The 57,671-nt window shown below is 42.8% G+C and carries 58 protein-coding genes (2 of these 58 only partly in view); 49 read left to right on the forward strand and 9 right to left on the reverse strand.

The features are described from left to right. The 14 genes from queC to PAENI_RS27450 form a co-directional block, all read left to right on the forward strand. Positions 1-535, forward strand: partial view of a 7-cyano-7-deazaguanine synthase QueC gene (gene queC, locus PAENI_RS27385; protein WP_042188622.1) — the 3' portion only. The gene continues 128 nt to the left of window position 1, outside the view; only the last 535 of its 663 coding nucleotides appear in the window; the start codon falls outside the window, past its left edge; its stop codon occupies positions 533-535. Further along, a complete protein-coding gene (locus tag PAENI_RS27390; protein ID WP_076298716.1) occupies positions 535-1,017 on the forward strand; it encodes a 6-pyruvoyl trahydropterin synthase family protein in 483 nt (160 codons plus the stop codon). The genes queC and PAENI_RS27390 overlap by 1 nt, the downstream gene beginning before the upstream one ends. Beyond that, entirely contained in the window at positions 1,010-1,732 is a 723-nt protein-coding gene (queE, locus tag PAENI_RS27395) for a 7-carboxy-7-deazaguanine synthase QueE (protein WP_188114709.1), read from the forward strand. Before PAENI_RS27390 ends, queE begins: the two co-directional genes overlap by 8 nt. A gap of 127 nt (positions 1,733-1,859) precedes the next feature. Further along, positions 1,860-2,384 (forward strand): cysteine hydrolase family protein, encoded by a 525-nt coding sequence (locus PAENI_RS27400; protein WP_042188616.1) that lies wholly within the window; start codon positions 1,860-1,862, stop codon positions 2,382-2,384. Further along, positions 2,385-3,203 (forward strand): VanW family protein, encoded by an 819-nt coding sequence (locus tag PAENI_RS27405; RefSeq protein ID WP_262495755.1) that lies wholly within the window; start codon positions 2,385-2,387, stop codon positions 3,201-3,203. Positions 3,204-3,284: 81 nt separating this feature from the next. Continuing rightward, on the forward strand, positions 3,285-4,421 hold the full coding sequence (locus tag PAENI_RS27410; protein WP_076283791.1) for a zinc-dependent alcohol dehydrogenase: 1,137 nt from the start codon (positions 3,285-3,287) through the stop codon (positions 4,419-4,421). A 141-nt stretch (positions 4,422-4,562) separates the two neighbouring features. Continuing rightward, complete coding sequence (locus PAENI_RS27415; RefSeq protein ID WP_188114710.1) at positions 4,563-5,477, forward strand: DMT family transporter; 915 nt, start codon at positions 4,563-4,565, stop codon at positions 5,475-5,477. Positions 5,478-5,509: 32 nt separating this feature from the next. Beyond that, a complete protein-coding gene (locus tag PAENI_RS27420; protein WP_149647439.1) occupies positions 5,510-6,355 on the forward strand; it encodes a class I SAM-dependent methyltransferase in 846 nt (281 codons plus the stop codon). A gap of 241 nt (positions 6,356-6,596) precedes the next feature. Then, entirely contained in the window at positions 6,597-8,096 is a 1,500-nt protein-coding gene (locus PAENI_RS27425; RefSeq protein WP_149647440.1) for a sugar ABC transporter ATP-binding protein, read from the forward strand. A 32-nt stretch (positions 8,097-8,128) separates the two neighbouring features. After that, on the forward strand, positions 8,129-9,121 hold the full coding sequence (locus PAENI_RS27430; RefSeq protein WP_076283610.1) for an ABC transporter permease: 993 nt from the start codon (positions 8,129-8,131) through the stop codon (positions 9,119-9,121). 60 nt (positions 9,122-9,181) lie between these two features. Continuing rightward, on the forward strand, positions 9,182-10,162 hold the full coding sequence (locus tag PAENI_RS27435) for an ABC transporter substrate-binding protein (RefSeq protein ID WP_060623448.1): 981 nt from the start codon (positions 9,182-9,184) through the stop codon (positions 10,160-10,162). Between the two features lie 113 nt (positions 10,163-10,275). Then, complete coding sequence (locus PAENI_RS27440; protein ID WP_149647441.1) at positions 10,276-11,886, forward strand: response regulator; 1,611 nt, start codon at positions 10,276-10,278, stop codon at positions 11,884-11,886. Next, entirely contained in the window at positions 11,883-13,667 is a 1,785-nt protein-coding gene (locus tag PAENI_RS27445) for a cache domain-containing sensor histidine kinase (RefSeq protein WP_149647442.1), read from the forward strand. Before PAENI_RS27440 ends, PAENI_RS27445 begins: the two co-directional genes overlap by 4 nt. After that, entirely contained in the window at positions 13,664-14,653 is a 990-nt protein-coding gene (locus tag PAENI_RS27450) for a substrate-binding domain-containing protein (protein ID WP_149647443.1), read from the forward strand. The genes PAENI_RS27445 and PAENI_RS27450 overlap by 4 nt, the downstream gene beginning before the upstream one ends. Before the next feature lie 65 nt (positions 14,654-14,718). On the opposite strand, the gene PAENI_RS27455 is transcribed toward PAENI_RS27450, so the two are convergent. After that, positions 14,719-15,603, reverse strand: a complete 885-nt coding sequence (locus PAENI_RS27455) for a LysR family transcriptional regulator (protein ID WP_149647444.1) — start codon at positions 15,601-15,603, stop codon at positions 14,719-14,721. 332 nt (positions 15,604-15,935) lie between these two features. Here PAENI_RS27455 and PAENI_RS27460 point away from each other — a divergent pair, with 332 nt between their 5' ends. The 10 genes from PAENI_RS27460 (at position 15,936) to PAENI_RS27505 (ending at position 23,277) form a co-directional block, all read left to right on the forward strand. Further along, positions 15,936-16,868, forward strand: a complete 933-nt coding sequence (locus PAENI_RS27460; protein WP_042132223.1) for a phosphate ABC transporter substrate-binding protein — start codon at positions 15,936-15,938, stop codon at positions 16,866-16,868. Positions 16,869-16,959: 91 nt separating this feature from the next. Continuing rightward, positions 16,960-17,862 carry a phosphate ABC transporter permease subunit PstC gene (pstC, locus tag PAENI_RS27465; RefSeq protein ID WP_149647445.1) on the forward strand — a complete coding sequence of 301 codons (903 nt, stop codon included), beginning with the start codon at positions 16,960-16,962 and terminating at the stop codon, positions 17,860-17,862. Continuing rightward, positions 17,859-18,755 (forward strand): phosphate ABC transporter permease PstA, encoded by an 897-nt coding sequence (pstA, locus tag PAENI_RS27470; protein WP_042128135.1) that lies wholly within the window; start codon positions 17,859-17,861, stop codon positions 18,753-18,755. The genes pstC and pstA overlap by 4 nt, the downstream gene beginning before the upstream one ends. A gap of 39 nt (positions 18,756-18,794) precedes the next feature. After that, complete coding sequence (pstB, locus tag PAENI_RS27475) at positions 18,795-19,571, forward strand: phosphate ABC transporter ATP-binding protein PstB (protein ID WP_042188599.1); 777 nt, start codon at positions 18,795-18,797, stop codon at positions 19,569-19,571. A gap of 120 nt (positions 19,572-19,691) precedes the next feature. Continuing rightward, positions 19,692-20,294 carry a nitroreductase family protein gene (locus PAENI_RS27480; protein WP_149647446.1) on the forward strand — a complete coding sequence of 201 codons (603 nt, stop codon included), beginning with the start codon at positions 19,692-19,694 and terminating at the stop codon, positions 20,292-20,294. 240 nt (positions 20,295-20,534) lie between these two features. Beyond that, complete coding sequence (locus PAENI_RS27485; RefSeq protein WP_042132222.1) at positions 20,535-20,714, forward strand: helix-turn-helix transcriptional regulator; 180 nt, start codon at positions 20,535-20,537, stop codon at positions 20,712-20,714. Between the two features lie 2 nt (positions 20,715-20,716). Continuing rightward, the gene (locus PAENI_RS27490; protein WP_149647447.1) at positions 20,717-21,184 is read left to right on the forward strand and encodes a DUF6773 family protein; all 468 of its coding nucleotides are present in this window, start codon (positions 20,717-20,719) and stop codon (positions 21,182-21,184) included. 83 nt (positions 21,185-21,267) lie between these two features. Continuing rightward, positions 21,268-21,984 (forward strand): MBL fold metallo-hydrolase, encoded by a 717-nt coding sequence (locus PAENI_RS27495; RefSeq protein WP_149647553.1) that lies wholly within the window; start codon positions 21,268-21,270, stop codon positions 21,982-21,984. A gap of 1 nt (position 21,985) precedes the next feature. Next, complete coding sequence (locus PAENI_RS27500) at positions 21,986-22,558, forward strand: TetR/AcrR family transcriptional regulator (RefSeq protein WP_149647448.1); 573 nt, start codon at positions 21,986-21,988, stop codon at positions 22,556-22,558. A 26-nt stretch (positions 22,559-22,584) separates the two neighbouring features. Beyond that, positions 22,585-23,277 carry an AlkZ-related protein gene (locus PAENI_RS27505; RefSeq protein ID WP_149647449.1) on the forward strand — a complete coding sequence of 231 codons (693 nt, stop codon included), beginning with the start codon at positions 22,585-22,587 and terminating at the stop codon, positions 23,275-23,277. Between the two features lie 71 nt (positions 23,278-23,348). Here PAENI_RS27505 and PAENI_RS27510 read toward each other — a convergent pair whose 3' ends face one another. The 3 genes from PAENI_RS27510 to PAENI_RS27520 form a co-directional block, all read right to left on the reverse strand. After that, positions 23,349-23,531, reverse strand: coding sequence for a hypothetical protein (locus tag PAENI_RS27510; RefSeq protein ID WP_042128123.1), 183 nt, complete (start codon positions 23,529-23,531; stop codon positions 23,349-23,351). Positions 23,532-23,752: 221 nt separating this feature from the next. Continuing rightward, a complete protein-coding gene (locus tag PAENI_RS27515) occupies positions 23,753-24,982 on the reverse strand; it encodes an aminopeptidase (RefSeq protein WP_149647450.1) in 1,230 nt (409 codons plus the stop codon). 50 nt (positions 24,983-25,032) lie between these two features. Continuing rightward, complete coding sequence (locus PAENI_RS27520) at positions 25,033-26,265, reverse strand: aminopeptidase (RefSeq protein WP_149647451.1); 1,233 nt, start codon at positions 26,263-26,265, stop codon at positions 25,033-25,035. 177 nt (positions 26,266-26,442) lie between these two features. Here PAENI_RS27520 and PAENI_RS27525 point away from each other — a divergent pair, with 177 nt between their 5' ends. Continuing rightward, positions 26,443-26,718: a hypothetical protein gene (locus PAENI_RS27525; protein WP_042188584.1), complete on the forward strand. Its 276-nt coding sequence runs from the start codon at positions 26,443-26,445 to the stop codon at positions 26,716-26,718. 61 nt (positions 26,719-26,779) lie between these two features. Here the strand turns inward: PAENI_RS27525 and PAENI_RS27530 are convergent, their stop codons facing one another. Next, positions 26,780-28,126 carry a TrkH family potassium uptake protein gene (locus PAENI_RS27530; RefSeq protein WP_149647452.1) on the reverse strand — a complete coding sequence of 449 codons (1,347 nt, stop codon included), beginning with the start codon at positions 28,124-28,126 and terminating at the stop codon, positions 26,780-26,782. A gap of 158 nt (positions 28,127-28,284) precedes the next feature. On the opposite strand from PAENI_RS27530, the gene PAENI_RS27535 reads away from it, so the two are divergent. Genes PAENI_RS27535 through PAENI_RS27545 form a run of 3 tightly spaced genes read left to right on the forward strand, consistent with a single transcriptional unit; the run spans position 28,285 to position 29,461 of the window. Continuing rightward, the gene (locus tag PAENI_RS27535) at positions 28,285-28,641 is read left to right on the forward strand and encodes a VOC family protein (RefSeq protein WP_375103045.1); all 357 of its coding nucleotides are present in this window, start codon (positions 28,285-28,287) and stop codon (positions 28,639-28,641) included. 13 nt (positions 28,642-28,654) lie between these two features. Next, positions 28,655-29,083, forward strand: a complete 429-nt coding sequence (locus tag PAENI_RS27540) for a GNAT family N-acetyltransferase (protein WP_149647453.1) — start codon at positions 28,655-28,657, stop codon at positions 29,081-29,083. Positions 29,084-29,089: 6 nt separating this feature from the next. Next, the gene (locus tag PAENI_RS27545; protein WP_188114711.1) at positions 29,090-29,461 is read left to right on the forward strand and encodes a GNAT family N-acetyltransferase; all 372 of its coding nucleotides are present in this window, start codon (positions 29,090-29,092) and stop codon (positions 29,459-29,461) included. A 36-nt stretch (positions 29,462-29,497) separates the two neighbouring features. On the opposite strand, the gene PAENI_RS27550 is transcribed toward PAENI_RS27545, so the two are convergent. Further along, positions 29,498-30,823: a hemolysin family protein gene (locus PAENI_RS27550; protein WP_042188579.1), complete on the reverse strand. Its 1,326-nt coding sequence runs from the start codon at positions 30,821-30,823 to the stop codon at positions 29,498-29,500. Positions 30,824-30,936: 113 nt separating this feature from the next. Here PAENI_RS27550 and PAENI_RS27555 point away from each other — a divergent pair, with 113 nt between their 5' ends. The 13 genes from PAENI_RS27555 to PAENI_RS27615 all read left to right on the forward strand — a co-directional run bounded on the left by PAENI_RS27555 (position 30,937) and on the right by PAENI_RS27615 (position 48,997). Further along, positions 30,937-31,704 (forward strand): DUF1836 domain-containing protein, encoded by a 768-nt coding sequence (locus tag PAENI_RS27555; RefSeq protein ID WP_042188578.1) that lies wholly within the window; start codon positions 30,937-30,939, stop codon positions 31,702-31,704. Between the two features lie 91 nt (positions 31,705-31,795). Next, on the forward strand, positions 31,796-32,998 hold the full coding sequence (locus PAENI_RS27560; protein ID WP_042193977.1) for an MFS transporter: 1,203 nt from the start codon (positions 31,796-31,798) through the stop codon (positions 32,996-32,998). A 195-nt stretch (positions 32,999-33,193) separates the two neighbouring features. Continuing rightward, entirely contained in the window at positions 33,194-34,798 is a 1,605-nt protein-coding gene (locus tag PAENI_RS27565) for a TerB N-terminal domain-containing protein (protein WP_149647455.1), read from the forward strand. Positions 34,799-34,813: 15 nt separating this feature from the next. Then, complete coding sequence (locus PAENI_RS27570; RefSeq protein ID WP_149647456.1) at positions 34,814-36,133, forward strand: ATP-binding protein; 1,320 nt, start codon at positions 34,814-34,816, stop codon at positions 36,131-36,133. Then, positions 36,130-38,328: a DEAD/DEAH box helicase gene (locus PAENI_RS27575; RefSeq protein WP_149647457.1), complete on the forward strand. Its 2,199-nt coding sequence runs from the start codon at positions 36,130-36,132 to the stop codon at positions 38,326-38,328. The genes PAENI_RS27570 and PAENI_RS27575 overlap by 4 nt, the downstream gene beginning before the upstream one ends. A gap of 178 nt (positions 38,329-38,506) precedes the next feature. Continuing rightward, positions 38,507-40,174, forward strand: a complete 1,668-nt coding sequence (locus PAENI_RS27580; protein WP_149647458.1) for a spore germination protein — start codon at positions 38,507-38,509, stop codon at positions 40,172-40,174. A 37-nt stretch (positions 40,175-40,211) separates the two neighbouring features. Continuing rightward, the gene (locus PAENI_RS27585; RefSeq protein ID WP_149647459.1) at positions 40,212-41,315 is read left to right on the forward strand and encodes a GerAB/ArcD/ProY family transporter; all 1,104 of its coding nucleotides are present in this window, start codon (positions 40,212-40,214) and stop codon (positions 41,313-41,315) included. Next, positions 41,308-42,498: a Ger(x)C family spore germination protein gene (locus PAENI_RS27590; protein ID WP_149647460.1), complete on the forward strand. Its 1,191-nt coding sequence runs from the start codon at positions 41,308-41,310 to the stop codon at positions 42,496-42,498. The genes PAENI_RS27585 and PAENI_RS27590 overlap by 8 nt, the downstream gene beginning before the upstream one ends. 190 nt (positions 42,499-42,688) lie before the next feature. Continuing rightward, a complete protein-coding gene (locus PAENI_RS27595; protein ID WP_042188568.1) occupies positions 42,689-44,062 on the forward strand; it encodes a sugar ABC transporter substrate-binding protein in 1,374 nt (457 codons plus the stop codon). Between the two features lie 76 nt (positions 44,063-44,138). Further along, on the forward strand, positions 44,139-45,032 hold the full coding sequence (locus PAENI_RS27600) for a carbohydrate ABC transporter permease (RefSeq protein WP_042188566.1): 894 nt from the start codon (positions 44,139-44,141) through the stop codon (positions 45,030-45,032). Positions 45,033-45,049: 17 nt separating this feature from the next. Next, positions 45,050-45,973 (forward strand): carbohydrate ABC transporter permease, encoded by a 924-nt coding sequence (locus PAENI_RS27605; RefSeq protein ID WP_262495756.1) that lies wholly within the window; start codon positions 45,050-45,052, stop codon positions 45,971-45,973. Between the two features lie 77 nt (positions 45,974-46,050). Continuing rightward, entirely contained in the window at positions 46,051-47,832 is a 1,782-nt protein-coding gene (locus tag PAENI_RS27610; RefSeq protein WP_149647461.1) for a cache domain-containing sensor histidine kinase, read from the forward strand. Continuing rightward, positions 47,813-48,997: a response regulator gene (locus PAENI_RS27615; RefSeq protein WP_149647462.1), complete on the forward strand. Its 1,185-nt coding sequence runs from the start codon at positions 47,813-47,815 to the stop codon at positions 48,995-48,997. Before PAENI_RS27610 ends, PAENI_RS27615 begins: the two co-directional genes overlap by 20 nt. A 75-nt stretch (positions 48,998-49,072) precedes the next feature. Here PAENI_RS27615 and PAENI_RS27620 read toward each other — a convergent pair whose 3' ends face one another. Continuing rightward, positions 49,073-49,387, reverse strand: coding sequence for a DUF4190 domain-containing protein (locus PAENI_RS27620; RefSeq protein WP_149647463.1), 315 nt, complete (start codon positions 49,385-49,387; stop codon positions 49,073-49,075). Positions 49,388-49,411: 24 nt separating this feature from the next. Further along, positions 49,412-50,191: a GNAT family N-acetyltransferase gene (locus tag PAENI_RS27625; protein WP_149647464.1), complete on the reverse strand. Its 780-nt coding sequence runs from the start codon at positions 50,189-50,191 to the stop codon at positions 49,412-49,414. Positions 50,192-50,367: 176 nt separating this feature from the next. Between PAENI_RS27625 and PAENI_RS27630 the strand changes: the two genes are divergently transcribed. Continuing rightward, a complete protein-coding gene (locus PAENI_RS27630; protein ID WP_149647465.1) occupies positions 50,368-51,591 on the forward strand; it encodes an MFS transporter in 1,224 nt (407 codons plus the stop codon). Further along, positions 51,588-52,112, forward strand: coding sequence for a GrpB family protein (locus PAENI_RS27635; protein ID WP_076283636.1), 525 nt, complete (start codon positions 51,588-51,590; stop codon positions 52,110-52,112). The genes PAENI_RS27630 and PAENI_RS27635 overlap by 4 nt, the downstream gene beginning before the upstream one ends. An 11-nt stretch (positions 52,113-52,123) precedes the next feature. Here PAENI_RS27635 and PAENI_RS27640 read toward each other — a convergent pair whose 3' ends face one another. Next, positions 52,124-52,987, reverse strand: a complete 864-nt coding sequence (locus tag PAENI_RS27640) for an AraC family transcriptional regulator (RefSeq protein ID WP_149647466.1) — start codon at positions 52,985-52,987, stop codon at positions 52,124-52,126. Between the two features lie 254 nt (positions 52,988-53,241). Between PAENI_RS27640 and melA the strand changes: the two genes are divergently transcribed. From melA to PAENI_RS27670, 6 genes are all read left to right on the forward strand, one after another. Beyond that, complete coding sequence (gene melA, locus PAENI_RS27645; protein ID WP_149647467.1) at positions 53,242-54,540, forward strand: alpha-glucosidase/alpha-galactosidase; 1,299 nt, start codon at positions 53,242-53,244, stop codon at positions 54,538-54,540. A gap of 129 nt (positions 54,541-54,669) precedes the next feature. After that, positions 54,670-55,347 carry a M14 family metallopeptidase gene (locus PAENI_RS27650; protein ID WP_149647555.1) on the forward strand — a complete coding sequence of 226 codons (678 nt, stop codon included), beginning with the start codon at positions 54,670-54,672 and terminating at the stop codon, positions 55,345-55,347. Positions 55,348-55,507: 160 nt separating this feature from the next. Next, the gene (locus PAENI_RS27655) at positions 55,508-55,888 is read left to right on the forward strand and encodes a GntR family transcriptional regulator (RefSeq protein ID WP_094869071.1); all 381 of its coding nucleotides are present in this window, start codon (positions 55,508-55,510) and stop codon (positions 55,886-55,888) included. Next, positions 55,885-56,754, forward strand: a complete 870-nt coding sequence (locus PAENI_RS27660) for an ABC transporter ATP-binding protein (protein WP_149647468.1) — start codon at positions 55,885-55,887, stop codon at positions 56,752-56,754. Before PAENI_RS27655 ends, PAENI_RS27660 begins: the two co-directional genes overlap by 4 nt. Continuing rightward, a complete protein-coding gene (locus PAENI_RS33115; protein ID WP_149647469.1) occupies positions 56,747-57,382 on the forward strand; it encodes an ABC-2 transporter permease in 636 nt (211 codons plus the stop codon). Before PAENI_RS27660 ends, PAENI_RS33115 begins: the two co-directional genes overlap by 8 nt. A 17-nt stretch (positions 57,383-57,399) precedes the next feature. After that, positions 57,400-57,671: the 5' end (the start) of an ABC-2 transporter permease gene (locus tag PAENI_RS27670; protein WP_149647470.1), read on the forward strand. It continues 367 nt past the right edge of the window; only the first 272 of its 639 coding nucleotides appear in the window; its start codon is at positions 57,400-57,402; its stop codon lies beyond the right edge, outside the window.

The raw sequence follows: 57,671 nt of genomic DNA on the forward strand, positions 1-57,671 counted from the left end.
AATCGAAGTTGCTACAGAAATAGCAGCTAAGTTTAATGTAAAACAGCATATCCTTGATCTTGGGCTGCTTAATCAGCTGGCTCCAAATGCACTAACCCGCCAGGATATTGACATCGTTGCTGGCGAAGGTGATGAGCTTCCTAGTACATTTGTTGATGGACGGAATCTGTTATTTTTATCCTTTTCTGCAATATTAGCTAAACAATTGGGATATTCCCATATCGTCACTGGGGTTTGCCAAACGGACTTTAGCGGGTATCCGGACTGCCGTGATGTATTTGTGAAATCATTGAATGTTACGCTGAATTTATCTATGGACTATGAGTTTGCGATACATACTCCATTGATGTGGCTGGATAAAAAAGAAACGTGGAAAATGGCCGATGAACTGGGTTATTTTGATTATGTTCGCGAACACACATTGACCTGTTACAACGGTATTATTGGCAGTGGCTGCGGTACTTGTCCAGCCTGTCTGTTGCGTCAGCGTGGTCTTGAGCAATATGAGGCGGAGAGAATGGAGGCCGGTTCTTAATGCTTAACGAGGTTTCAGTCTGCAAAATATTTACGTTTGATGCGGCGCATCAACTAATTGGTCACAAAGGGAAATGCAGCAATCTGCACGGACATACTTATAAGCTCGAAGTAGTGCTTAAGGGCAAACCAGAGGCTACGGAAGGCCATTCAGACGAAGGGTTTGTTATTGACTTCAGTGATATCAAGACGACAGTGCAACAAAGCCTTGTAGACCGTCTAGATCATGCTTTTCTCGCTATGGGAAATGAACCTGTGTTAGAGACGTTAACGAATACGGGCTCCAAAGTAGCCTTGTTGTCTTTCCGCACCACAGTGGAGAATATGTCTTCATATATTGCCTACAAGCTTAAGCAAGCAGGGTTGCCTTTGTACTCGGTAAAGCTATGGGAGACTCCAACCTCCTGGGCAGAGGTGCTGGCTGAAGATGTTCCGGATGAAGGGCCATCCTACCGTTTATATGGAGGCTGTGACTGTGAGTAAGATTCCTGTAATTGAAATGTTCGGTCCAACTATTCAAGGCGAAGGTGCGGTAATTGGAGTGAAGACGATGTTTGTCCGCACCTATGGCTGCGATTATCGCTGTGGCTGGTGTGACTCTGCTTTTACTTGGGATGGTACTGCTAAGGATAAGGTTCGAATGATGACCTCGGATGAAATTATGAATGAACTTTTAGCTATAGCTGGAGATAATTTCGACTGTGTTACGATTTCAGGCGGTAATCCTGCTTTGATTGGTGATGGGATGGGCACTTTTATTAACCTGCTTCATGAACGAGGGATACAAGCTGCAATAGAAACTCAGGGCAGTAAATGGCAGGAATGGTTCAATGACGTGGATGTGCTGACAATTAGCCCTAAACCCCCAAGCTCAGGAATGACAACGAATTGGAAAATGCTAGATAACATCATGAGTAAAATGGAGAAACTGGGTCGTTCTACGCATAGCTTGAAGGTCGTAGTGTTTGACGATAAGGATTTTGATTATGCAAAAGACATTCACCAGCGATATCCCAATGTGCAGCTCTTTCTGCAGCCTGGGAATGATGATGTCACTGAAGAAGGCGACATTTCTGCTCGACTTTTGGGAAGGCTGGAATGGTTGTTTAATAAAGTAATCATAGACTCTGAGATGAATAGAGTACGTGTCCTTCCACAGCTGCATGCATTGATCTGGCATAATAAGCGTGGCAAGTAAAAAGTATTTAAATGTAATGGGTGTCTGCTCAGCAGATGCCCTTTTTTTATTGATTTAAGCCTTTAAATAGTAGATAGAATGTCCCATAATCTGGTATGATTTTCATAAAAGTTGTAGGAGGTACTAAATGGGAAATTCAACTGCACTATTAATTATCGATGTTCAAGAAGCTATGTTCTCCTATCCTGATCAAAAGCTGTATGATGAAGAGGGTGTAATGGAGAGAATTATTTCCCTTCAGAACAAAGCTAGGGTAGCAGGTACTCCAATAGTTTATATTCAACACACCGAAGATGAGGAATATACAAAAGGTACGCCCACATGGCAGATCAGTCACCGCATCACACCGCAGGAAGGTGAAGTTATTGTGGAGAAGCCTACTTGGGATGCTTTTCACCGAACCGAACTGCAAGAGGAGCTACAGAAGCTGGGGATCACGAATCTGGTGATTTGTGGGATGCAAAGTGAGTTCTGCCTAGATACGACAATAAGACGCGCATACAGTATGGGTTATAAGAGTGTTCTCGTACAAGATGCTCATAGCACCTTTGATAATGGGGTACTGAATAGTAGTGAGATCGTTAAGCATCATAATGCAGTAATCGGAGGGAGATTCGCCCAGTTACGAGCTGAAAGCGAGGTTCAGTTCTAGATGAGTACACCTCAGGCTGCCATGAAACCTATTCAGCGTTCTCGACTTAGACTATTTGCCGGAAAGCGATATTTTATTTGGAAAAGATATTTGAAATGGTGCACTAGCCGCAGCAAGGTGGCGAAGCAGCGCACTAGTGAAATTTTATCTAATGAAGTAATGACTCATGCTACACCGTTATTAAGAAGTCTACGGAATGTAGATATGGTGCTTCAATACAATAAAATAACCAATTTACGTCTGGCGATAACGAAGCTGGATGGGCTCATGGTGCGCCCGGGTGAGACTTTTTCCTATTGGAGAAGCATCGGTAAGCCCAGTAAGCGAAAAGGGTATCTAGAGGGGATGGTGCTGCATTATGGTGGCTTCCATTCTGGAGTCGGCGGGGGACTGTGCCAGTTGTCCAATCTGATCTACTGGTTGACACTGCATACACCTCTTACGGTTACAGAACGGCATCGGCACAGCTATGATGTATTTCCAGATGAACAGCGTACACAGCCATTTGGAAGCGGGGCCACCTGTTCTTATAATTATTTGGATCTTCAAGTGAAGAATAACACGAATCAAACGTATCAATTAAAGCTCTGGCTGGATGACAGCCATTTGCATGGGGAATGGAGATGCGATGAGCAGTCCCTTTATAAATATGAAGTGTACGAAAGTGATCATCGGATAAGCCTAGAACCATGGGGCGGATATATCCGTAGCAATAAGATCAGTCGAAAAATATTCACACGTACCGGCGACCTAGTTGGAGATGAAGCTGTAACGGATAACTATGCGCTTATGATGTATTCTCCGCTTCTTCATGGATAAGAGGATAAGGTAATGGGTTATAACATAGAAGACACGTTATCGTTCTATCCTATGCTATACTCAAAGGAGCGGCTTAACAGCATGAAAGCATTAACCTACCAAGGGAAGAAGAAAGTGAAAGTTAAAGAGGTTGCTGATCCGAAGATTGAAAAAAAGGATGACATTATTGTTCGAATTACTTCTACAGCGATTTGTGGCTCAGATCTGCACATTTTTAACGGTGAAATTCCAGGTATGCATGATGACTATGTTATTGGTCATGAGCCCATGGGGATTGTTGAGGAGACCGGTCCAGACGTAACTAAAGTCAAGAAAGGCGACCGGATCATTATTCCCTTTAATGTAGCCTGTGGTCAGTGCTACTTCTGCCAGCATGAGATGGAGAGTCAATGCGACAATGCTAATGACGCGAAGGATACAGGCGGATATCTGGGTTATTCCGATACTTATGGGGGCTTTGCAGGAGGGCAAGCCGAATTACTGCGGGTTCCTTATGGTAATTTCGGCCCTTTTGTCGTTCCTGAGGATGCAGAAATGGAAGATGAGAAAATTCTTTTCTTATCTGATATTGTGCCTACTGCTTGGTGGGGAGTCGAAAGCGGCGGAGTGAAGCCAGGGGATACAGTCATTGTTCTCGGCTGCGGGCCTGTTGGACTGCTTACTCAGAAATTTGCCTGGATCAAAGGAGCCTCAAGAGTCATTGCGGTTGATCATATTGGCTACCGTCTGCAGCATGCGAAGCTGACCAATAATGTCGAAATTTACAACTTTGAAGAGATTAAGGATATTGAAGCTCATTTGAAGGAGATAACACATGGGGGCGCAGATGTAGTTATTGACTGTGTAGGTTTGGACGCCAAAATATCTGCTTTGGAGAAAGTGGAAACCACTCTGAAGCTACAGGGAGGCTCACTCAGTGCATTTAGAATGGCCTCGGATATCGTACGTAAATTCGGAACTATTCAGCTTGTAGGAGTTTATGGGCTTAATTACAATATGTTCCCTTTGGGTCATCTATTTGAACGCAACATTACTTTAAAAATGGGACAGGCTCCAGTGATTCACTATATGCCTTTGCTTTATAAGATGATTAAAGAGAATAAATTTGATCCCACAGATATCATTACACATCGCTTGCCTATCAGCAAAGCGGAGCATGGCTATGACATTTTTAGTGAGAAAAAAGAGGATTGCATCAAGGTGGTTCTGAAACCTTAGCCTTTAAGAAGCATGAGCTCTCGTCAGAAATGACATTGCTTATGCTTTTTTTAGTGAAATCTAATGAAAATAGATGCATTTTTTCACGGTCTGCGTTAAATTAACATAAGTGACTTAAGATAGTGAAAGGACGCGTACCATGTGAAGCTTAAAAAACCGCCACTTCCTATTCCGATTTTAATGTTGATTGGGATTGTGGCCATCTCTTTTTCCGCCATTTTTATTAAGTGGTCAGCAGCGCCAGCATCTATACAAGGAATGTATCGGCTGTTGTTCACCTCGCTGCTGATGTTGCCTTTTGCAAGACCATACAGCGGAGCAGCGTTCGCTCTTCGTAAAAAGGACTGGATCATGCTAGTGCTCTCAGGCACTATGCTAGCTCTACATTTTTTGCTTTGGATGGGTTCTTTGAAGTATACTTCGGTAGCTAGTTCAACAATGATCATGGCGCTGGAGCCAGTGTTTATTATGCTGGGCGTTTATTTTTTGTATAAGGAAAAAACGGCTGTGTCTGCTATTCTGGGGCTGAGTATTGCTATTGGCGGAGTAGTGTTTATCGGCTGGGGAGATATTGGTATCTCAGCAGATAATCTTAAAGGTGATTTGTTATCGGTTGGAGGAACAGTCGCGGTAGCTGTGCATATGCTTATCGGTCAAAAGCTTGTCGTGCGCATGCCTTCATATTTGTATAGCTTGATAGTGTTCTTGTCAGCGGCTGGCGTGTTTGCCATATACAATCTGATTATGGGGATTTCCTTCTTCAACTATCCCGCGAATGAGTGGGGAATTTTCCTATTGCTAGCAGTGGTTCCTACGGTGTTCGGTCATATTTTATTTAATTGGCTGCTTCAGTATGTATCCGCAACTACGGTATCTATGAACATCTTAGGAGAACCCGTAGGAGCTAGTATCCTCGCTTATCTGCTTTTGGGTGAACAATTAACTGCGCTACAATGGGCAGGTGGACTTTTGGTTATGTTTGGACTTGGCGTATATTTGTACACTGGAAGAAAGAAAACGATTCAAGTGGCAGAAGCCATTCAGAATGCTTCATAACAGATATTATAATCATAAAGGGGTCGCAAGGTATGGAAGAACTAGATCAAAATTTAGAAACGCAAGCTGGAAAAAGCACCGGACCAACAAGTGAGGAACTGTGGAATGAAGATACGTACACTGCTTGGGTTGCTCGATTTGGTACACCGTCAGAGGCCGCAGCCAAGCTGATCAAGGAACCAAGTAAAAAGCTGTACCCGCTATCTTCTTATTTTGGAGATGTACAGGGTAAAAAGATGATGAATCTCATGGGATCAAACGGAATGAAGGCAGTCGCGCTGTCATTACTTGGAGCGGACGTTACTGTTGCTGACTTCTCAGAAGCTAATGCGCGTTATGCAGCTGATCTCGCACAAGAAGCAGGTGTTCAGCTTAACTATATCGTATCGGATGTTCTTAAGCTGCCAGATCACGTGCTCGATGGTTCATATGATATCGTATTTGCTGAATTAGGAATTGTACACTACTTTACCGACCTAGCACCGTTTATGGAAACCGTCCGCCATTTACTTTCTCCTGGTGGGATTTTTGTTCTACGTGATTTCCATCCTGTGACAACTAAGCTTATATCCTCTAAGGGTTCTACAGCGAAGGTTCGTAAGCACAAAGTTAGCGGGGACTATTTCGATACGACATTGGAAGAAAAAAAAGTCTCGTACTCTAAGTATTTGCCTTCCACAGGCAAACCAATAGACGAACAGGAACATAGCGTTGTATATTGGCGCCGCTGGACGCTTGGAGAAATTGTAACAGCTGCTGCCAGTTCCGGACTTGTGATCCGCCAATTGATCGAAGAACCCAATCTATCCTCGGATGTTTATGATAAAGGAATACCAAAGACATTCACCTTGGTGGCTGGAAAGGGTCAGAACCTGTAGGCAATTCGAATGTAAGGATTCCAACTGTTATACACATATGAGCTTATCTAAAGGCTACTTCGTCCGTAAAAGGACGGTGTAGTCTTTTTTGCTTGCTTCAAAACATAAAATTTTAAACTTTTTTACGGAGATTATTCCATTACATTGGAAACTTATAGGTAATACAATAATTTTACATTCAAAATTTGAAAGCGATTACTTTACAAAAAGGCATTCATAAAGGATTTGAGGTGGATATGAAATGGACGAAGTATTACTACGAATGGCGGGGATTGATAAATTTTTTCCTGGTGTTCATGCATTGAATCAATGTCAATTTGAGCTGAAGCGTGGGGAAGTGCATGCCTTAGTCGGTGAAAATGGCGCAGGAAAGTCTACCTTAATGAAGATTGCCACAGGAGTCTATTCCAAGGATGCGGGTCATATGTGGTACAAGGGATCTGAGGTGGAGATTGCCAATACTCGCGCTGCACAGGAACTCGGGATTAGTATCATTCATCAGGAACTGAATCTAATGCCGCATCTTACAGTGGCCCAAAATATATTTATTGGTCGTGAGCCGCGCAAGGTACTGAAATGGTTCGTTGATGATCTGGAGCTAAATCGTAAGGTGCAGGAACTGTTTGATCAGATGAATCTAAAATTAGATCCGAAGACTTTGGTCTCAGATCTGACAGTTGCTAATCAGCAAATGGTTGAAATCGCAAAAGCTTTGTCCTTCAATGCGGAGGTACTGATCATGGATGAACCAACTGCAGCGTTGACAGATACGGAAATTAACGAGTTATTCCGTATGATCGAGCAATTACGAGAAAAAGGTGTAGGTATTATATACATCTCTCACCGCATGGATGAGTTGAAACGGATCACAGACCGCATTACAGTCATGCGGGATGGTTGTTACGTGGATACTGTTCGGACGGATTCAATAACCATTGATCAGATTATTAGCATGATGGTTGGTCGTGAACTGTATCAAACGTCGAAGCCAACACATTCGTTACAGACAGAGCAAGTCGTACTAGAGGTTCGAAACTTATCCAGTGGGCAAATGTTGAAGGATATCAGCTTTCATCTGAATAAAGGTGAGATTCTGGGCTTCGCTGGATTAATGGGCGCTGGACGTACTGAGGTTGTTCGTGCCGTATTTGGGGCTGATCCTATCGATAAGGGTGAGATTAAGCTGCATGGAAATACGGTTCGTATAAAACAGCCTCACCAAGCGGTGCAGCATGGAATTGGCTATTTGTCCGAAGATCGCAAACGCTACGGGCTGCTTGTAGATATGGACATTAGCATGAATAATGCAATTGCTTCCTTCTATAAATTCCGTAATGTTTTCGGATGGATGAGGGATCGGGAGATGCGAAAGTCCGCGGAGCAGCATGCGGAAGCACTAGCAACCAAGACTCCAAGTGTAAGTCAAAAAGTCAAATTCTTATCCGGTGGGAATCAGCAAAAAGTAGTTATCGGGAAATGGTTAACGAGAGATTGCGATGTGTTGATCTTCGACGAGCCAACACGTGGTATTGATGTAGGAGCGAAAAGTGAGATCTATAAGTTGCTTGATCAGCTAGCAGGTGAGGGAAAAGCGATCATTATAGTCTCTTCAGATCTCCCAGAGATTCTAAGAATGAGCCATCGCATTATTGTCATGTGTGAAGGACGTATAACTGGTGAACTACTCGCAGAAGAAGCATCGCAAGAAGCGATAATGAAATATGCGACGATGCGTTCATAATCGTTCAAGAGTTTATCGGAGGTGTCAAGGTCATGAAGATCGCAGATAAAGGGATTAGCCAGCCTATCAGCTCGAAGCAAACCGGGGCGCAATCAGGGTTTAAACAAAAATTACTAGCATTCGCAAGTTTGATCATTCTGGTTATCGTATTTTCCGTAGCATCAAGTAACTTTTTTCAGTTTTCTAACCTAGTTGGAATCCTCGTCTCGACAGCTGTAATTGGGGTATTAGCGCTGGGTGCAACCTTTGTAATTATTACGGGCGGGATCGACCTTGCTTTGGGTACTGTGATGACCTTCTCCTCGGTGATGGTTGGCGTCATCATTACATTCTGGGGCCTACCTGTTCCACTCGGAATTGTAGGCGGGATTCTAGCTGGTGCACTATGCGGTTTTATAAGTGGTTTAATGGTGGCGAAAATGAATATTCCTCCTTTCATTGCTACTCTGGCGATTATGATGGTCACTAAAGGATTATCACTTGTCATAACGGGTGCCAAGCCGATTTATTTCAATGATGATCCGATTTTTGCCAAGATTGCAATGGGCAAGATGATCCCAGGCATTCCTAACACCATCGTAATCTTCCTATTGCTCGGTGTTATCGCAAGCATCATCTTATCGAAGACCATTATTGGACGCTATAACTTTGCACTTGGCAGCAATGAAGAAGCAACTCGCTTATCAGGTGTGAATACAGTCAAATGGAAGATTGTGATCTATACCATCACAGGGATTTTCAGCGGAATCGCTGGTATCCTGATGGCATCACGGCTAAATTCAGCCCAGCCATCACTTGGCACTGGTTATGAACTTGAAGCTATAGCGGCTGTTGTCATTGGAGGCACATCTTTAAGCGGGGGCGTAGGTTCCATTCTAGGTACAATTATTGGTGCACTGATTATGAGTGTACTGACGAATGGCTTACAGATTATGTCCGTTGCTCAGGAATGGCGGACAGTCATTGTCGGTGTTGTCATCATCATAGCAGTGTATGCTGATATTCTTCGCAGACGGAAGCAATGAACGAGGTATTATCTCCATACGGAGTGATATATAAAGCAAATGACGAGGGGGAAGATTTAAATGAAACAACGTCGAAGAGGGATTATCATGCTTGCCAGTTTATTACTGGCTACTACCTTACTTGGTGCTTGTAACAACAGTGATAGCAAAAAGAGTGCATCCGGTTCAGACAAACCATATATCCCAGTCATTTCAAAAGGCTTCCAGCATCAATTCTGGCAAGCGGTGAAGCAAGGAGCCGAGAAGGCAGCTAAGGAGTTTAATGTCGAGATTACGTTTGAAGGACCTGAAAATGAGAGTCAGGTAGATAAACAAATTGAGATGCTGCAGACGGCGCTAGATAAGAAACCAGCAGCAATCGCGTTAGCAGCTCTCGACAGCAAAGCAGCGATTCCATATCTGGAAAAGGCAAAGGAAAACAATATTCCAATCATTGGCTTTGACTCTGGTGTAGATAGCGATATTCCTGTAGCAACCGCAGCGACTGACAATAAAGCGGCAGCAGCTTTGGCAGCTGATAAAATGGCTGAGTTGATCGGCAAAAAGGGTAAAGTAGGTTTAGTTGTACATGACCAAACAAGCAGCACAGGTCAACAGCGTCGAGATGGCTTCTTAGAACAAATGAAAGCGAAATATCCAGATATTGAAGTGTTAGAGCCGCAATATGGCGGCGGAGATCAGTTGAAGTCCACGGATCTTGCAAAAGCGATGATGCAAGCCAATCCGGACCTTAAAGGAATCTATGGCTCAAACGAAGGATCTGCAGTAGGAGTAGCTAATGCAGTAAATGAATTACAGATGGGTGGTAAGATTGTGGTTATCGGCTTTGACTCAGGTAAACAGTTAATGGATGCTATTCGTAGTGGTGTTGTAGCTGGCGCTGTTACACAGGACCCCATTGGTATTGGGTATCAAGCGGTGAAGGCAGCTGTGCAGGCGATTAAAGGGGAAACCGTAGAAAAGAATATTGATACCGGGTTTCACTGGTACGATAAGAACAATATAGATTCCGATGAGATCAAACCTCTGCTGTACGAATAGAAGAGATTAATAATAGAGGTTGCCTCAAGAAGGCAACCTCTATTATGCTTATCCCAAAAGGTAAACATTTACATTACATGCACTCGTTGAGTCAATAGCTGAGGAGGTGTTGGATGTATAAGATTATTCTAGTTGATGATGAAGACGAGGTTCGTGAGGGGATTAAACAGAAGATAGCATGGAATAATCATGGTTTTGAACTTGTTGGAGATTTCGATAACGGCAGAGATGCCCTTGATGCAGTCGAGCAGTATCGACCGGATGTGATTATGACAGATATTTGCATGCCCTTTATGGATGGACTAGGATTGGCTAAAGCTGTAATGGAACGATACCGGGACGTGAAGGTCATTATCGTAACTGGTTATGAAGACTTCGAATACGCTAAACAGGCTATAACCTTGAAGGTGACGGAATATTTGTTAAAACCAATTAATGCTCGTGAGTTTGCCGAATATCTAAGCAAGATGAAGCAGGATTTGGATGAAGAGCATTTACAAAAGGCCAATATCGCTAAGCTTCGTATGCAATTAAATCAGAGCTTTCCTTTGCTTCGCGAACGTTTTCTGGAGAAGCTTGTTACTACTCGTATGAAAAACGACGAGATCGAGAATAAAATGAATTATTTTCATATACAGCTGCAGGGTGAGGCTAACCTTGCAATCGTAATCGATATAGAAATGGACAATCGTAGCCTGGATATTGCTTCTGATGCTGAGCTACTGCGCTTTGCTGCTTTTAACATTGTGCAGGAGCAACTTGAGAAGGAGCAGGGCGGTGTCGTATTTCAGACGAGAGATGGGAAATTCGCTGCGATATTATCAGGGGATTCCGAAGAGATCGAAGTCACAACACAACTTCTTGCAGATCAAGTACAAACCAGCCTGAACAAGTACTTGAAGCTGACGGCTACCATCGGAATCGGTAGAAAATACGCTGATTTACAGCAAATTCCACAATCATTCCAGGAAGCGATTTCATCCATAGAATACCGATATCTTTTAGGCATAGATAAGGTTATCTCCATACAGGACCTTGAGTTCGGCAAAGGATTGGATCAAGCACATTTCTCTTCATGGGAAAAGCAATTCATATCCGCGTTGAAGACAGGTAAAGCATCAGCGATCTCGGAGGTCCTCTCAAAATGGTTTCAGGAGCTAAAGAGCAATAGCTCTTCTATAGAAGACTGCCGCAGTAGCATCTACCAAATGCTCGTTTCTCTAATGAACTATGTAGTCGATATAGGATTCCCAAATACAGAGCTTGTTTCGCATAATATGTTTGCTGAGGTTGCAGCCCTTAAGACTTTAGATGAAGCTAGGAATTATTTGGAGAGAACTTGCCATGAGTTGATACTCAAGCTATCGGAACAAAGAACAACCGTCAGAACCTCTCAGATGAAAGCAGCAGAAGCTTATATTCGGGAGAATTATTGTAATGACAGCTTTTCACTTAATGAGCTGTGCAGCCATATTTTTATGAGCATCAGTTATTTCAGTGCGACTTTTAAACAGCATACTGGAGAGACTTTTATTGAGTATTTGACTCGTCTCCGTTTGGAAAAAGCTAAAGAGCTCCTTACCGTCACACAGTTGAAGACTTATGACATCGCTGCTAGAGTTGGCTATGCTGATCCTCAGTACTTTAGTGTGATTTTCAAACGTAATGTTGGGATCACACCGAAGGAGTATCGACAGCGACAGAAGGAGAATCTCCTTCTATGAACCCTCATCGCTTCTTCCGGAGTCGAAGTATTCATAATAATATCGCTATTTCTTTTTCCCTTCTTATTCTCTGCACAACTATAGTTCTGAGCTATACTTCATACCGACTCTCCTCAGCTGCCGTCATGGGGAATTCCGTAGCCTATACTTCACAATTAATAGAACAAGTAAAACTGAACATCGAGAATTATATTAGCAACATGGAGAGTATTGCTGCTTTGGTATTAACTAGTAGTGATCTTGAGAGATATGTAAAAGGTTCGAGTTCGGGACAAGAAGGGAAAGTCAAAGATAAGCAGTTAGCCAGCCAATATCTTCGATCTGTCGTCCAATCCCGCACCGACATTTCTTCTATAGTGTATGCAAGCTCGGAGGGTATAACGGTTTCAGATCGACTGGACGCGGTTTTGAAACCGCTTCCTGAGTTGATTGCTCAAGAGTGGTATCAGCAAGCTTTGAACCAGACTGGAGTGGCTGTCTCCTCTTCACATGTGCAGCACTTATTTCAGGATGAATACCGATGGGTAGTGTCGATCAGTAGAAAGCTATCAGATACCTTTTCAGAAATGGAAGCAGATCGACAAGGTGTGCTACTTGTAGATCTTAATTACAGCGTTATTAACAATTTGTGCAAACAAATCGAACTAGGGAAACGCGGTTATGTATTCATCGTAGATCCGTCAGGGAGCCTAGTCTATCATCCTCAACAGCAGCTGATCTACTCGCAGCTTAAGTTTGAGCAATTGGAAACCGTTCTTGGGATTAAAAGCGGGTCGGTTACAGTGAACACTGGGAACGAACAGAAGCTGTACACGGTGGATACAACCAGCTTTGGTTGGAAGATTGTGGGGGTGACCTATCCGGATGACCTGGTTGCTAACAAACAGCAGATGCAAGGTACAGCTGCCTTGTGGGGAGCTGTAAGTCTCATCTTTGCCATGGCTATATCTGTGCTTCTTTCGTACGCACTAACTAAGCCACTTAAGAATCTAGAAATAAACATGAAAAAAGCTGAACGCGGAGAGTTCGACATTCGTGTGGAAATTGAGAGCACGAACGAAATTGGCAAGCTTGCCCGAACATTTAATCTGATGATCATGAAGATTAAAGAATTAATGAGCCAGATTGTGATGGAGCAAGAGATGAAACGTGTGAGTGAGTTGAAGGCATTACAAGCACAGATTAAGCCCCACTTTTTGTACAATACGCTAGACTCGATCATCTGGATGGCAGAGACCGGTAAGATGGAGGAGGTGGTCGAAATGACCTCATCATTATCGAAGCTGATGCGTTCTACGATTGGTGAGGGCGAGGAATTGATTCCGATCGCAAGAGAATTAGAACATATTCGACACTATCTAACGATTCAGAATATGCGCTATCGCCATAAATTCACATATTCGATAGAAGTGGATGAAGACATTCTTAAATGTAGTATATTGAAATTGGTCCTTCAACCCTTAGTTGAAAATGCGATTTATCATGGGATAAAGCATAATCCTGAGCAAGGGCACATCCTGATTAGAGGTAAAAAAGAGCAAAACGATATTACCTTTCAGGTTATAGATAATGGTGTTGGTATGAATCCAGAGCAGATGAACAAGTTATTGCTTCAAAAGGCAGATTACAGGAATGGCAGTGGGGTTGGCGTCGCAAATGTGAACCATCGCATTCAGCTATATTTCGGTGACCATTACGGGTTGTCTTTTACGAGTGAAATGGAAGAAGGGACGACGGTCACTTTAAGAATTCCTGCGCTCTATGAGGGGGAGAATCCATGAGCTCACTATGGTCGAAAATAGGCTTGTCTGCTCTACTGGTAATCTTCATTGTAGTGCTTGGGTGGGTAGGTTATCGTATGTTTATGAACGATCTTGATCCAAAGGTCAGAACCATTATCTACGTTCCTAAGACTATCGATACCAGTATTGAATTCTGGGAGGTAATGAAACAAGGAGTGGCGACTGCTGCCAAGGAATTCGGTGCAGATGTCCATACGGTAGGAACAGATACCGAGCTAGATGTAGATAAGCAGATTCAATTACTGGAACAGGCGATTGAGGAGAAGCCCGATGCCATTATTTTAGCTGCTACCGACTATTATCGTCTCGTTCCGGTTGCTGAGCAGATTAAGGCGGCTGGTATCACTCTTATTACGGTGGACTCGGGACTGAACGGCGGTGTATCGGAGAGCTTTATTGCTACAGATAATTATGAAGCAGGCCGTAAAGCAGCGCAGAAGTTGATTGAAAATATTCAAAGCGACGATCAAGTCGCCATTATGAATTTTGTACCAGGCTCCGCTACAGCTATCGAGAGGGAGAAAGGGGTTCGGGATGCTTTATCTCAGAATGGAGTTAATCTTGTGCAGGATACCCTTTACAGTAACGGATCTTCGAAGAAGGCATATCAATTAACTGTTGATCTTCTAAAGAATCAGCCACAACTAAAGGGAATCATTGGCTTAAATGAGCCCTCTACATTAGGTGCGGGACTGGCAATTATGGATATGGGCTTAAAATCAAAAGTGAAGCTGGTTGGGTTCGACAATTCCAGTAGTGAGGTTCAGTTGCTGGAGAACGAAACGATGCTGGGAACGGTGATTCAAAAACCTTTTACTATGGGGTACTTGGCTGTGAAAACTGCACTTGAAGTCGTTTCAGGTCACAAAGTAGCTCCTGTTATGGATACAGGCTCCGAATTCATTACGAAGGAAAATATGTACACAAGTGAGAATGAAAAGTTAATGTTTCCCTTTATAGAATAAGCAAATAAGAGCGCTCAAAACCATTTTGGTTTTGGGCGCTCCCTTTTATAAAATAAAAGGACCTATTAGTTGTTGTTTAATATATCGGCAAAAGATTGCTGCAACGGTGTTAATATATGATCTTTTCGCCAAGCCAGTACAAAACCACCGCTCTCAGGCAAAACTCCCGGTAGAGGAGCATAACAAAGACGACCTAACGCAAGTTCTGCTTCAATGCTAACTTTAGAACAAATGCCTACGCCATCTCCCTCGCTAACTAACTTCTTTAGAGTTTCAGGTGAATTCAACTCGGATCGGTTCCACAAGCGAATATGATTTATTTCTGACCATTGATCCGCAAATCCCCGTAAACAAGAACCACCCTCATACTGAATCCAAGGCTCAAGCGCGATCTGTTCTGGTGTTAACTTCTCTATAGTTGCAAAAGGGTGACTAGGGGCAAAAATGAGCACAGGCTCGTCGCGGACAACCAGCTGAAAGTTAAAGGATTCATCATGCCAATCAGAAGTGTGTAAAATAGCCATTTGAATTTCTCGGCTTCGGAGTCGTTCCTTTAACAAAGTATCACTTTGGATCGTCATTGAATTATTAATCCCAGGATATTGTTTCATGAATTGGATTAGCGCTTTAGGTAAAATATAAGTTGCAGGTATATAACTTGCTTCCAGCTTTAAAGTACCTTGTGTTGGTGAAGAAAACTGTTTAACAGTACGTTCAGCTTCGGCTGTAAGTGAGACAATCTTGAGCGCATATTGATAAAGGGCCCGACCCGCATCTGTGAGCAGTACTCTTCCACTTCGATATTGGAATAAAGGCGTTCCAAATTCATTCTCTAGATTCTTCATATGAAAAGATACTGTGGGTTGTTTAAGGCCTAATTCAGCAGCTACATCGGTTACTTTCTTATATTTTTCAAGTAGGATAACGATCTTTAACTTCATAATATTCATGACTTTCCTCCGTACAATGATAAGTTGGATAACAAATTATATCTCCATTATAGATTAAATCTATACATATATATAGTTTCTATTGGTATTTTTATCGTTGGCTTTACAAAGTTAAGAAGTTTCTCTAACGAACGAGCTCTAGAATAAGAAGAGTCAGAGGGGCCAAGAAGCTCCGGACAACAACAATAACATATGCGTACAATGCACTTTTACAGTAAACAAGCATATGGGGGCCAAAGCTCCACAACACCATGTTAAAGCTTGCGAAGCCAGTTCCGTATGAACTGTATGAGGAAGCCGTGCTAACAAAACATTTAGGAGGAGACAAAACAATGCAATTCAAAAAATCTTGGGTTATGACTTTGGCTTTAACAAGCGTACTAGCACTTTCAGCTTGCGGTAATGGTGGGGCAAACAACACGGGAGGAAACGCTGCAGCTACAAATGAAGGTAGCGGCGCTAAAATAAGTGGTTCGATTCTAGCTTCAGGTTCAACAGCATTACAACCATTGGTTGAGCTGGTAGCCGAGAATTTCATGGATAAAAATGCTGGTGTGGACATTCAAGTTCAAGGCGGCGGCAGTGGTACTGGTCTTACTCAAGTAGCTGAGAAACAAGTAGATATCGGTAACTCTGACGTATTCGCAGAAGAAAAACTAAAAGATGCAGATGCAGAAAAAGCAGCAGCTCTTGTAGATCATCAAGTAGCAGTAGTAGCGATCGCAGCAGTAACTCATCCGGATGCTGGTGTAGACAGCTTGACTAAGCAACAACTTATCGATATTTTCACAGGAAAAGTTACAAACTTTAAAGAAGTTGGCGGAGCGGATCAAAAAATCCAAATCATCAACCGTCCAGGCAGCTCCGGTACTCGCGCAACCTTTGAAAGCTTTGCACTTGGAACTAAAACTGAAGATATCCCAGGATCGATTCAAGAAGACTCCTCCGGTACTGTTAAGAAAATGATCGGAGAAACTCCAGGGGCTATCGGTTATCTGGCTCTTTCATACCTTGATGATTCAATCAAAACACTTAGCCTTGATGGTGTAGAAGCATCTGTAGACAATGTTATTTCTGGTAAATATCCAGTATGGGCTTACGAGCACATGTACACAAACGGCGAACCAAATGAAACAGTAAAAGCATTCCTTGACTTTTTCTTGACAGACGAAGTACAAACAGGTGAAGTCGTTGAGCTTGGATACATTCCAGCAGTAAAAATGCAAGTTACTCGTGACGTTGCAGGAAATGTTACAGCCAAGTAATTCACTTCTAAGTAATTTGTAAGGATTAGAATCTCAAGTGATTAGAGGCGGATACATCTGCCTCTCTTTTCACTTTAGAAAGAGGGAGCAATTGAGGGTGAAACTAAAGAACTCACGCATCGAGAAACATCATATTGAAGATTTTGTGGGACGTACATATATGTCCTTCTGTGTACTGCTATTGATAACAATCATTGTATCGATGGTATATTTTGTAGCGTCTAAAGGTATTTCAACTTTCACAAGTGGTGATGTTAGCGTTACTGATTTTCTATTCGGAACAAAGTGGTCACCTGAAGCAGATACGCCATCCTTTGGTGCTTTTCCGTTTATCACGGGATCCTTCTTAGTTACTCTACTTGCAGCATTGATTGCTAGTCCACTTAGCCTTTGCGCTGCGCTGTTCATGACTGAGATTGTCCCAGGATGGGGTAAAAAATTGCTTCAGCCCGTAATCGAGCTGTTGGCAGGTATCCCTTCAGTTGTTTATGGTTTCATCGGATTAAGTGTTATTGTACCGTTTCTACGCAACAACCTGCCTGGTCAAGGCATCGGGGTAGCTGCAGGCGCGCTTGTGCTCTCGGTCATGATTCTTCCGACGATTACAAGCGTGGCTACAGACGCGCTGGCTTCATTGCCGCAAAATTTAAAGGAATCCTCCTATGCGCTTGGTGCCACCCGGTGGCAGACGATCTCTCGAGTGATTATTCCGACAACGTTTCCTGCTATTATGACTGGTATTGTACTGGGGATGGCACGTGCATTCGGTGAAGCCCTTGCTGTACAGATGGTTATCGGGAATGCGCCATTCGTACCAAAATCACTCTTTGAATCAGCTTCTACCCTGACGAGTGTAATCACGCTTGGAATGGGGAACACAACCATGGGCTCTGCGCACAATAATGCTCTGTGGAGTATGGCACTGGTTCTTATGCTGATGACCTTTGTATTTGTCTTCTTTGTGAGACTGCTTGAAAGGAGAAATAAAATTTGAAGCCGAGAACCGTAAATAAAATTGCCACAAGCCTTATTGTGTTTTTCGCATTGCTCATCGTAGCTATTCTGGTTGGTCTATTAGGATATATCCTCTTTCGGGGTCTTAGTCACATTAGTTGGGATTTTCTATTCTCTGCACCGCAAAAAATTCGAGCAGGTGGAGGAATTGGCCCTCAGCTATTCAACTCCTTATTCCTTTTGGTACTCACGCTAATAATTACAGTACCTCTAGGACTGGGTGCCGGTATTTACATGGCTGAATATGCTCGTCCGGGAAAAATCACCGGCTTTATTCGCTTAATTGTTGAGGTATTATCTTCGTTCCCTTCAATCGTAGTCGGCTTGTTTGGTCTATTGCTGATTGTTAACTATTTTAATCTTGGCTTTTCCTTAATCTCTGGAGCACTGGCATTGACGGTCTTTAATCTACCGCTGATGGTTCGGATTACGGAGCAAGCTTTCCGTAGTGTTCCGAAGCAACAAAAAGAGGCTGGTTTTGCACTAGGATTGTCCAAGTGGAAAATCGTAACCTCCGTGTTGTTCCCAGTAGCATTACCAACGATTATTACGGGTACTATTTTGTCTGCTGGCCGTGTCTTTGGGGAAGCAGCCGCGTTGATGTTCACTGCAGGAATGAGTAGCCCAAGACTAGATTTCACTAACTGGAATCCACTTAGTCCGAACTCACCACTGAATCCTTTCCGTCCAGCTGAAACACTGGCTGTTCATATCTGGAAGGTAAATAGTGAAGGCCTTGCTCCTGATGCCGCGCAAATTGCTGCGGGAGCTTCAGCAGTACTTGTTATTATGGTGTTGATCTTCAACTTGGCAGCACGTTATTTCGGTAGATTTATTTATCGTAAGCTTACAGCTTCAAAAAGAATGAACTAATTCCTAAAAACTAAAGTAGAGATGTAGGAGGAGTAATCGATGGGAACGTCGGCAACAGCAGTGCGTGAATCTTTTCAAACCGAGGACCTGAGTATTTTTTATGGAACATATGAGGCAGTAAAGGGGATTAGTCTTCCTTTTGCTGAAAATACGGTTACTGCACTGATCGGCCCATCCGGCTGTGGTAAATCAACCTTTCTTCGTTCACTGAACCGTATGAATGACGAAATCTCCGGATCAACAACCAAAGGAAGCATCTGGATTGATGGCGTTGATATTAATGCTCCTGGCACAGACGTTATCAAACTGCGTCAGAAGATCGGTATGGTTTGGCAAAAGCCCAATCCGTTCTATAAATCCATTTATGATAACATCGCCTTTGGACCGAAGTACCATGGGGTAAAAGGAAAAAAAGCACTCGATGAGATTGTAGAGAGCAGCCTTCGTAAAGCAGCATTGTGGGATGAAGTGAAGGACCGGTTAAAAGATTCAGCATTAGCTTTGTCCGGTGGACAACAGCAGCGCCTTTGTATTGCAAGAGCGTTGTCAGTTAACCCACAAATTCTACTCTTGGACGAACCAGCATCTGCACTAGATCCGGTTTCCACTGGTAAAGTAGAGGAGCTCATCAAGGAGTTAAAAGAAGAGCTACGCATAGTAATCGTGACACACAACATGCAGCAAGCTGCACGGATTTCTGATTATACGGCTTACTTCTATCTGGGATCCCTTATAGAATACGATAAGACGGATAAGGTCTTTACTAATCCTGAGAATCAAATGACACAAGAATATATCATGGGTCGTTTCGGCTGAAGCCATTCAACATCGTTCCTTAGGGAACGGTGTTTTTTGTTTCTATTATTTGCAAAAGGCAGATAGATACTGTATCATTAATGATAATGATTATCATTATTACTATAGGGAGTGGATCTCATGACACAAACTCAACCGACTCAAAAGAATAGCGTAGCTGAAGTAATAAGAGAAAGACGCTCTATTAAGCTTTTTAAAAAAGATCCACTGCCACAAGGTCTCTTAGAGGAATTGTTAAATGTAGCTGTATGGGCGCCGAATCATGGGGTGCGTGAGCCGTGGAGATTTATTGCTTTTCAAGGTGATGGTACAAAGTTCTTGGCTGAAGCGGCATTTGCTTTCGTGAAACGTGCTTTTTCTGATCCTGAAGTGGCTGCTAAGCGAAAAGAATATATCTCAAATATTCCTTTAACGTTAATTGTGGTGATGCCTGAGGATCCTCGGCAGAGAGAGTGGGATGAGGATTTTGCAGGAGTGTCAGCACTTGTGCAGAACTTCCAGCTAGCAGCTTGGGAGCAAGGCGTGGGAACGATTTGGAAGACCGATCCTTATATCAATAATCCTGAATTCCGTAACAAAATTGGTGTGAAGCCAGGAGAGAAGATCATAGCTATGATCCATGCCGGATACCCGGAGACTGTGCCAGACAGCCGTCCACGCACGGATGCTTCTGAACTATTGAAGATCATTGATAGCTATCCAGAGAACGATGTAGTGGAATAAGTAGAAGGTTTTACGGTATTTGAATAATGAATATTAAAAGAATATATATCCGAAGCATCCGAAGGGGTGCTTTTTTGTTGTAAGTTCAAGCTCCTAATGTCGTATGGTCGGATAGCAAAATCGCGTTAAATGTTTATAGCAATATATAATGTACATAATGAATGATATTGATTACAATTTGGTTATGTGGATGAATTTAAATAAGGAGGGAAAAGCGTGGGGGAGAACAAGAACATCAAGATGAAACTGGCACGTATACAAAAAGATCTTTCCCAAGAACAGTTAGCGGAAGTTGTAGGGGTTACAAGACAGACGATTGGTCTGATTGAAGCCGGGAACTATAACCCAACGCTTAAGTTGTGCATAGCTATCTGCAAGGCATTGGATCGATCTTTAAACGATATTTTTTGGGAGGAATAAGGGTGAGCAGGACAAGGATTAAGGATGAGCGGATTATCAGTGAAATTCAGAAGTTTAGTACGCATGGTTTTATGATTGTGGTCGTGGGCTTTATGGTTAGTCTTTTGGTAAAAGTGTTTATTCTGCAATGGGACATTAAGTATTGGTTAGATACGTTTGTGATTGTGATGGCAGGGTGTTTGTATATAACTGTTCGTTCCGTCAAAAATGGAATATATCTGTTACCGAGTAAAGAAGGCGATGTAAGACGGTATAAGAAAATCAATTTAATTGGGGGAGCTGTCAGTACGTTAATATGGGCCGCTTTAATGTTCCTATCTGATTTTAGAAAAGCCGGGGAGTTGGATATTGCTAAAAGTATCATGAGCACCCTTGTGGGTTCCGTTATATTTTTCGTTGGGATAACATGGATTCAGTGGTTCATTATTAAAAGATCTAATAAAAATGCGGACAAAAGTCTAGATGGTTAAGAAAACTAATAATTCACTCTTGTAAAACTAATATGATTAGTTTATATTTAAGCTAATACCATTAGTTTTATGGAGGGGTAATGATGAGAGTAACGCGTGAAGGTCATTTATTACAGCTAACTTGGATGCCAAGAGTGTTTCCTGTGAATTGTTACATCATTGAGGAAGAAAATGAGTTGACTTTGATAGATGCGGCAATGCCGTTCAGTGTAAAAGGAATTATAGATACCGCAGTGAAGCTTGATAAAAAGATCACTCGTATTATATTGACGCATGCTCATGATGATCATATAGGTGCACTGGATGAGCTAAAGAGACAGCTTCCAGAGGCTCAGGTGTACATTTCAGAAAGGGATGCAGCATTGCTTAGTGGAGATCGTTCACTTCGTGAGGGAGAACCTCAGACTCCTATAAAGGGAGGCGTGCCCAAGAAGGTAACAACGAGACCAGATGTATTGCTCTATGATGGAGATACCATTGGTTCATTAACAGCAATTCTAACTCCTGGTCATACCCCTGGATCTATGTCTTTCATTGATTCACGAAGCGGCGCTGTTATCGTTGGAGATGCTTTTCAAACCTTCCGGGGAACCGCAGTTTCAGGAACCGTAATTCCTTGGTTTCCGTTTCCGGCTCTGGCAACCTGGAGTAAAGATCAAGCATTAAAAAGTGCAATTAAGCTTCTAGAGGCTTCCCCGACTATACTGGCTACTGGACATGGAGACTTACTTAGAAACCCAGTACAAACCATGGAGAAAGCTATTCACAAAGCACAAATGATTCAAGATAGGAGTAATTAAAATGTCACCTAGAGCAGGATTAGATCGTCGTACGCTAGTTATTGCAGCAGCAGAAATCGCCGATCATGAAGGGATAGAGGCCGTAACCTTAGCCGCATTGGCTAACAAATTAGGTGTTCGTTCTCCGTCTTTATACAATCACATTAACGGGCTACAGGAATTGCGCACACAACTTGCAATTTATGGACTAGGGGAGCTTTCCGATGCAATGAACAACGCAGCTAAAGGCTTTAGTGGAGACGCCGCTGTACAGGCGATGGGGCGAGCGTATGTGGACTTTGCTAGAAGCAGATCTGGATTATACGAGACAACGTTGCGAGCCCCTGAACAGGCAAATACGGAGCTGGAAACGGCAAGTGATCATATTTTGAAGCTTATCATTCATGTGATGAAGGATTATCAATTGGGTGAGGAAGGAGAAATTCATGCAGTACGCGGGTTACGAAGCATTCTGCATGGCTTTGCCTCTTTGGAACAAAAGGGCGGTTTTGGAATGGCGCTTGATACGAATGTAAGCCTATCTCGGCTCATCAGTACTTATATTGCTGGGATCGGAAATATGAAGTCTAAATAATGGAGTATATAGGAGATGATGTTGTGATGTATAAGGGATATGAAAAGGAAAGTGTTATCACCTTTGAGGAAACAGCAGAAATCGTTGCCACGATTGGGATTTTGCCGCTTGCCACTCTGATTCCTGAGCACCCATCTTTAAATGGATTAACGAAAGCGGAGAATTGGCATACGGGTTCAGAGCTAGATCCATGGTCATGGCGTGTAAGGTTTCCTGGTGAAGGCCTGGCTGGATACGGTAAATTTGTTAAGAAGAAAGCTATCTTGGTCTCTAGGGAGTGGTTTCCAGCATTTGTGGCAGCTGTAGGTAGTACTAAATCTATAGAAGATCGTTATAATGACGGATTGGCGAGCAGAGAAGCAGTGACTTTACTGCAAATTATCCGTCAACATCAAGGGATTGATACGCGTATACTTCGTGTTGAAGCTGATATGAAGGCTAAAGAAAAGAAGACGGCTTTTGATAATGCGGTTACGGAGCTTCAGGCATCACTAGACATCGTTATTTCAGGCGTAAAAGAACGCCAAAATACAGAAGGTGAGAAAAATGGCTGGAGCAGTACCTCGTTTGAGACTGTAAGCCACTGGATGGAAGATAACGGTCTTTCCTTATTTGAAGGCGATAGGGAAGAGGCAATAGCTTGGCTACATTCCAAAATGAATGGCATATGGTCGCCTACAGCAATAGCCTGGACGAACAAAGCATTCTCATGGAAATAAAAACGGTTAATCACTACTCCCATGAGAGTGATTAACCGTAAGCGTTTTCTAATAAAATCATATCCATCACATTATTGTTCCAACATAGGTGCCAAGTAAGCAATCAGGAAATACAAGAATCCGAAAAACAGCATAACATAGGCGGTATATTTGATTGCATTAGATGCAACAATTCTTGAATCCACCGGTGCTTGAATTTCGAGCTGTTCTTCTTCAACGCTATCAATTTCATTGGATATTGGGTCTCTCAACATGATAATCCCCTCCTTGGAAATTAGATCCTTAACTGTATTGTGACATATTTGTGAACGGAAATCAACAATAGTGTGAACAAATATTGAACTTTTATTCAAATTTGGACTATTTATTTTCTAGATATCTAGTATGCAATAAAAAACAACCTGCTTTTGTCCTCGGAAGAGGAACCAAGCAGGTTGTTTGGCATTTTATTTATTCAATAATTTAAGCGAACAATTTAAGCCCAATCTCCATCACGGAAGATAGGTACGGTTGTTCCATCATCCTTAATACCATCAATGCTCATTTCAGGTGAACCCATCATAAAATCAACATGTGTATGGCTTTGGTTCATTCCTTTTCCCTGCAATTGTTCTTTGGTCATTGTCGTACCCTCTTGAAGGGTAAAGGCATATGCTGCACCTAACGCCAAATGGCAGGAGGCATTCTCATCATATAATGTGGTGTAATATAGAATTCCGCTCTCGGAGATCGGGGAGTGGAAAGGCACCAAAGCGACTTCTCCAAGATAAGCAGAGCCTTCATCTAACGCGATAAGGGAAGCTAGCGTTTCTGAACCTTTTTCAGCGGTGAAATCCGTTACTTTGCCGTTCTCAAAGGTGAGGGTGAAATTGTCAATAAGATTACCCCCATAGCTAAGCGGCTTAGTGCTGCTTACCTTACCATTCACACCAGACTTCAGTGGGGCAGTAAATACTTCTTCTGTAGGGATATTGGCTAGGAAAGGGACTCCTTTGCCATTGACAGCTCCTGCTTGACACCAAATATGCCCTTCTGGTAGCTCAATCGTCAAATCGGTTCCATGTCCTGTATAGTGCAGCTTGCGGAACTTATTATCATTCAAAGCAGTACAACGTGCCTTCAGGCCATCTAAATGTTGACTCCATGCTTGAATAGGGTCAGCTTGATCCGCACGTGTAGCTTTAAAGATAGCATCCCATAGCAAATCAATCTGCTGATCAGGTGATGCTTCAGGGAATACCTTTGCCGCCCACGATGCTGATGGGAATGCTACAATACTCCAGCTTACGTGATTCCCCATTAACAACTCACGATATGGAGCTAATGTCTGTCCAGAGATCCGCTGATTATCCGCAATTCTTCCTGACTCAACACCGCTCAATAGATCTGGATTCGCTGAAGTTATCGATAGAAATGCTGCACCTTTTTTAGCTAGATCTTCCAATTCATCTGCTTGCCATTGTGGCGGTTCCAAAAAGGAATCGGATGGAGCGAGGTCATAACGAGTACGTGTAACAATCTCATCACTATAATTAACCTTGACGAGCTTCGCACCCGCTTCATAAGCTTTACGTACGACAAGTCGCACTAGTTCTGCGGAAACGATGTCGGAATTTACAACAAGGGTCTGTCCAGGTTGGATATTAACCCCAATCTTCACTGCCAGCAATGCATAATTCTCCAGTTTTTGCTTGAAATCCAACATAGTTTCTACTCCTTTCAATATCTCTAGTCTTTATTTCATATTTACAGTTATTAGAACGCCCAGTTTCCATTAATGAATACAGGTTCTTCTGTTCCATCAGCAGTAATTCCGTAAATATTCATCTCGGCAGAACCGATCATGAAATCCACATGGGTAACGCTATTATTCAATCCATGTGCAATCAGTTCATCCGGAGTCATATCTTTACCGCCTTCTAAACAGAAAGCATAAGCCATACCTATAGCTAGGTGATTGGATGCATTCTCATCAAACAAGGTATTGTAATAAAGAATATTGGACTCTGAGATAGGGGACTTATGTGGAACTAATGCAACTTCACCTAGGTATTTTGCTCCTTCATCCATACTAATGAGGTGCTCTAGTGCTTCTTGTCCTTGCTCTGCACTAACACTAACAATTCGTCCGTTCTCAAAAGTAATAGAGAATCCATCGATAATGTTGCCGCCATGGCTAAGAGGTTTGGTGCTTCTTACGGTGCCATTTACACCAGTCTTTAGAGGAGCGGTAAATACTTCCTCGGTAGGCATATTGGCTACAAAAGAATGACCTTTCGCATTAATGCTGTCACCTTGTGCCCAAATATGACCTTCTGGAAGCTCGATGCTTAGGTCCGTACCAGGTGCTATGTAATGCAGTTTCTTATATTTTTTTGCGTTGAGTACATTTGCTTTTTGATCTAAGGTGTCGAGATGTTCTTGCCATGCAGCTACTGGATCTTCACGATCAAGACGTACGGTGTGGAAAATAGCTTCCCATAGCTTACTTACACGTTCTTCAGCTGGAACATCCGGGAATACTTTATCCGACCAAGCCTGACAAGGTACGGCAACAATACTCCAGCTAACTTTGTCAGACATTTGCATTTCACGATATTTGGTGAGTGCGGCTCCCCGTACTTTTTGATAATTTGAAATGCGTACAGGATCAATACCTTTAAGTGCATCAGGATCTTCCGCGATCACGTTAAGAATAGCCGCACCCTTCTCGGCGAGTTCGGTCATTTCACCTGCGTACCAAGTAGGAGGCTCAGTGAACACTTCTGGTGCAGCATGTTCAAACTGCTGGCGTGTAATGCTTGCATCACTCCAGTTCACCTTCACCAAGCTTGCTCCAATCGCATATGCCTTGGCGGTAATCATACGAACGAAATCAGCTGCAAGAATCGGTGCATTCACCACCAGAATTTGCCCTGGTTGAACGTTAACCCCAATTTGCACAGCTAAATCCGCATATTTACTAAGCTTTGCCTCGAAATCAGTCATCGATATTTCCTCCAATTACTAATAGTTTGGTACTTTACAAGTATTGTACTAAATTATTAACCGCCGGATGAAAAAAGTCAATTACATGGAATTTACAGTGTAAATTGAGGAATTACATTCATTTCAATGCTATACTGAGAGGGGAAATGATTTGATGAATGGAAGGAAGATTAGCGGATGAATTTAGAGATCGTAAGTGCTGAAATGAGCCGTAAAGAGGATAAAAGCTATGTAGGGAGGACGATATTTACTCTCGAAAACCATAAGGCTCCATATGAGATTACTTTTTTCAGTACAAGAGGAACGGAATGGGATTACAGCCTAAGCTTTGCTGGTGAGCCTGGAAGTGAAGAGCAGTTCTTAGAAACTGACGCGCTACTTGAAAATGATGACGATGTATACAATCAGTTGCTTGATGCCGCACTAGATAAACAAGAGATCGTTGAAGAGTAAAACATACAAGTATTGATTGATTACCAGCGGCAATATTCATTGCCGCTGGTTACATCTCGCCTTATCCGATTGTAATCTTACCTTCAGGATATCTGTAAAGTTCCTTACTACCCTTAGGCTTGAGTGCATAAGCTAGAGTAAGCGGACCTGTCCGACCCAGAAACATTAGAAAAATAATGAGCACTTTACCCGCCGTAGTCAATTCTGGAGTAAGTCCCATGGAGAGACCAGAAGTCCCGAATGCAGATACGGATTCAAAGAGTACAGCAAGAAAGTCAGCCTTTTCTGTCACGGATAACAACATCGTAGCAATGACCACTAACATTAGAGACATCAGTGTCATTGTCACGGCTCTATAGACATTTTCTTTGGCGATCCGATGACGAAACATTACAATATCCTCTTTACCCCTTAGTCTTGCAGAAACCGCAGCCACTAGAACAGCGAACGTAGTAATCTTAATTCCCCCACCAGTAGATCCGGGCGCAGCCCCTATGAACATTAGCAGAATCATTAGAAATTGTGTAGATTCCCGCATCAGTGGAATTTCAATCGTAGTGACGCCACCTGAACGTGGTGTTATCGCTTGTAAAAATGTAGCCATCATCTTTCCACCTGCACTCAAGGGCTTCAGCGTAGAATTAAATTCTAGTAAGAAAAATAGAGCAGCCCCAATGACAATCAAAAACATAGAGGTCGAAAGAACAACCTTAGAATGAAGAGTAAGCTTTTTACGTTTTGGAAAGTCAAAAACATCAGACAGGACAATAAAACCGACTCCTCCAAGAAAGATGAGGATCATTGAGGTAAAATTCACGATAGGATCATTTACAAAACGAGTAAGTCCACTAAAGGGCCCATGAATGTCACCGAATAAATCAAAGCCTGCATTATTAAAAATAGATATACTGTGAAAAATCCCAAAATATACAGCTTTCCCGAAAGGCATATCCATCATAAACCTTCCCGCAAACAGAATGGCACCTGTGAGCTGAATAACAAGGGAATAGATCAGGACTCTGCGGATTAACTGGACAATACCCTGCATGGAATTCTGGTTCATAGATTCTTGCATAAGAATTCGCTCTTTAAAGGATATTCGTTTATTAAGGACCAAAGTAATCAAAGTGGCCATCGTAATAAAACCCAATCCCCCAAACTGAAATAATACGAGTAGAACAACTTGTCCAAAAGTAGTCAACTGTGTGCCCGTATCAATGACTGCCAGTCCTGTAACACAGGTTGCCGATGTTGCCATGAATAATGCATCAATAAAAGAAATATGCCCTTCTACGGAGGCGACCGGCAAACTAAGTAAAAAAGTTCCGGCAGTGATAAGTATTACAAATCCTAGTGATAAGACTTTTGGTGGAGTTAATTTCAATCCACCGAAGTTCAGATTAGCCAATTCAATTCTCCTGTCATACGTGAAATTAGAGTAGTGCACACAAAATTATAACATAACTTGCCAGACCTTCCCTAAGTGGAAGGAGGTAATTGACATATTTTATCGAATTATTCTAGAATAACACCCTATTCTGTAACTTTAAAGAGGAGGCTTTCTTTATGGTGATAAGTCCGATTCTGAATCAGATTGGTGCAGTTTTTATTCCGGTAAAGGATATTGAGAAATCCAAAGAATGGTATTGCCAATTGCTTGGTTTGCCTTTAGATGGTGAAGTATTATTCGGGCATCTATACGTGATCCCCATGCAAGGACCAGAAATCGTATTAGACAGCAAAATTTACACTTCTGAGTCCGTTCTTAATATCCCCTCTTTTCATCTAAATACCGAGGATATTGATGCTGCTTATGACTATGTGAAAGCAAATGGCGGAGAGATTCTTACGGATATCGAGCATGACCATTGGTTTAATTTTAAAGATCCTGACGGTAATGTTATTATGGTCTGTCGTTGTTAAAAGGGAGAAACAAATGATAAGAGAAGCTGTTCCTGAAGACGCATTGTATATTGAAGATCTATATCGATTGTTGCTGCCTAATCAAACAGATATACAAGTATCACCGGAGCGACTGAGGCAGATAGCTGAGAATACGGAAAGTTTTCTTTATGTGTACGAAGAAGATGGGACTATTGTTGGGACGCTTCATCTTCATTTATGTATGGATGCTTTATGTGACGATCGACCCTTTGCTGTTATTGAAAGAGTCATCACTGCACAAGAGGTGAGAGGGAAAGGATACGGAGCAAAATTAATGAGGTACGCTGAGCACGTAGCCACCTCTAGGGGCGCCCTTAAGATCATGCTATCGAGTGCGGTCAGAAGAGAGGATGCACATCAATTTTACGAGCATCTTGGATACAATAGCAGCTCCAGTAAGCTGTTCAAAAAGTACTTATAGCTATTTATGATTGGAAGTGATGACATGATGGTTACACTTAAAGTGCTGATACCAGAGGATGCAGAAGAATTACTTCGTTTACAGCATCAGTTGGATCAGGAATCCAAATTTATGTTAATGGAGCCGGATGAACGACAATCCAGTCTGAACCAGGTCAAAGAGATGCTCGAAACCTTCGCTTCAGCAGATACTTCAATCGTTATTGGAGCAGAGGTTGAAATGACCCATAATGAGCTAGCTATGTCGCTATATATCAAAAATGGGTTTGAGATTGAAGGGACGAAAAGAAAATCACTTGTAATTGATGGACAATGGGTAGATGAATATTACATGAGTAAGATTTTGATAAAAGAAAAAAGGATAGAGGATCAGATTTAATCTGATAACTCTATCCTTTTTTTTATGATTAAAAGCTTATGAATTCTCAAGCTCTGACGATTCAGTGTCACCAGTGGTCTCAATGATGACCTCAACCTTGCGTACACGGTATCTGTTCATTTCACGAATGATTAAGGTTACGTTGTCATGTACAATGCTTTTGCCAACGGCCGGATCTGGGATATGACTGTATAACCAGCCACCAATCGTTGTCACTTCCTCATGTTCGAAATCAAGACCGGTAAGCTCCTTGACCTCAATTAAAGATACCTTACCATCGAACAGATAATTTGTATCGCTTAGTTTCTCAATTTCTCTGCGCTCATCACCGTCAAATTCATCTCGAATTTCACCAACGATTTCTTCCAAAATATCTTCAATCGTGATGAGTCCAGACGTTCCACCATATTCATCAAGCAGCAGGGCGATATGCACCCGCTCCAACTGCATACGTGTTAAAAGGTTCTTAACAGGTGTTACCTCAGATACGGTTAGGACTGGCTGAATCAAGCCTTTGAAATCAAAATCAGGGTTATTGTCATATTGCAAATAAAGCTGTTTCGTATTAATCATTCCGATGATATTATCCTTGCTACCTTCTGCAACCGGGAAGCGAGTATATTGTTCCTTACGAATAATCTCGAAATTTTCTTTCAATGAATGATTGGTGAAAAGACATACCATATCCGTTCGTGGAACCATGATTTCTTTGGCCAACATCTCGTCAAAAGTAAAGATACGGTTGACATAGCCATATTCAGCTTTATTGATTTTTCCACTTTCATAGCTTTCGGATAAGATCAAACGAATCTCATCTTCACTATGAGCGTCTCCATGCTCACTGGCAGGCTTCATCCCGAAAAGGCGAACAAGCAGATTTGCGGAACCATTCATAAACCAAATGAGTGGGTACAAAATTCTGTAGAACCAAATAATCAGCGGTGATGTAATTTGACCGATTTTTTCCGGAATGTTTATAGCTACTGTCTTCGGAGCAAGTTCCCCGACAACGACGTGTAGGAATGTTGCAATGACGAATGCGAATAAGAACGCAAGAGGGTGACTTACACTTGGACTAATATTAGCCCAGTCGAATACCGGAAGGAGCAACTGCTCAAACGCTGGCTCTGCCAGTGCACCAATACCCAGTGCAGTGATTGTAATCCCGAGCTGACAAGCGGATAAGTATCCGTCAAGATTAGCAGACACTCGTTGTACAGCTAGCGCGTTCTTCTTTCCCTCGATCACCATCTGACTGATCTGACTACCTCTAAGTCTCACCAATGCAAATTCCGTTGCTACAAAAAAAGCGGTTAAAATAATCAAAATAGCCACCAACGTCAAACTAAGTCCTATACCCATATAATCTTTACCATCCCTTTCGTTCCTAAAATAGGTTATACTCATATTATGAGTTCTTATGAACTATTCTACGAACTTTTCAGAGAAATATCAAATGGTGGAGGGAAACAGATATGGAATCATTTGCATTGACTCGTGTGGAGATGTCCAGTCTTCTGCTCTCATTGACCGGATTATCAGACCGGAAACCGCTGAATATCCTCCAAGAGGCATGGACTAAATTTCATCTTGATGAAGTACAAAAGGGGACTTCGTTACCCGCTTTTTTATCTACAGATGTTCCACCCATTTTTCAAAAGATCATTAAGGGGCATGATGTAAAAGGCTTTTCACTCGGTGAAATTGCTTCATTAGGCCATCTAATAGAGTATTCCACTTTGACTGTGACTACTATGCAAAATTGGGTGAAGCGTGATTTTAAGGAGTATCTCGGTTCTCCAAGAGAAGGAAAGAAGTATTCAGTTAATCAGGCAGCACTTCTGTTTATGATCGATGATCTCAAATCGGCCCTAAATTTCGAAAGTATTCGTCAGCTATTCCGATTAATGTTCTTAAAGCCAGATCGAGACGATGATGATCTTATAGAACCGACAAAGCTGTATTACGCATATGCTGGACTGTTTGAAGAGATCAAGAGCAATCCAACTATACAAACCCAATGTAAAGTAGATCAACTTTTACACAAGGAGTTCTCCTGGAAAGAAGATTCCCTGCTTAGAAGTTCCACAGATCGTGTGATCAATCGGCTGACGCATCTTACGAGATCTCAGAGAGAGTCTGTCCGCAACATACTTCTGATAGCCACGATAGCTGTTCAGACCTGTTATTTTCAATCGCTTGCCAGACAATACTTTAATGCAGCTTTATTTCTTGATTTTTGAACGCTTCAATTTTAATATGTATAAGTGAAACAATCAAAAGTAAGTTTCATAAGATATATGTTGGATATAAGGGGGCTTAGAAGTGAATCAAATGACACTGCTGCGGAATCCGAAGCAAAGAAAATTACTCTTCAGTGCAGGCTTAAGCTGGATGTTCGACGCGATGGATGTCGGGATGATTTCTTTTGTTGTAGCGGCTTTAGCCAAAGATTGGAATCTGGGACCGGAGCAGATAGGTATATTGACAAGTATTAACTCCGTGGGCATGGCTGTGGGTGCTGCGGCAGCAGGGATATTAGCCGATCGTTTTGGACGTAAACCGATACTTCTATGGACACTCCTAATTTTCTCGGCTGCGAGTGGGTTATCGGCTTTTGCAACAGGCTTCGGAATACTCTGTGTACTTAGATTTATCGCTGGCTTTGGACTAGGTGGGGAGCTGCCCGTCGCCTCAACATTAGTGTCTGAAAGTATGCCTGCCCGTGAGAGAGGCCGTGCGGTTGTGCTACTAGAGAGCTTTTGGGCGGTTGGATGGATCGCTTCTGCTTTAATTGCATTCTTTGTTATTCCTGATTATGGCTGGCGTGTAGCATTCGGTATTGGTGCTGTTCCCGCTCTATACGCTCTATACTTAAGACGTGCTATAGACGATTCACCGAAGTTTGCTGAGATCAAGAAGGCGCCTGTGTCCTTGAAAAAACGTATCACAACAGTATGGTCACCAGAGTATCGTCGTTCTACGATTATGCTGTGGATTTTATGGTTTACTGTAGTGTTTTCGTATTATGGGATGTTTCTATGGCTACCTACAGTTATGGTACTTAAAGGCTTCAGCTTGGTTAAAAGCTTCGAATACGTGCTTATCATGACGCTAGCTCAGCTGCCGGGTTACTTTACTGCCGCTTACTTCATCGAAAAGTTCGGACGTAAGTTTGTCCTGGTCATCTATATGCTGTTCACTGCCGTTAGTGCGGCATGGTTCGGAAATGCAACTACAGAAGGCATGCTGATGGCGGCCGGGATTTGCTTATCGTTCTTTAATCTCGGAGCATGGGGTGGCATGTACGCTTATACACCAGAGTTGTACCCAACAACTATTCGTTCAACAGGCGCTGGTTTAGCGACTTCCTTTGGACGGATTGGTGGCATCATCGCTCCTTTGTTAGTAGGGGTGCTGGTAGGTAAATCTATAGCGATTGGCTCGATCTTCATGTTATTTTTTGTAACGATTATTATCGGTGCGTTAGCGGTGCTCTTCCTAGGAAAAGAGACAAAGGGAACGGAGCTCCTGTAGAGGATAATTCTTCATTACATACTTGATGTTAATCTACCAACAATGCTAAAATTTAATAAGAACAAAACGGTTCCTTCACAGTTGTGAACAGGGCCGTTTTTTTTAACATTAGAAACTACTATATATTTAGGGCCCCCGCAAAGAAGGCGTTATGCTTGCATTAGTCCTTCTTTTATAAGAACGGAGCGATCGAACATGAGTAAGGATAGGAATCAGCCTCATTTCACGGAATTAGTCTGGGAAAGTACGGAACAAAACGTTCCTATTCCCCCGCGAAATTCATCAGAACCAGCGCTGCCAAAGTTATCTACTGCAAATGTAGGGAAGCCTAAAGCGTCGTCTGAACCTTCTTTACAGCTTCAGCTTTGGGATCTGGAGACCGACACGCCGGAGCCTGTGACAACTACCGAAGGTCAGTTTGTAGCTAGAGCGAAGGAGTTGGAACATAGAACCGAGGATTCGGCGCTATTTATTCCTTTTAAGAGTTACTGGCCAACGTATGGTCATATGACAGGCACGCAAAGTAGATGGTATTTTTATTGGCGCAATGAAGTTAGACAGGGTAGATATCCTAAAACGGATCTTTCATATATTTTTCTGCACGTGTATGAGCTTATTAATGGTGTGGGTTGGCAAGATCCTTATGATGGCTATAAGCAGCTCAGTCAAATCTGGGAAGCTTATCGTGAAAATTATAAACGTCTGGATCAATATTTGGGTGGTTGGATCGCGGACTTCTCGTTTGTTCATCATTTGGATGTGCCTCTATCTTTAATCGTTGCTCGTTCACGCGGTCTTGCCGGAGATCTGGCAGAGCTAGAGTTAGAGAGATGTCTTACTGTAGCTCCTGAGCAGTTAACCTTTACAGTATTAACAGCAATGTCGGACTACGATATTAGTAAATCGAAGTTTTATATGGGGGAAGGTAAAGAAGCCCTCGAACGATATATTCCACAGGTAGTGGCATTAATCAACGCTTATGTCAGTCGGAAACATGGCTCGAATTTGGTTGAAATGTTCCCACCAGGCCCCTCAGTAATGCGGGAGCGTTATTTATTTCGTAGCGCCGTATATGATATTTCGCTATATGGTTATTCAGTACTTATACCGGTTGTGCGTATCAGTAAATCTCCACCGCTTCGCAGTTTGATTACAAGGCTATTCCGTTTGACTGAGAATAAATTACGGGAACTGCTGGGGTATCGAGGACGGCTCAAAGGGGTTAATGTGGATGCGGATATGGATGACCTTATCACTCGTTTTCTGAAGCGGGAATTTGAGAAAGAGAAACAGGAAGATAAGGGGCCGGCAGTAGTTATTGATCGTGAGAAGCTTGAAAAGCTGCAGAGTGATTCCGAGATTGTACGAACCATGCTTACGGTTGAGGAAATGAATGAGCTGGAAGAACTTGAGGATAGCGGTTTTGAGATTACTAATGAGGAATCCGAGCTTGAAGATGTAGTAGAAAAAGAAGAATTTGAAGATATTGAAGATGAAATCATTGTACCGCTTCAGTCTCCTGAGCCTGAATTAACTATAGAAGAAATTCAATCTGCTAACGTAGATACGGAGTGGGAGCAGTTCTCTAATGCTTTAAGTCCACTCCAACACGAAGCTCTGATTGCGTTAATGAACGAAGACGGAACACAATCGATACAGAAAATAGCGGCTGCAAATGGCACGATGTCAGAACTCTTGATTGATGAGATCAATGATATCGCAATGGACATTCTAGGTGATTTGATCATAGATGGTGAAGAAATTGCAGAAGAATATAAAATTCATCTGCTTAATATTTAATGGGGTGAACTTTGGATGAATGGTTTAAAAATACCCAAACGCATGACGACAGCGCTAGTCAATTCACTGACAGCCGGTGTGGTTCCGCGTATCGGACTAGAGCATATAGCCGTTGGCCGCCGGCCAGAGATTGAAGCGATATTGAGAGATATGGATAATATTGCGGAGGGTGGAGCTGCTTTTAAGCTGATTACAGGCAAATTCGGTAGCGGCAAAAGCTTTCTTTTGCAGATGATCCGCAATTATGCGATGGATCGGGATTTTGTAGTAGCCGATGCGGATCTATCCCCTGAACGAAGATTAGTGGGAACGAAAGGACAAGGTCTAGCTACATATAGAGAGCTGATGAGTCATTTGTCTACCCGGACGCGTCCAGATGGAGGCGCTCTGGAGATTATTTTGCAAAAATGGATCATTACGCTTCAGCAGTCTGTGATGCAAGAGAATGAATATGGCCCTGATCACCCCCAGCTTGGAGACGAGGTAGAGAAACGAATCTATGCTGTAGCCTCCGAAATGCGCGGTTTGGTGCATGGATTTGATTTTGCCAAAGTGCTGGCTTCTTATTGGAATGCCCATAAGCTCGCTGACGATGAATTGAAGCAGGATTCCCTTCGCTGGCTAAGAGGTGAATTCGCTACTCGAACGGAAGCACGAAAAGCACTTGGTGTTGGCGTGATTATTGATGATGATAATTGGTATGATTATATGAAGCTGTGGGCGGAATTCACCTCTGCTATCGGTTATAAAGGACTGCTGCTGTTCATAGACGAAGGCGTCAATCTCTACAAAATCACGAACAGTATCTCACGTCAGAGTAACTATGAAAAGCTGCTTACGATGTTCAACGATACGATGCAGGGCAAGGCAGAAAGCTTAGGGATTTTTATAGGGGGGACTCCGCAATTTGTGGAGGATGGACGGCGTGGATTATTTAGTTATGAAGCGCTGCGTTCAAGATTAGTTGCAGGAAGATACGGCGCAGCAGGTCTGAACAATTATACTGGGCCTATTATTGCACTGGACATGCTCTCACACGAAGAAATTCTGATCCTTTTGCAAAAGCTTAGAGATATCCATGCCCTTCATTATGGTTACGAAGCACAGTTAACACAGGAACAATTGGTTCATTTTATGGAAGAAGCTGTGGGCAGATTAGGGGCAGACGAGCTCCTGACTCCGCGTGAAGTGGTGCGTGATTTCATGGATCTACTTCACACCTTACACCAGCATCCGGAGATCTCTTTCGAGAAGCTAGTGGGCGAACGAACTTCTAAACCTGCTGATACTGAACAAAATGAGTTAGATGGATTCCTCGCGGAGTTTGAATTATGAGTGATAATCCGTTTTATAGGCTGGCTCCCTTTATTAAAGAGTTTATCTATAAGAACCGTTGGGAGACTTTGCGTGAGGCGCAGGTGGATGCCTGTCGTGTACTGTTTGATACGCCGCATCACTTACTGATTGCTTCGGGTACAGCTTCAGGTAAGACAGAGGCGGCTTTTTTTCCAGCGCTTACTGAGCTGTATGAACGTCCTTCCGGTTCGGTTGGTATTCTGTATATCGCTCCTCTGAAAGCATTGATTAACGATCAATTTACACGGCTGAACGATTTGCTCCGTGAAGGCAATATTCCGGTGTGGCACTGGCATGGGGATGTTCCGCAAGCCGATAAGACGAAACTGGTACAGAATCCTTCCGGCGTGCTACAGATTACCCCTGAATCGCTTGAAGGACTATTGATGAACCGTCCGAATGCTATCCCGGCGCTGTTCCATGATCTCCGTTATATTGTCATTGACGAGGTGCATGCCTTTATGGGTACTGATCGGGGGATTCAGGTTCTGAGTCAGCTGGCGAGAATCTCACGAATGGCGGGATGTCATCCGCGTAGAATCGGTCTATCGGCTACGCTTAGCGACTATGCTTCGGTGACGGAGTGGCTGGCGGCAGGTACGCGGGAGAGCGTAGAGGTGTCAGCTCCACAGGGCGGGCGTAAGCTCCGTTTAAGTGTGGAGCATTTCTCTTTCCCGGATGCACGGGATGAAGTGCAGGCGGAGCATTTAGAACGCGCGAAGCAGTCTTATTACGATTTCATTTATGATCATACGCATCTTAAGAAAGCGTTGATCTTCACGAATAGCCGCTCGGATGCGGAGACGGCAACCCTTGAGCTGCGGAGAACGGCCGCGAAGCGTGGGGAACGGGATGTTTTTCACGTTCACCATGGCAGCATCTCCGCGATGCTCCGCGAAGAGACGGAAGCCGCGCTGCGGCAAGGCTCCGGACCTGCAGTTGCGGCAGCGACTTTGACGCTGGAGCTGGGCATTGATCTAGGAGAGCTGGAGCGGGTGCTCCAGGTCGGCGCTCCTTATAGCTGCGCAAGCTTTGTGCAGCGACTCGGCCGCTCGGGCAGGCGCGGTGACGCCGCATCCGAGATGATCTTTGTCACGCCCGAGGAAGAGGATGAGGAAGCGCAGCTTCCGGCACGGATGCCTTGGACGCTGCTTCGAGCGATAGCGGTTATTGAGCTATATGTGCGCGAGAAGTGGGTTGAACCACTGGTGGTGCGCCAGCTGCCAGTCGGGCTGTTATACCATCAGACGATGAGCATATTGAAGAGTATGGGGGAGGCGGAGCCGGAGGATTTAAAGGAGGCTGTACTAAGTTTACCTTCCTTCAATAGCATTGATCCTGCGGACTACGATACCTTCATGACTTATATGCTGGGCATGGGACAAATCGAGAAGATGGATGAAGGCAGCTTGATTATTGGGATGGCGGGGGAGAAGATCGTGAACAACTTCCGCTTCTACGCAGTCTTCAAAGACGATGAAGAGCATGTTGTCTATAACGGGACTGAAGAGATTGGCTCGATCACAACTGTACCACCACCGGGTTACTGTTTTACTCTGGCAGGGAAGCTCTGGAAGGTAGAAGAGGTCGATAATCGACATAAAGCTGTTTATGTAAAAACCTCACGCGGTAAAGTGGATACGTTGTGGCTTGGAGCGGGCGGGGATGTGCATACAAGAATTATGACCAAAATACGTGAAGTGTTAGGCGCAACTGCCTTGTATCCATATTTAGCTCCGAGTGCCGCTGCGCGGCTTGAACGAGCTCGTCGTTTAGCGAAGGAAAGTGGAATGCTTGAACGTTCCGTTATGCCAGCAGGTGGAGATTCGATGTTTATCTTACCGTGGGCGGGTAGTCGGCAATTCCGCACACTAGAGCGCCTTCTTAAGAACAATTTGAAGAGTTCACAGGGTCTTCGTTCTATTGTGCCGATGGAACCTTATTATATGGTGGTTGCAGGCAAAACAGATGCAGAAACGCTGGAAGCGGAGATCATCGCTGAGAGTATGGCTGCCGCTGATCCTTTAACATTGTTATCTCCAGATGAAGCACCCTACCTCGGAAAGTATGACGAGTTCATCCCGCATGAGCTGCTGCGCAAAGCTTTTTCTTTGGATGGATTAGATGTTCCAGGGCTGCTAGAAGTACTAAAACAATGGCGGCAACCACAGTAACTATCTTAAATATTTTTAATCGAGACGCCCGCTTATGCGGGCGTCTCTTTATGTTCGGACGCACAACAACGTGTATCCCCTTGCGCCGATCTAGACTTTCCTCCTATTCCATAAGTTGTATAAAAACAGGGCAGGCAGAGAATAGTATCTAGAAGATTCCTATTAAAGGATGATAACGATGTGGTCTAAAATAGTCTCTTATATTCCAGATTGGACAGTTTTTATGCAGGCAGCCATCACGCTGCTCTTTCCCATAGGGTTATATTACCTTTACAAGCATTTGTATTTTTATGTTGGAAGCGGACGTTCCAAGGAGTCAGGAGCTGACTCTCAGGAGGAACATAAGAAGGCAGACAATGAGGGACTAAAACAGCAGCATCCTGTGTCTTCAGCGATTACCCAAGACTATGATGCCAACCTAACAGTGATAAGAACGGCATTGGGGGAAAACAGTGATGTGCATTTCCGTGAATTCTCAATTAAAAGTATTCAGGCACGTGCCACGTTGGTCTATGTGGAGGGAATGCAGGATGAAGAGCTAATCAATCAACAGGTGCTGCAAAATCTGATGTTTGCCGGTGAAATGCAGGCTTCAGAAGGAATATACACCTATATGAAACAGAATATGCTCCCGCTGGTTCAGCTTAATGAAACCGGAGATTTGGACTATCTGCAGGAGTCTGTCCTGTTTGGCTACACTGCACTGATTGTAGAGGGAATGCGTGAAATGCTGCTGGTTGGCTTTCCAAATGGAGCAGTGCGCGCTATTACTGAGCCGACCTCGGAAGCATTACTACGGGGACCACGGATTGGCTTTACCGAAGTGCTCAGCGAGAATACCTCTATGCTACGGCGCCAAGGACTCAATAAGAATCTGGAAATGAAAAGGGTTGAAGTGGGCAGCGAAATCAAGAAGAATCTGGTTATCGCTTATATGAAAAACATTGTAAATCCTGATCTGTTACAGGAAGTAAAGGACCGAATCTCCAAAATTGATATGGATTTCATTCTGGAATCTGGTTATGTAGAGCAGCTAATCGAGGATGATTATTTAAGTCCGTTTCAGCAAACACAGAACACGGAAAGACCCGATCGTGTGATTGCCTCCTTATTAGAGGGAAGAGTTGCAATTTTGCTTGATGGCACACCGTTTGCACTTATTGTTCCGGTGACGTTCAGTATGCTTTTGCAGTCTCCCGAGGATTACTATGAGCGCTGGTTTCCAGGAACACTATTACGGGTGCTACGGTTTTGCGCATCATTTCTGGCTCTGTTAGCCCCGGCGCTGTATATTTCTTTTATCTCCTTTCATCCGGGGCTAATTCCTACACAACTGGCGATTTCCATTATCGAAACACGCCAAGGTGTACCCTTTCCTGCTTTAATTGAAGTGTTGATTCTGGAGATTTCTATTGAAATCTTACGTGAAGCTGGAATTCGTCTGCCGAAGCCCATAGGTCCGGCAATGGGAATTGTCGGAGGTCTGATCATTGGAGATGCCGCGGTACAGGCCGGTATTGTAAGTCCCTTTCTAGTAATTGTCGTAGCCGTGACAGCGATCTCTTCGTTTTCCATACCGATGTACAGTGCCGGCATTACCCTCCGAATCTTACGATTCGCAGGCATGTTATTTGCGGCGGTCCTGGGCATGTTCGGAACCATCCTGTTTTTTCTGCTGATTTGCAGTCATCTGACTCGACTTTCAAGCTTCGGGGTTCCTTACATCACCCCTATCTCGCCTTTCCGGGGAAGTGACTGGAAGGATTTATTCGTCCGTGCGCCGTTATCCATCATGAAGCGAAGACCAGAGATGCTGAAGACCCAAAAGAAAAAGCGCAGATCCTAGAGAATGTATTCTTATCAGGAACAGAGGGGAGACCACAGTGTTCAAACGTACGGATGACAAGATCACAACCTCGCAGGCTGCCATAGTATTGACGAATTCGATGCTAGGAGCTGGAATTCTGACCTTGCCCAGAGATATTGTCCAAGCTGTGAAGACTCCAGATGCCTGGATTTCTGTGGTGCTGGGTGGTATTATCGTGTTTTTAGTGATAATGGTAATGGTGAAGCTTAGTCAGCAATTTCCAGGTAAAACTGTTTTTCAGTATTCTAAAAAAATTGTTGGAAATCTTCCAGGCGGTTTACTGAGTTCTTTGTTGATTCTGTACTTTATTGTGATTGCGGGATTCGAAATCCGTGTACTGGCGGAAGTAACATTGTTCTTTCTTCTGGAAGGGACACCAACCTGGGCGATCGTGATGCCGTTCATCTGGGTTGGTACTTACTTGGTGTACGGTGGGATTAATTCCATTGCCCGCGTGTTTCAGATTGTGTTTCCAATCAGTATCTTTATTCTGATCATTTGTTTTATTTTAAGCACCAGGATTTTTGATATCCAGCATTTGCGTCCTTTTATGAGTGAAGGTCTGATGCCTGTCATCCGGGGCATGAAGTCGAGCATCCTGATCTTTACTGGTTGTGAAGTTGTAATGACAATGACGGCTTTTATGGAGCATCCGCAGGAAGCGGTCAAGGGGATGATGGTCGGATTCTGCATCCCGCTGGTGCTATATCTGGTTACTGTTGTGATGGTTATTGGCGGCCTGACCATTAATTCTGTAATCACCAGTACCTGGCCAACGATAGATTTGGTACGAAGCTTTGAAATTTCAGGTTTCTTTTTTGAACGATTTGAATTTCCGCTGCTGGTCATCTGGCTGATGCAGATGTTCTGTAATTTTTGCAGCTTTTTCTTTAATGCGTCACTTGGAATCTCGCAAGTGTTCAACCTGAAAATCCATCCGGTGATGTTCGCCTTAATGCCCGTAATCTTCATCTGCACGATGATCCCGCAACGCATCAATGATGTCTTCAGTCTTGGTGATTCGATTGGCTATATGGGTGTGCTGATCTTTATATTGTTGCCACTGTTATTGTCGATTGTATTACTCATTAGGAAGAAAGGACTCAAGCAGAATGTTTAGACAGAGGGTTATACACTTACTATTAATATCCATGATTCTGCTTACGCAGCCTGGCTGTTGGAGTAGTAAAGAAATTGAAGACCTGAGTGTTTTTACGGGATTGGCGCTTGACAAGGGGGAACCTAATTCGCTCGAGCGGGAATTCGATGAACGGGGAGGAAGCTATCAAAAGCATAATAAAGTTACGGCAACCGTACAAATTGTGCCTGAAAGAACAATCGGAAACTCCGGCAAAGACGGCGAAACACCCAAAACCCATTTTAACAATATTTCAGAAACAGGGGATTCTCTGCTTGAAATATTCCGTGAGTTCTCCATTCGTCAGAACCGTCCGATTATAGGCCATCACCTCAAAGTCATAGTCATATCAGAGGATCTAGTGCAACAGGAGAAGATCAGACAAATAATGGATTTTGTACTGCGAGATAACGATATTCGTCCCAGTTGTCTCATATTTCTTAGCGAAGGGCGTGCGTCTGATACGCTTATGACGACTGAGGAAGAGATTCCTTCTTTTCGACTGGCGGAGATGGTTCGTAACAACTTCAGAACTAGTAAAATTATGAAGGGTATAACATTATCGAATCTAGATGCGTTGATGTACTCCAAACAAAGCTTTGTGTTGCAGAACGTTATAGAGGCACAAGGTGAGGTCAAATTTTCTGGAGCGGGTATTATCAAGGGAGATACAGGACATTGGATCGGTAATCTCGACCAACATGATGTGGAGAGTATTGCCTGGATCAAGGGAGATATAAAAGGCGGAAGCATCAAAGCATATGATCAGTCGAATGACTCGATTACTTATGAGATTAAATCCGTTAAGAGCAAGATTACACTGAATGAAACCGAGGATAAGAAGATATCGTTTCATGTTGCAATTGAGTCCACTGGACGACTAATAGAGGATTGGGATGTGAAAGAGCATTCCTCGAGTGTTGGTTACTTCAAAGAACTAGAGAAGATATTCGAAGAGAAATTAACCCAACATATCAATAGTCTTATCCATAAGATGCAGTCCACTTACAAGGTGGAGGTAGCAGGATTCGGTGATTGGTACAGCATTGAAAAGCCGCATGTCTGGAAACAGATTAAGGATCATTGGGACGAGGAATTTACTCGGATTCCAGTGACCTTTGATTTAAAGCTTAAGATTACCGATTTTGGTTCAACATCTGATTGAACGAATTTTCAGACAGAATATCGAAAATATTTTTAATCGAAGCACCCGAATTAGCGGGTGTTTCGTTATGTTCGGACATATATTGTATTTTTCTAGAAAAAACAAACCATATATCTTAAATTTGACACCTTGTTGAAAGCGCTTAACAGTACAATAATAAGCCTATAACGAAAATAGGGGGCGTCAAACAATGGTCAGCAAAAAAATGAAGGCAACTTCAACAATTGCGTTATCAGCAGCTTTGGTTTTAAGTATGGCAGCGTGTGGAAATTCAAACAACAACGAGAGTAAAGGCGCTACAGAGTCGAAAGGGAATACAGCTACGAATGCTCCAGATGCCGGAACTACAAAAACCGAAAGCGGTAAGAAGGTCACGATTACTTTTCAAAATATTTACCCGGATCCAGCAACACCTTCTTATAAGATGCTTCATGAATTAGTTGACCAATATGAAAAAGAAAACCCTAACATTCACATCGAACTGGATACTTTAAATACGGACCAGCAAAAGGTCAAATTGAAAACACAAGCCGCTTCCAAAGAAATTCCTGATATTACGATTGTTAACCCGGCTGCACAAATGAAACCTTTCGTTGATGCTAAGCTGTTTGCTCCTCTGAATGACATGCTGGATCAAAATGGACTGAAAGACACTTATCAATCCGGTCTACTTGATTACTACAGTTTCGATGGTAATGTTTATGCGCTGCCAGATGGTAATAACATCGAGGTAGTCTACTATAATAAAGAACTCTTCGAGCAAGCGGGCATCGCAGACACTCCTAAAACATTCGATGAACTACTCCAAGATGTAAAAACCTTGAAAGCAAAAGGCATTACGCCAATCGCGATCGGTGAAAAAGATTCCTGGACGGGTTCATTCTTGTTCATGAATATCCTGCTTCGCACCAATGGAGGACCTGGTTTCCTTCAAGATGTACTTGATGGCAAAAAAACATTTGAAGATCCTGCTTTCGTAGAAGCTGTAGATCGTTTCCAAGACCTCGTGCAAGCAGGTGCATTCCCAGATGGAGCAACTTCCATCGATGCTAATGCAGGTGGTAATATCTTCAAATCCGGTAAAGCCGCTATGTGGGTTATCGGTTCATGGGAAACAGGTGCAATTGACGCTTCCTCAGTCGCTGGTAAAGCAGGAGCCTTCCAATTCCCAAGTGTTAATGGTAAAGGGGATCCAAATGAATTCATGCTCGCACCAGGTAGCGCCTTTGCGATTTCTGCGAACAGTGAGCATTTACAAGAAACGAAAGATTTCTTGAATTTCTTTACACTGAATCTTCCTAAAAAACAATTTGAACTTAAAAATGCTGTAGGGATTGGTCAAAAAGTGGATGGGGACCTGAAAGGCGCAGGATATTCTGATCTGGCGATCAACATTTCAGGATTGTTCAATCAGGTTAAAGGTGGCGACTTGGCCTTTGACAACACCATGAACCCAGCTACGGCACAAGTCCATCTAAGCAGTATCCAAAATCTTTTTGTTCAAAAAGTGGATTCTGCTCAAGTAGCTAAAGAACATCAAACCGCATTTGAAGCTAATAAATAAGAAGGTTTTGAAAACACGATGCGAGGGTGCTTAAACGCTTCTTCGCATCGTGTTTACATTCTAGGGGGCGGAAATAATGAAGGTACTAAAGGTTCCAGCGCGCACAATCGCCGTCTTCGTGTTACCTTGCCTGCTTTTGTATGTGTGCTTGGTGTTTGCTCCTATCCTAGTATCCTTTTATACAGGATTGCTGCAATGGGACGGAATTACGACTACGAAAACATTTGCTGGACTTGCTAATTTCAAAGAGATGTTTTTTCATGATCCAGTGTTTTGGCCATCTGTTAAGAGAACGTTACTCTATGCTGTGGCTTCTATGGTGGAAATTCCATTTTGTTTGTTGATGGCTATCCTGCTAAATCGGTACGTGAGAAAAGGAAACACTTTGGTTTCTATTTACTTTACGCCGGTTATTTTGTCGGTGGTTATCATTGGGCAGCTCTGGAAAACGATCTATGACCCTGTCTCCATGGGCGGGATGTTGAATGGCGTCCTGATCTCTCTTGGGCTGGATAGCTGGACTCACAATTGGATCACAGAACCTAAAATTGCGATGTTTGCGCTTTATGCAGTATCTCTTTGGCAATATTTTGGCTACCATTTGCTGATTCAATATACCGGTGTTCAGAATATCCCGGATGAGCTGTATGAAGCGGCAAAGATTGATGGGGCTGACGGATTCAAAGCCGATCGATATATTACTTTTCCGCTGATTATTCCAATCTTTAAAATATCTATCGTACTTGCTTTTATAGGATCTTTGCAGGCTTTTGATCTCGTTATGGTCATGACAGCCGGTGGACCCGCTCATGCTACAGATGTTATTTCCACACATATGTACAACAGTTCTTTCTTATCCTTTAAATATGGATATGGTAGTGCTATCGCTTCGTTCTTGGTTATACTCTGCCTTGTGTTTACTGCTAGCATTAATACTATCTTTAATAAGCTTGAGAAAAAATTCAGTTAGCAAAGGAGTGCGCGATCATGCGGAATGTCAAGCATAAACGCCCAAAGCGTCCTTACAAGGACGGTAAGCGTTTAAGCGAGAAATATAAGAATAATGTATTCCGTGAAACTAATACGTTCTTATATTTTAAAAAAGGACTCGTGTATCTTATCTTTGCGATTCCTGTCGTTACCCAGCTATATCCTCTGCTATGGCTAATGCTCTATTCCTTGAAGACCAATGAAGAGATTTTGGGAGGAAGTTTTTTCTCATTTCCTAAAGTATTTCAGTGGCATAACTATAGCGAGGCTTATAAGTCCGGTAGCTATTTAAAGTATTTATCTAACAGTGTAGTGGTTACCGGTGTAACGATGATCTTCGTCATCCTGCTTAGCTCGATGGTAGCTTACGCGATCTCACGGTTCCGTTGGCGTTACGGCAACTTGGTCATGACGATCTTCTTAATGGGGATGATGATTCCCATGCAGGCCACTTTGCTTCCGCTGATGATCATTTTCAAAAATATGCATATTCTGAATACACATTTATCGCTCATATTGCCTTATGTAGCTTTTTCAACCCCTATAGCGGTGTTCATATTAAGTGGCTTTATGAAGAGCATTCCGCATGAAATTGAAGAATCAGCCTTTATTGATGGGGCGAGCGTATATCGGATCTTCCGCACGATCATTCTTCCTGTATCTGTACCACCGGTAATGACTGTATGTATTCTAACGTTCATCAACATTTGGAATGAGTATATCTTAGCGGCCACCTTCATTTCCTCCGAGAAATTGAAGACCTTGCCCTTTGGCGTGTACACATTCGTTAGTCAGTATTCTGTAAACTATGGGAATATCGGTGCATTTCTAGTGATGGGTGCGTTACCCGTCATTTTAATCTATTTCTTCTTATCCAATCAGATTACAAAAGGAATGGTGGCGGGCGCAGTAAAAGGATAAATCTATATTGCAAATTACAATAATGGAATTATAATGAAGAAGCAGCAGGACAGATGAGTTTGAGGAGGGAAGCCTTTTTGAGAAACAGCTTTCATTCCATCCACCATCGATTGTTTTTGCTGTTTCTTTTTTGCATGTCTAGCATTCTATTAATTGTGAGTCTGCTCTATTACAACCGGACAACCGTACAGTTTCATGAGAAAATAAGTGATTTGTCGCAGAAGAATGTCGCTCAGACAGCGGATCTATTCAGCTTACTGTACAAAGGGTATGATAGTCTCTCTAAATCACTCAGCAATAACTTTGAATTGATACGTTTGATTAATGAGACAAGCACTGAGCCCGCGGTTGCTTACATTAATGAACAGACAATTACCAATATTCTAGGAGCTATATTTTATTCTCGGGATGATCTCGTAGGTATCCATGTCATTACAGATAAAGGTAAGATCTATAATTACGGAAACTATATGAATGTGGTTGATCCCGAATATATGAAGGAAGATTGGTACCATCAGCTGCAAGCTTCCTCCGGTAAAATGGTCTGGCTCGGCGTCTATGAACATTCTCTTATCGATCAAGTGGAGGATAGTCCTGTGTTTGCCTTCGGCCGTCAGATTTACGATCTCAATGAACACAAACCGATAGGCATTGTTCTGTACGAGACGAATCCGAAACCTGTTCTGGATGCGTTGGATAATGTGAAGCTGGGTGAGCATAGCCAGGTGTATTTAATGTCGCAGGATGGACGATTCGTATCCTCTGCCGAAGATCAGGAACCTGATTTAACTCAGCTCCCGTCTTTGCAAAACTCCCAGAATGTTGTGGTCGAACAGACAGCCAACCGTCTGCTTGTCGCTTCTAAACTGTCCTTCTCTGGTTGGTGGGTGCTTAGTATCACTCCTAATCGCGACCTAAATGTAGAGTTGGTAGAGATGAAACGTTATCTGTTTATTGTATTTTCGATTCTTGTTCTCGTCTCTACTTTGATAGCTTCTATAGTTTCACGAACGATTTCTTTGCCGCTTAAAAAGGTGATCCGAGAGATGAAGCAGGTGGAGATCGGTAATTTTCGGGGAATGGTGAATGTTTCATCTTATCAAGAGATTAATATTCTTGTTGCTTCGTTTAATCGGATGGTTCGCCGGATCGAAGAACTAATCGAGCGGGTAAAACTTTCTTCCGTCAGTGAGAAGAATGCTGAGCTTCATGCCTTGCAATCTCAAGTGAACCCACATTTTCTATACAATACTCTGGATATGATTTATTGGATGCTGGATGAGAAAGGAAATGAGCAACTAGGTGAACTTGTTCTCTCGCTATCTTCGATGTTCCGTTACAGCAGTCATTGGGAAGCTGACGTAGAAGTCACGCTACGAGAAGAACTGGAACAAATCGGGCACTATCTAAATATTATTTCCATCCGGCTGGAAGGTCGTCTAAGGATTGAGATAAATATAGATGACCGATGGCTTGAGGTTCGCCTTCCCAAGATGACTGTACAACCGGTCATTGAAAATGCTGTAAAACATGGCTTGGAATCGCTCGACCGTCAAGGTATTCTGAAGGTGAGTGTACTTGAAGAAGCTGGAGTACTGAACATCGTCGTTCAAGATAATGGCAAAGGTATGGATGCAGAGAAGCTGAATGCGCTGGTGGAATCCTTGGATCGACCAACAACGAAAGAAAATGGAAAAATGGGGATCGGTCTTCAAAATCTGCATCGGCGGCTCCAGCATATGTTCGGAGAATCCTATGGTCTTGTGATCCGGAGCTTACCTGGAGAAGGAACCGAGGTTGCTATCATGCTGCCGATTCCACAGGAAGGAGAGCATAGTCGTGAACATTCTCATAGCTGATGATGAACGGGTGATCCGAGAAGGCATTAAGCGCACTATAAGAAGTATCTATCCAGATTATTGTGTACATGTTGCTGCGTCGACAGAAGAAGCGGTCAAGATTATGGAGGAACAGTCCATCCATATCGTCTTAACAGATATTCTTATGCCCGGTATGAATGGGCTAGAGTTCATGAGGATTTCTAAGCGGCGGTATCCTTATGTCAAATGGGTGGTCATCTCTGCACACAGTGAGTTCGCCTATGCGCAGGAGGCCGTTCGTCTTGGAGCGAGAGATTATCTACTTAAGCCGATCGGTAAAAGCAAGCTACTTGAGATTATTAGTAACTTATCGCTAGAAATAGAGCAGGATCATAAACTTATTAAAGATGAAGACCGGCTAAAGTCAAGTCTGAAATACTTAAGAGAAGGTGTATTTCAGAGACTCGCTTCTGGTTTTAATCTCGGTAATTTAGACATCAGCCAATTAATAGAAGACCATCAATGTTTCTATTTGATTTTGCTACAAATGGATTCGGGTGATAAAAACATTCGGATAGAACATTTTATTGTAGAGAATGTGTTAACTGAGCTGATAGAGCGTGACGGAAGCGGTTTTGTGGTCAGTTATGACCGCCAGAGTCTGCTGGGATTAATCACCTTAAGAGAAGAAGCACGATTAGAATCTTTTCTGGAAGATGGGCGGACCTATTTGAAGCAATATTTAAAAACACCTTTCCAAATGATCCATTCCGGACTTAGCTACGATATAAATACTGTCCCTCAGATCGTAACGAGTTTAAGAGAGGCAGTGAATTCGCAAGTATTGGATTTAACGCCAGCGAAAGGTAGTGGCGAAAAAGCCATCGACATCGCATTGCAATATGTAAAAGAACACTATTTCGAAGACCTTACTTTGGAAAAGATTGCTTCCGTTGTATTTCTGAATCCGGTCTACTTCAGTCAATTATTTAAACAGAAGACGGGTCAAGGCTATAAAGAATACGTGACATCCTTACGATTGGAGCAAGCCAAGTTGCTGCTAGTGAACTCGAAGCTTAAGGTGGCAGAAATCGCCGAACGTATTGGATATCAGGACATGCGACATTTTACACAGATGTTCCGCAAGCGGTTCCTAGTAACTCCGACGGAGTATCGTCAGCAGCTTAACAATGGAACCTACTGAATTTTTGTTCATAGGAAAGGAAAAGGATCTCTGCAGCCATTAGGGTGGCTATAGAGATCTTTTTTTGTGTGTAGATCAGTATGGGTAACTAGAAGCAGCGTATATAAAAATAACGAAAAATAAAATGAATATGGCGTAAAGTAGAGTGCCGACAATCCCGCATACCAGACCCGCAATAGCTAAGCCTCTTCCTTGCTCATACCGAACCCGTATTTCTTTAAGGGATAGGGCAGACAGAATAACCGCTACAATCCCTAACAAAAATCCGATATAAGGAACAATTATGGAAAGTACTCCTAAGACGAAACCAGCAATTGACTTGCCATTCATCGGTGTTGGTGGGGGCGGGGGAGGATAATAGTTTTGATTCTCGTTCGGCCCATAACTCATTCAAATCACCTCCTATCAAGTGTGTTATTGGATGTAGTTAATCCAGTGTTCAAGCTGTACACAAGGAATGAGTCCAATAGATTCAGCTAGTCTGATGGAAGCTTGATTTGTTTCAAGCACATGATAGCGTGGAATAAACCCTCGTTCTAACGTTTCTTGTATGGCGGTTTGGACCACCTTTTTCGCATACCCGTTTCTTTGAGAGGATTCTAAAGTATGTACAGCGCCGATTTCCCAGATGGTTTCTTCATTACGGAACGCTAAGCAGGTACTGACCGGATTGTCGTCTAGGAAAATTGACACGGAAAAAGCCCCGTTTTGAAAATAGTCTTCTATTTCGTCTTTCGTGTAATGATTAGCGGCCCACAGCGGAATTAATCTGTCGTCAACCACATGACTGATAACAACATCTTCGTCCTTCGGAAAGATTTGTCCCTCAGCTGTACTGTATGAGTAGAACCCCCGGACTTTCTCCATTGAAAAATGTGATGATAATGCCTCTTTATAGTTCACGTCTTGCAGTTTAAAAACAATTTTTGCTTGTGGAGGCAACAATTGAAACAGAGCCGGAAATACATCTGGGCTGCTGTAATCCATAAATACGATGTAATCCGCTTGAGGATATACTCTATGATCATATGCGTACGCTGAAGCAGGAAGAAGCAATAAAACACCCCATTGATTTCCTTGCTCCACAAGATGAGACTCCATGACTTCATGGAATGAGGTTAGCATTTTTAATAAACTGACATTCTTCAACGGTTCTTTGCGCAATCTGGTCATAATTCGGTCATTCTGGTGCATGTTATTTACTCCCCGCTCAATATATTTCAATATAAATTGCACTTATGCAGATCATTATATTTAGGATAATTATTATATCGCAGAAATACGTCAGCTTGACAGTGACTGCTATAATGTATTAGGAAAATAAAGCTTGCTGTTTGATGCAGCATACGTAATCGGAGGCACAGAATTTCATGACACAATCTATCACACCCGCTGCAGTTCGTGTAGGAGGAGGCCTAACTAAGCAATTCATACTTATTTTAGCCATTGCATCAGGATTAAGCGTTGCAAATATGTATTACAATCAGCCCCTTTTGGCCGATATAGGACGAACATTCCATGCATCCTCTAACGCAGTAGGATATGTATCGATGCTTACTCAGATCGGTTATGCGCTTGGGATGTTATTCTTTGTTCCGTTGGGCGACATCCGTGAACGAAGAACACTAATATCCGGACTTCTTATTGCTGTATCACTGTCACTTGTTGGTTTCGCTACAGCTCAGAACCTTATTTGGATGTATATCGCCAGTTTTGCTATTGGCATAACTACGGTCGTGCCGCAGGTCATCATTCCTCTCTCGGCGGAGCTCGCTTTGTCAGAAGAAAGAGGTAAGGTTATTGGAACCGTAATGAGCGGGCTATTTTTTGGTATTTTGCTGGCAAGAACAATATCCGGAATTATAGGAGATATGTTCGGCTGGAGAGCGATGTACTGGATTGCCGCAGCTATAATGCTATTGTTATCCCTTATCTTATACCAACTAATTCCAAAGACGAAACCAGAAAATAATTCATCCTACTCAGATCTACTGAAATCAATGGGGAATTTGATTCGCAGATATTCGACGCTTCGTGAAGCATCACTGATTGGTGCTTGTATGTTTGGTGGCTTCAGCGTGTTCTGGACTTCACTGGCTTTCTTTCTAGAGGGTGAACCTTACCACTATAGTAGCTCTATCACAGGCTTGTTTGGGCTGATCGGTGTAGCAGGTGCTGCGGGTGCTCCATTTATCGGGAGGTTAGCTGATAGGATCGCACCGAAAAAGATAGTAGGTATACTACTATTGCTGACATTGATTGCTTATGGATTCTTCGGTTTAGCTGGATTTACAATTTGGAGCCTGATTGCCGGTGTTATTATCCTGGATCTTGGAGTACAAGGGTCACAGGTTAGTAATCAAACACGGATCTATGCACTTGAGCCGGCGGCGCGCAGCCGAATAAATACGGTGTTTATGGTTAGCACTTTTACAGGTGGAGCTATTGGATCAACACTTGGAAGCTTTGCATGGCAGCATTGGGGCTGGAATGGCGTCTGTCTGATGGGTGGAATGCTAATTGTGGCCGCTATATGCATATGGATAGTCTATAGAGGAATTGAGAAGAAGACATTCAACGCAGGAGGTGCATGAGCATCGCTCAGAAGACGAAAGTCGTAGAAGTTGTCCCTTATGATCCAGAGTGGAAGGTAGAATTCGATAGAATAAAAGAACAGTTGTTATCTTATGTTGGCGACCTCATTATTACGATAGAGCATGTGGGGAGTACTTCCATTGAAGGACTCGCTGCTAAACCCATCATAGATCTTGATCTTGTAATGGATAGCTACGATGTACTCCCACAAATCATAGAACGTTTACAACAGCATGGTTATGAACATCAAGGGAACTTGGGAATCGAGGGCAGGGAAGCCTTCAAAAGACGTCAAGCGGACGAATTCATGAAATATCATCTGTATGTATGCCCTAAGGATGGAAAAGGGTATTTGGAGCATATCGCTTTTAGAGACTATCTCCGTTCAAATGCGGAAGCACGTCAAGCATATGCAGAAGTCAAACAGCATTTGGCGGAACAACATCGCTACGATATGGATGCTTACTGTGAAGGAAAGACAGCGTTTGTCACCTCGATTTTATCAAAAGCCATGAAATAACCCATAAGCAATCATGTGCCAGATCGAAGATGGCCTCGATATTCACTGGGGGACATACCGCTCCACTTACGGAACTGCTTGGAGAAATATAACGCATCATTGAAACCGACCGAAGAGGATACCTGGTCGATGGTGAGCGTTCCTCCAAGCAGTTCCTTTGCTTTATCCATGCGAACCTTTAACAAATATTGCTTGGGTGACATTCCGATCTTTTGCTTAAAGGCCTTAGAGAGGTGTGCCCTATGATAACCAAGAGAGGATGCCATGTGGTCGATACTGATCTGTTGATGAAATTGGAGAGAGATCCAGCGGATCGCTTGATTGATCTGGCGGTCGATAACATCCGGTAATTGTGCGGATTTAGGGGTGAGCGAACTTATGTTCGCAAGACCGAATTTGTGCACCAGAAGACGCAGCCACCCAGAAGCCTCCAAACTTTCCAACCTTGGATAAGCAGACTGCTGAAAGGAAAAACGAATATGCTCATACAAGTTATGTATTTCTATAAGGTTATCTATGTGTATTAACGGCTTGTCCGGTGTAATCCCCACTTCTTTAAATAGCTGTTGAACGGCTTCCCCTTGCAAGGCCACCCATACATAAGTCCAAGGCTGTTCCATGTCTGCCTGATAGCTGAATAATACCCCTGGGAAAATAACAAAGGTATCTCCTGTACCACATACCTGTGAGTTACTTCCACTCTGAAATATGCCTTTTCCATCTATTACGGTATGTATAAGGTAGTAATCGTGAACGGATGGCCCCATTTTATGTCCAGGAACCGGTTTGCCTTCACCGCTGAACAATACAGTCAGGTCGGGTTCATCTGGAGCAAGATTAAGCCCTGCTGAGAAATGATAATGCTCTGAAGCCATTTGCTTCTGACCTCCTATACATGATTTGAATTACAATTAGATTATAGGACATATCACTAAAATGCAACAAACATCCATATATGAATTGTATTTCTCCATACTCATTGAGACCGCTCTCATTTATAGTGAATAGTGAAGAGAGAGACGGATATCCTCTGGCATTCTAGTGTTTATAAGGGAAATTCATTGAGGTTTTCTGAGTGGCTAGCGATGTCGAGACCGTAGAACTCACTATTTAAGGAGGAATATTTCATATGTCCAAAATTACATTTATCGGAGCGGGCAGTACTGTATTTGCAAAGAATGTTTTAGGAGATTGCATGAGAACTCCAGCCCTTCAAGGCTTTGAGCTTGCCCTATATGATATTGATCTTCAGCGCCTGAAAGATTCCGAGAATATGCTGAGTAATATAAAAGCAAGTAGTGGCAGTACTTGTATCGTGAAATCCTATACGGATCGTAAGGAAGCTTTGCGCGGAGCTAAATATGTGATTAATGCGATTCAGGTCGGGGGTTACGATCCTTGTACCATTACAGACTTTGAAATTCCGAAGAAATATGGCTTGCGTCAAACGATTGCGGACACGGTTGGTATCGGTGGTGTTTTCCGCAACTTACGCACGATTCCTGTCATGCTTGATTTTGCGGCAGATGTGAGAGAGGTTTGTCCAGATGCTCTGTTCATGAATTATACGAATCCAATGGCAGTATTGACCAATGTGATGAACACTTATGGTGGTGTGAATACCGTTGGATTATGTCATAGCGTACAGCATTGTATTCCAGGCTTATTCGAGCATCTGGGAATGGATCAGACGGGTGTACAGGCTAAGATTGCCGGGATTAACCATATGGCTTGGCTACTCGAGGTTACGAAGGATGGAGAGGATTTATATCCGGAAATCAAACGCCGCGCTGCCGAGAAGCAGAAAGAGCATCACGGGGATATGGTTCGTTATGAAATGATGCTTAAATTTGGTTACTATATTACGGAGTCTTCAGAACATAACGCAGAGTATCATCCTTATTTTATCAAACGTAATTATCCTGAACTCATCGAACGGTTTCAAATTCCACTCGACGAGTACCCACGCCGCTGTGTAGATCAAATTGAACGCTGGCAGCTAATGCGTGAAGAATTAGTAAATAATAAAGAGCTTGTACATGAACGTTCGCATGAATATGCGTCCTACATTATGGAAGCCATCGAAACGAATGTACCTTTCAAAATCGGTGGTAATGTTATGAATACAGGTCTTATCACCAATCTTCCGAAAGAAGCATGTGTAGAAGTTCCGTGCCTTGTAGACCGCAGTGGTGTCACTCCAACCTTCGTGGGAGATCTGCCTCCGCAGTGTGCCGCACTGAATCGTACGAACATTAATACACAATTGTTAACAATTGAAGCAGCGATTACTCATAAGAGAGAGCATATTTATCACGCAGCTATGCTCGATCCGCACACTGCCGCCGAACTGTCGATGGATGACATTACGAATATGTGTGATGAGCTGATCACAGCCCATGGAGATTGGTTGCCCGCGTATAAATAAATTGCCTATATCTATAAAGTAATACTTAGAAAGCCTGAGAAATCAGGCTTTTTTTGCTTATCTGTCTAGGACAACTAGGGTCCTACGGAATACACATATATGGACACCTAAATGCGGAGGTGAAGCATGATGATCGTTGAGAATTATACTTTAGCATCATCCACATCCCATGCCACCCCTTATTATGTGATCAGAGGTGGGCTCCCTGGTCCTGTGTTTATGGTGGTGTCCGGCATACACGGGAATGAAACGGCAAGCATTCGTGCGGCGAAAAACATCGTGAATCACTTAAGACAAGGAGAAATATATATTTACCGTGGTACGCTTATTATTGTTCCCCTCATGAATCAAAAAGCTTATCGCAAACGAATTCGGGGCGTGCCCGATTTGAACCGGACGTTTCCGCGTACTCGGAGTGGATCTGCCAAACATCCGTTATCCGTAGCCTTACTTCAATTAGTACGGCGTTATCGCCCCACCTGGTACCTTGATCTCCATGAAGCGAACGGTTTGTCTCAAAGAAATCCGAAACGCCTCGGTCAGTCTATTATTATTAAGCCGGGGAGCCAAGGTACGGTTACGGCAAGACGTATCATAAAAGACATTAATCGTACAATCGCTAATACTTCTTATCATTTTAATATCCGTTTACGAGAGCGCCCCGGGTCGTCACGTGCAGCCGTCTCCCGTATCATAGGGGCGAAGGCATTTACTGTGGAAACCTGCTGGAGTCTTGATCGTGACCTTCGTATTCGCTATCAGATAGACATTGTTAGTCGCTTTTTAAGAAGTGCTGGATTGATGTGATGATGATTAGATACGCTGTATGCCAAGCAAGCTGACCCTTAGTTCATAGGAATCGGCTTGTTTTGTGTGGATTTGAAAGATCATTGACAACAATGGGTATAGTGTATATATTACATATATACATTGAATACACATAAACTAGGAGTGAGGGCGCGAGTTCATGAACATATTGATATCCAACACTTCCGGTGAACCCATCTATGCACAGATTGTAAGTCAGATCCGCCAGATGATCCTGCAAGGAGAGTTAGTCTCAGGTACGCCTTTACCTTCTATTCGACTGTTAGCCAAAGAGCTGCAGATTAGCGTAATTACAACAAAACGAGCTTACGAAGAACTGGAGAGAGAAGGCCTGATCAATTCCATTGTGGGAAAAGGTTCCTTTGTTTCTGGTGCAGATCAGGAGTTTATTCGTGAGCAGCGGCTACGGATCATGGAGAACAAGATGAAGGAAATTATTGATGAGAGTAAGCTGTTGGGGATTGATTTTGCTGAGTTCAGTGAGATGTTGAAATTGCTGTATGAGGAGGAGACAGAATGAACGATGTCATTCAATTGAATCAAATATCTAAAAAATATGGCCATTTTAGCCTATGCGAACTTACGTTCGGTATTAAAGAAGGATATATAACGGGGCTGATAGGGCCCAATGGGGCAGGGAAAACAACTTTAATTAAAATGATGATGGGTATGGTACAACCCGACCAAGGAAGTATCAAGATTTTTGGCGAAAAAACATCCATAAAGAATGCAAAGTACAAAGATCGAATTGGGTATGTTTCCGATGAGAACTACTTTTACGATCAATTAACCATCGATCAGATGAGCAAGATGATTGCTCCCTTTTATAGTCAGTGGGATAAAGAGACTTATAGGAAATACATAGAGATGTTCAAGCTTTCCCCGCGGAAAAAGATTAAAGAACTCTCAAAAGGGATGAAAATGAAGTATTCGCTCGCCATTGCTTTATCACACGGTGCAGATCTGCTCATCATGGACGAACCTACTGCAGGTCTTGATCCCATATTCCGAAGAGAACTGCTTGATCTGCTTAGTGAGCATATCCAGGATGAGAAGAAATCTATTCTTTTCTCCACGCATAACACGACTGATTTAGACCGGATAGCGGATTATATTGTTTTTGTGAATGAGGGGAGGTTAGTTTTTAATGAGATGAAAGAATCTCTCCCTAATAAATATATGCTGGTAAAAGGCAACAAGGAGTTGCTTGATCGGGATGTGCGAAAATGGTTCATCGGGCTTAGAGAGACGGAAGTTGGTTTCGAGGGTCTTCTGAACAATCGCTCTGAGGGCGAACGATTCTTTAGAGATCATGCCATATGCGAGACACCTACTCTGGAAGAAATCATGTATTTTACGGTAAAGGGAAACGCTTTGTATGTTTAATCTCTTGCTGTTGATTCGTAAAGACATTATTCTCCTGCGGAATTTTATTCCTTTATTTCTCTTGAGTATTTTGTTTGTTGCATATGTACAATTGGATAGCTCCAGTATGTTTGCTACCTTTCAATCTTTACTATTGCTCGTATACTCCTGTTCAATGGATGCACAGAATAACAACACAAAGTTTGTTATAGGACTGCCAGTAAGTCGGCAAGAGATTGTCTTGGCTAAATACTTATCACTGATTCCTTATAGTTTCATCGGTTTGGTTTGCTCTTTAGTTTTGTTTCTAATTTCCTTTTTATTTGGATATTCCATTAGCCCAGTGTATTGGATAGGGGTATCTTTAACGTTACTTATGATTCCTGTGACTGCGTCTATTTATCTGCCGATTCATTATTGGCTTGGATACAAAAACTATTACTTCAATATCTTTTTTAATGTAGTTATAACGATAACCACCATAAACGCTGGATCTTCACTCTCACATTCATCAGTTTTCTCAAAAATAACCCATTTAAAGCTGCAAGATCATCTGGTGCAGATAGGTTTGATAGGGATCGTTTATCTATTCATCTTGTACTTCTCATATAAGATTTCACTACGATTGTTTTGCAGGGAAGAGTTATAAGCTAAGGAGGACTTATAGTGTATCATTCATTTTATCTTATTCAAAAAGACTTCATTCTTTTGCGTAAATTTCTGATGCTGCTCATCCCTTTCTTTATTTTTATAGCTTACTCGAACTATCATAGCTTCAGTTTATTTACGGTAATGCCACCCATGCTGTTGTTGATAAGCTCCTGTTCTATGGATACTCAGCAGATGACGCAACGGTTTCTAATTAATCTCCCTGTGCGGAGACAAGAGCTTGTCCGTGCCAAATATTTCTCAATCCTTCCGTATGCGCTTGTTGGGCT

Origin of the sequence: Paenibacillus sp. B2(2019) (assembly GCF_008370385.1) — a bacterium.
Lineage (GTDB): Bacteria > Bacillota > Bacilli > Paenibacillales > Paenibacillaceae > Paenibacillus_AQ.

What these genes read in the sequence shown, in the direction of transcription:
- PAENI_RS27390 (WP_076298716.1), top strand. Translation starts at nt 535, where the DNA reads ATGCTTAACGAGGTTTCAGTCTGCAAAATATTTACGTTTGATGCGGCG.
- PAENI_RS27400 (WP_042188616.1), top strand. Translation starts at nt 1,860, where the DNA reads ATGGGAAATTCAACTGCACTATTAATTATCGATGTTCAAGAAGCTATG.
- PAENI_RS27405 (WP_262495755.1), top strand. Translation starts at nt 2,385, where the DNA reads ATGAGTACACCTCAGGCTGCCATGAAACCTATTCAGCGTTCTCGACTT.
- PAENI_RS27410 (WP_076283791.1), top strand. Translation starts at nt 3,285, where the DNA reads ATGAAAGCATTAACCTACCAAGGGAAGAAGAAAGTGAAAGTTAAAGAG.
- PAENI_RS27420 (WP_149647439.1), top strand. Translation starts at nt 5,510, where the DNA reads ATGGAAGAACTAGATCAAAATTTAGAAACGCAAGCTGGAAAAAGCACC.
- PAENI_RS27425 (WP_149647440.1), top strand. Translation starts at nt 6,597, where the DNA reads ATGGACGAAGTATTACTACGAATGGCGGGGATTGATAAATTTTTTCCT.
- PAENI_RS27430 (WP_076283610.1), top strand. Translation starts at nt 8,129, where the DNA reads ATGAAGATCGCAGATAAAGGGATTAGCCAGCCTATCAGCTCGAAGCAA.
- PAENI_RS27435 (WP_060623448.1), top strand. Translation starts at nt 9,182, where the DNA reads ATGAAACAACGTCGAAGAGGGATTATCATGCTTGCCAGTTTATTACTG.
- PAENI_RS27440 (WP_149647441.1), top strand. Translation starts at nt 10,276, where the DNA reads ATGTATAAGATTATTCTAGTTGATGATGAAGACGAGGTTCGTGAGGGG.
- PAENI_RS27445 (WP_149647442.1), top strand. Translation starts at nt 11,883, where the DNA reads ATGAACCCTCATCGCTTCTTCCGGAGTCGAAGTATTCATAATAATATC.
- PAENI_RS27450 (WP_149647443.1), top strand. Translation starts at nt 13,664, where the DNA reads ATGAGCTCACTATGGTCGAAAATAGGCTTGTCTGCTCTACTGGTAATC.
- PAENI_RS27455 (WP_149647444.1), bottom strand. Translation starts at nt 15,603, where the DNA reads ATGAATATTATGAAGTTAAAGATCGTTATCCTACTTGAAAAATATAAG.
- PAENI_RS27460 (WP_042132223.1), top strand. Translation starts at nt 15,936, where the DNA reads ATGCAATTCAAAAAATCTTGGGTTATGACTTTGGCTTTAACAAGCGTA.
- pstB (WP_042188599.1), top strand. Translation starts at nt 18,795, where the DNA reads ATGGGAACGTCGGCAACAGCAGTGCGTGAATCTTTTCAAACCGAGGAC.
- PAENI_RS27480 (WP_149647446.1), top strand. Translation starts at nt 19,692, where the DNA reads ATGACACAAACTCAACCGACTCAAAAGAATAGCGTAGCTGAAGTAATA.
- PAENI_RS27485 (WP_042132222.1), top strand. Translation starts at nt 20,535, where the DNA reads ATGAAACTGGCACGTATACAAAAAGATCTTTCCCAAGAACAGTTAGCG.
- PAENI_RS27495 (WP_149647553.1), top strand. Translation starts at nt 21,268, where the DNA reads ATGAGAGTAACGCGTGAAGGTCATTTATTACAGCTAACTTGGATGCCA.
- PAENI_RS27500 (WP_149647448.1), top strand. Translation starts at nt 21,986, where the DNA reads ATGTCACCTAGAGCAGGATTAGATCGTCGTACGCTAGTTATTGCAGCA.
- PAENI_RS27505 (WP_149647449.1), top strand. Translation starts at nt 22,585, where the DNA reads ATGTATAAGGGATATGAAAAGGAAAGTGTTATCACCTTTGAGGAAACA.
- PAENI_RS27510 (WP_042128123.1), bottom strand. Translation starts at nt 23,531, where the DNA reads ATGTTGAGAGACCCAATATCCAATGAAATTGATAGCGTTGAAGAAGAA.
- PAENI_RS27515 (WP_149647450.1), bottom strand. Translation starts at nt 24,982, where the DNA reads ATGTTGGATTTCAAGCAAAAACTGGAGAATTATGCATTGCTGGCAGTG.
- PAENI_RS27520 (WP_149647451.1), bottom strand. Translation starts at nt 26,265, where the DNA reads ATGACTGATTTCGAGGCAAAGCTTAGTAAATATGCGGATTTAGCTGTG.
- PAENI_RS27525 (WP_042188584.1), top strand. Translation starts at nt 26,443, where the DNA reads ATGAATTTAGAGATCGTAAGTGCTGAAATGAGCCGTAAAGAGGATAAA.
- PAENI_RS27535 (WP_375103045.1), top strand. Translation starts at nt 28,285, where the DNA reads ATGGTGATAAGTCCGATTCTGAATCAGATTGGTGCAGTTTTTATTCCG.
- PAENI_RS27540 (WP_149647453.1), top strand. Translation starts at nt 28,655, where the DNA reads ATGATAAGAGAAGCTGTTCCTGAAGACGCATTGTATATTGAAGATCTA.
- PAENI_RS27545 (WP_188114711.1), top strand. Translation starts at nt 29,090, where the DNA reads ATGATTGGAAGTGATGACATGATGGTTACACTTAAAGTGCTGATACCA.
- PAENI_RS27550 (WP_042188579.1), bottom strand. Translation starts at nt 30,823, where the DNA reads ATGGGTATAGGACTTAGTTTGACGTTGGTGGCTATTTTGATTATTTTA.
- PAENI_RS27555 (WP_042188578.1), top strand. Translation starts at nt 30,937, where the DNA reads ATGGAATCATTTGCATTGACTCGTGTGGAGATGTCCAGTCTTCTGCTC.
- PAENI_RS27560 (WP_042193977.1), top strand. Translation starts at nt 31,796, where the DNA reads ATGACACTGCTGCGGAATCCGAAGCAAAGAAAATTACTCTTCAGTGCA.
- PAENI_RS27565 (WP_149647455.1), top strand. Translation starts at nt 33,194, where the DNA reads ATGAGTAAGGATAGGAATCAGCCTCATTTCACGGAATTAGTCTGGGAA.
- PAENI_RS27570 (WP_149647456.1), top strand. Translation starts at nt 34,814, where the DNA reads ATGAATGGTTTAAAAATACCCAAACGCATGACGACAGCGCTAGTCAAT.
- PAENI_RS27575 (WP_149647457.1), top strand. Translation starts at nt 36,130, where the DNA reads ATGAGTGATAATCCGTTTTATAGGCTGGCTCCCTTTATTAAAGAGTTT.
- PAENI_RS27580 (WP_149647458.1), top strand. Translation starts at nt 38,507, where the DNA reads ATGTGGTCTAAAATAGTCTCTTATATTCCAGATTGGACAGTTTTTATG.
- PAENI_RS27590 (WP_149647460.1), top strand. Translation starts at nt 41,308, where the DNA reads ATGTTTAGACAGAGGGTTATACACTTACTATTAATATCCATGATTCTG.
- PAENI_RS27595 (WP_042188568.1), top strand. Translation starts at nt 42,689, where the DNA reads ATGGTCAGCAAAAAAATGAAGGCAACTTCAACAATTGCGTTATCAGCA.
- PAENI_RS27600 (WP_042188566.1), top strand. Translation starts at nt 44,139, where the DNA reads ATGAAGGTACTAAAGGTTCCAGCGCGCACAATCGCCGTCTTCGTGTTA.
- PAENI_RS27605 (WP_262495756.1), top strand. Translation starts at nt 45,050, where the DNA reads ATGCGGAATGTCAAGCATAAACGCCCAAAGCGTCCTTACAAGGACGGT.
- PAENI_RS27620 (WP_149647463.1), bottom strand. Translation starts at nt 49,387, where the DNA reads ATGAGTTATGGGCCGAACGAGAATCAAAACTATTATCCTCCCCCGCCC.
- PAENI_RS27625 (WP_149647464.1), bottom strand. Translation starts at nt 50,191, where the DNA reads ATGCACCAGAATGACCGAATTATGACCAGATTGCGCAAAGAACCGTTG.
- PAENI_RS27630 (WP_149647465.1), top strand. Translation starts at nt 50,368, where the DNA reads ATGACACAATCTATCACACCCGCTGCAGTTCGTGTAGGAGGAGGCCTA.
- PAENI_RS27635 (WP_076283636.1), top strand. Translation starts at nt 51,588, where the DNA reads ATGAGCATCGCTCAGAAGACGAAAGTCGTAGAAGTTGTCCCTTATGAT.
- PAENI_RS27640 (WP_149647466.1), bottom strand. Translation starts at nt 52,987, where the DNA reads ATGGCTTCAGAGCATTATCATTTCTCAGCAGGGCTTAATCTTGCTCCA.
- melA (WP_149647467.1), top strand. Translation starts at nt 53,242, where the DNA reads ATGTCCAAAATTACATTTATCGGAGCGGGCAGTACTGTATTTGCAAAG.
- PAENI_RS27650 (WP_149647555.1), top strand. Translation starts at nt 54,670, where the DNA reads ATGATCGTTGAGAATTATACTTTAGCATCATCCACATCCCATGCCACC.
- PAENI_RS27655 (WP_094869071.1), top strand. Translation starts at nt 55,508, where the DNA reads ATGAACATATTGATATCCAACACTTCCGGTGAACCCATCTATGCACAG.
- PAENI_RS27660 (WP_149647468.1), top strand. Translation starts at nt 55,885, where the DNA reads ATGAACGATGTCATTCAATTGAATCAAATATCTAAAAAATATGGCCAT.
- PAENI_RS33115 (WP_149647469.1), top strand. Translation starts at nt 56,747, where the DNA reads ATGTTTAATCTCTTGCTGTTGATTCGTAAAGACATTATTCTCCTGCGG.